The 57,671-nt window shown below is 39.3% G+C and carries 53 protein-coding genes (1 of these 53 only partly in view); 26 read left to right on the forward strand and 27 right to left on the reverse strand.

From position 1 onward, the window contains the following. Positions 1 to 24 precede the first annotated feature (24 nt). The 3 genes from rpoB (at position 25) to LY11_RS16085 (ending at position 8,625) form a co-directional block, all read left to right on the forward strand. Positions 25 to 3,828, forward strand: coding sequence for a DNA-directed RNA polymerase subunit beta (gene rpoB, locus LY11_RS16075; RefSeq protein WP_111634667.1), 3,804 nt, complete (start codon positions 25 to 27; stop codon positions 3,826 to 3,828). An 87-nt stretch (positions 3,829 to 3,915) separates the two neighbouring features. Next, positions 3,916 to 8,208 carry a DNA-directed RNA polymerase subunit beta' gene (gene rpoC, locus LY11_RS16080; RefSeq protein ID WP_111634668.1) on the forward strand — a complete coding sequence of 1,431 codons (4,293 nt, stop codon included), beginning with the start codon at positions 3,916 to 3,918 and terminating at the stop codon, positions 8,206 to 8,208. 102 nt (positions 8,209 to 8,310) lie between these two features. Further along, positions 8,311 to 8,625, forward strand: a complete 315-nt coding sequence (locus tag LY11_RS16085) for a DUF3467 domain-containing protein (RefSeq protein WP_068403172.1) — start codon at positions 8,311 to 8,313, stop codon at positions 8,623 to 8,625. Positions 8,626 to 8,709: 84 nt separating this feature from the next. Here the strand turns inward: LY11_RS16085 and miaA are convergent, their stop codons facing one another. The 6 genes from miaA to LY11_RS16115 all read right to left on the reverse strand — a co-directional run bounded on the left by miaA (position 8,710) and on the right by LY11_RS16115 (position 14,438). Further along, positions 8,710 to 9,621, reverse strand: a complete 912-nt coding sequence (gene miaA, locus LY11_RS16090; protein ID WP_111634669.1) for a tRNA (adenosine(37)-N6)-dimethylallyltransferase MiaA — start codon at positions 9,619 to 9,621, stop codon at positions 8,710 to 8,712. 9 nt (positions 9,622 to 9,630) lie between these two features. Next, the gene (locus LY11_RS16095) at positions 9,631 to 10,281 is read right to left on the reverse strand and encodes an IS1096 element passenger TnpR family protein (RefSeq protein WP_111634670.1); all 651 of its coding nucleotides are present in this window, start codon (positions 10,279 to 10,281) and stop codon (positions 9,631 to 9,633) included. 128 nt (positions 10,282 to 10,409) lie between these two features. After that, a complete protein-coding gene (locus LY11_RS16100; protein ID WP_111634671.1) occupies positions 10,410 to 11,825 on the reverse strand; it encodes a CCA tRNA nucleotidyltransferase in 1,416 nt (471 codons plus the stop codon). 68 nt (positions 11,826 to 11,893) lie between these two features. Then, positions 11,894 to 12,460 (reverse strand): L-threonylcarbamoyladenylate synthase, encoded by a 567-nt coding sequence (locus LY11_RS16105; protein WP_211321574.1) that lies wholly within the window; start codon positions 12,458 to 12,460, stop codon positions 11,894 to 11,896. 41 nt (positions 12,461 to 12,501) lie between these two features. Continuing rightward, positions 12,502 to 13,620 (reverse strand): glycosyltransferase family 4 protein, encoded by a 1,119-nt coding sequence (locus LY11_RS16110; protein WP_111634673.1) that lies wholly within the window; start codon positions 13,618 to 13,620, stop codon positions 12,502 to 12,504. After that, complete coding sequence (locus tag LY11_RS16115; RefSeq protein WP_211321575.1) at positions 13,620 to 14,438, reverse strand: 2,3,4,5-tetrahydropyridine-2,6-dicarboxylate N-succinyltransferase; 819 nt, start codon at positions 14,436 to 14,438, stop codon at positions 13,620 to 13,622. The genes LY11_RS16110 and LY11_RS16115 overlap by 1 nt, the downstream gene beginning before the upstream one ends. Positions 14,439 to 14,516: 78 nt before the next feature. Here LY11_RS16115 and LY11_RS16120 point away from each other — a divergent pair, with 78 nt between their 5' ends. Beyond that, complete coding sequence (locus LY11_RS16120) at positions 14,517 to 14,933, forward strand: RNA-binding S4 domain-containing protein (RefSeq protein WP_111634674.1); 417 nt, start codon at positions 14,517 to 14,519, stop codon at positions 14,931 to 14,933. A 72-nt stretch (positions 14,934 to 15,005) separates the two neighbouring features. On the opposite strand, the gene LY11_RS16125 is transcribed toward LY11_RS16120, so the two are convergent. Then, positions 15,006 to 15,617, reverse strand: a complete 612-nt coding sequence (locus LY11_RS16125) for an OmpH family outer membrane protein (RefSeq protein WP_111634675.1) — start codon at positions 15,615 to 15,617, stop codon at positions 15,006 to 15,008. A 228-nt stretch (positions 15,618 to 15,845) separates the two neighbouring features. Here LY11_RS16125 and gyrB point away from each other — a divergent pair, with 228 nt between their 5' ends. After that, positions 15,846 to 17,804, forward strand: a complete 1,959-nt coding sequence (gyrB, locus tag LY11_RS16130) for a DNA topoisomerase (ATP-hydrolyzing) subunit B (protein WP_111634676.1) — start codon at positions 15,846 to 15,848, stop codon at positions 17,802 to 17,804. Positions 17,805 to 17,877: 73 nt separating this feature from the next. Here gyrB and LY11_RS16135 read toward each other — a convergent pair whose 3' ends face one another. The 6 genes from LY11_RS16135 to mdh form a co-directional block, all read right to left on the reverse strand. Next, positions 17,878 to 18,810 (reverse strand): bestrophin family protein, encoded by a 933-nt coding sequence (locus LY11_RS16135; protein WP_111634677.1) that lies wholly within the window; start codon positions 18,808 to 18,810, stop codon positions 17,878 to 17,880. A gap of 24 nt (positions 18,811 to 18,834) precedes the next feature. Then, positions 18,835 to 19,326, reverse strand: coding sequence for a hypothetical protein (locus LY11_RS16140; RefSeq protein ID WP_111634678.1), 492 nt, complete (start codon positions 19,324 to 19,326; stop codon positions 18,835 to 18,837). Between the two features lie 173 nt (positions 19,327 to 19,499). Then, positions 19,500 to 20,864 carry a HAMP domain-containing sensor histidine kinase gene (locus LY11_RS16145; protein ID WP_111634679.1) on the reverse strand — a complete coding sequence of 455 codons (1,365 nt, stop codon included), beginning with the start codon at positions 20,862 to 20,864 and terminating at the stop codon, positions 19,500 to 19,502. Further along, the gene (locus tag LY11_RS16150; protein WP_111634680.1) at positions 20,864 to 21,547 is read right to left on the reverse strand and encodes a response regulator transcription factor; all 684 of its coding nucleotides are present in this window, start codon (positions 21,545 to 21,547) and stop codon (positions 20,864 to 20,866) included. Before LY11_RS16150 ends, LY11_RS16145 begins: the two co-directional genes overlap by 1 nt. A 46-nt stretch (positions 21,548 to 21,593) precedes the next feature. Further along, complete coding sequence (locus LY11_RS16155; RefSeq protein WP_111634681.1) at positions 21,594 to 22,031, reverse strand: aspartyl protease family protein; 438 nt, start codon at positions 22,029 to 22,031, stop codon at positions 21,594 to 21,596. Further along, positions 22,031 to 22,969 carry a malate dehydrogenase gene (mdh, locus tag LY11_RS16160; protein WP_111634682.1) on the reverse strand — a complete coding sequence of 313 codons (939 nt, stop codon included), beginning with the start codon at positions 22,967 to 22,969 and terminating at the stop codon, positions 22,031 to 22,033. Before mdh ends, LY11_RS16155 begins: the two co-directional genes overlap by 1 nt. Before the next feature lie 231 nt (positions 22,970 to 23,200). Here mdh and LY11_RS16165 point away from each other — a divergent pair, with 231 nt between their 5' ends. From LY11_RS16165 to trxA, 3 genes are all read left to right on the forward strand, one after another. After that, positions 23,201 to 23,689 carry a lipocalin family protein gene (locus LY11_RS16165; protein ID WP_111634683.1) on the forward strand — a complete coding sequence of 163 codons (489 nt, stop codon included), beginning with the start codon at positions 23,201 to 23,203 and terminating at the stop codon, positions 23,687 to 23,689. 116 nt (positions 23,690 to 23,805) lie between these two features. Next, positions 23,806 to 28,239, forward strand: a complete 4,434-nt coding sequence (dnaE, locus tag LY11_RS16170) for a DNA polymerase III subunit alpha (protein ID WP_111634722.1) — start codon at positions 23,806 to 23,808, stop codon at positions 28,237 to 28,239. Positions 28,240 to 28,311: 72 nt separating this feature from the next. Further along, complete coding sequence (gene trxA, locus LY11_RS16175) at positions 28,312 to 28,629, forward strand: thioredoxin (RefSeq protein ID WP_111634684.1); 318 nt, start codon at positions 28,312 to 28,314, stop codon at positions 28,627 to 28,629. 90 nt (positions 28,630 to 28,719) lie between these two features. Here the strand turns inward: trxA and LY11_RS16180 are convergent, their stop codons facing one another. Next, the gene (locus LY11_RS16180; protein ID WP_111634685.1) at positions 28,720 to 29,241 is read right to left on the reverse strand and encodes a hypothetical protein; all 522 of its coding nucleotides are present in this window, start codon (positions 29,239 to 29,241) and stop codon (positions 28,720 to 28,722) included. Positions 29,242 to 29,281: 40 nt separating this feature from the next. Here LY11_RS16180 and LY11_RS16185 point away from each other — a divergent pair, with 40 nt between their 5' ends. Then, the gene (locus LY11_RS16185; protein ID WP_111634686.1) at positions 29,282 to 30,202 is read left to right on the forward strand and encodes a DUF58 domain-containing protein; all 921 of its coding nucleotides are present in this window, start codon (positions 29,282 to 29,284) and stop codon (positions 30,200 to 30,202) included. Here LY11_RS16185 and LY11_RS16190 read toward each other — a convergent pair whose 3' ends face one another. The 9 genes from LY11_RS16190 to LY11_RS16230 all read right to left on the reverse strand — a co-directional run bounded on the left by LY11_RS16190 (position 30,203) and on the right by LY11_RS16230 (position 37,588). Continuing rightward, on the reverse strand, positions 30,203 to 30,646 hold the full coding sequence (locus LY11_RS16190) for a hypothetical protein (protein ID WP_111634687.1): 444 nt from the start codon (positions 30,644 to 30,646) through the stop codon (positions 30,203 to 30,205). It abuts the gene before it with no gap. A gap of 9 nt (positions 30,647 to 30,655) precedes the next feature. Further along, positions 30,656 to 31,381 carry a hypothetical protein gene (locus tag LY11_RS16195; protein ID WP_111634688.1) on the reverse strand — a complete coding sequence of 242 codons (726 nt, stop codon included), beginning with the start codon at positions 31,379 to 31,381 and terminating at the stop codon, positions 30,656 to 30,658. A gap of 85 nt (positions 31,382 to 31,466) precedes the next feature. Next, entirely contained in the window at positions 31,467 to 32,027 is a 561-nt protein-coding gene (locus LY11_RS16200) for an RNA polymerase sigma factor (RefSeq protein ID WP_111634689.1), read from the reverse strand. 3 nt (positions 32,028 to 32,030) lie between these two features. After that, the gene (locus LY11_RS16205) at positions 32,031 to 32,987 is read right to left on the reverse strand and encodes a transketolase family protein (protein ID WP_111634690.1); all 957 of its coding nucleotides are present in this window, start codon (positions 32,985 to 32,987) and stop codon (positions 32,031 to 32,033) included. A 62-nt stretch (positions 32,988 to 33,049) separates the two neighbouring features. Continuing rightward, on the reverse strand, positions 33,050 to 33,895 hold the full coding sequence (locus LY11_RS16210; protein ID WP_111634691.1) for a transketolase: 846 nt from the start codon (positions 33,893 to 33,895) through the stop codon (positions 33,050 to 33,052). Between the two features lie 244 nt (positions 33,896 to 34,139). Further along, positions 34,140 to 34,601 carry a thioredoxin-dependent thiol peroxidase gene (gene bcp, locus LY11_RS16215; RefSeq protein WP_111634692.1) on the reverse strand — a complete coding sequence of 154 codons (462 nt, stop codon included), beginning with the start codon at positions 34,599 to 34,601 and terminating at the stop codon, positions 34,140 to 34,142. A 2-nt stretch (positions 34,602 to 34,603) separates the two neighbouring features. Next, positions 34,604 to 36,325, reverse strand: coding sequence for a M23 family metallopeptidase (locus tag LY11_RS16220; protein WP_111634693.1), 1,722 nt, complete (start codon positions 36,323 to 36,325; stop codon positions 34,604 to 34,606). A gap of 5 nt (positions 36,326 to 36,330) precedes the next feature. Continuing rightward, the gene (locus LY11_RS16225; protein WP_111634694.1) at positions 36,331 to 36,942 is read right to left on the reverse strand and encodes a fumarylacetoacetate hydrolase family protein; all 612 of its coding nucleotides are present in this window, start codon (positions 36,940 to 36,942) and stop codon (positions 36,331 to 36,333) included. Positions 36,943 to 37,069: 127 nt separating this feature from the next. Next, positions 37,070 to 37,588 (reverse strand): T9SS type A sorting domain-containing protein, encoded by a 519-nt coding sequence (locus tag LY11_RS16230; protein WP_245952800.1) that lies wholly within the window; start codon positions 37,586 to 37,588, stop codon positions 37,070 to 37,072. 498 nt (positions 37,589 to 38,086) lie between these two features. On the opposite strand from LY11_RS16230, the gene LY11_RS16235 reads away from it, so the two are divergent. The 4 genes from LY11_RS16235 (at position 38,087) to LY11_RS16250 (ending at position 40,664) form a co-directional block, all read left to right on the forward strand. Next, entirely contained in the window at positions 38,087 to 38,812 is a 726-nt protein-coding gene (locus LY11_RS16235) for a porin family protein (protein WP_170132705.1), read from the forward strand. Between the two features lie 57 nt (positions 38,813 to 38,869). Beyond that, positions 38,870 to 40,051: a S41 family peptidase gene (locus LY11_RS16240; RefSeq protein ID WP_170132706.1), complete on the forward strand. Its 1,182-nt coding sequence runs from the start codon at positions 38,870 to 38,872 to the stop codon at positions 40,049 to 40,051. Positions 40,052 to 40,148: 97 nt separating this feature from the next. After that, a complete protein-coding gene (locus LY11_RS16245; RefSeq protein ID WP_111634697.1) occupies positions 40,149 to 40,448 on the forward strand; it encodes a DUF6266 family protein in 300 nt (99 codons plus the stop codon). A gap of 30 nt (positions 40,449 to 40,478) precedes the next feature. Next, complete coding sequence (locus LY11_RS16250; RefSeq protein ID WP_211321576.1) at positions 40,479 to 40,664, forward strand: hypothetical protein; 186 nt, start codon at positions 40,479 to 40,481, stop codon at positions 40,662 to 40,664. Between the two features lie 51 nt (positions 40,665 to 40,715). Here LY11_RS16250 and LY11_RS16255 read toward each other — a convergent pair whose 3' ends face one another. The 4 genes from LY11_RS16255 to yihA form a co-directional block, all read right to left on the reverse strand. After that, entirely contained in the window at positions 40,716 to 42,674 is a 1,959-nt protein-coding gene (locus LY11_RS16255) for an amino acid permease (protein WP_111634698.1), read from the reverse strand. Positions 42,675 to 42,763: 89 nt separating this feature from the next. Then, positions 42,764 to 44,479, reverse strand: coding sequence for a M3 family oligoendopeptidase (locus LY11_RS16260; RefSeq protein WP_111634699.1), 1,716 nt, complete (start codon positions 44,477 to 44,479; stop codon positions 42,764 to 42,766). A 4-nt stretch (positions 44,480 to 44,483) separates the two neighbouring features. Next, a complete protein-coding gene (locus tag LY11_RS16265; protein ID WP_111634700.1) occupies positions 44,484 to 45,350 on the reverse strand; it encodes a UbiA-like polyprenyltransferase in 867 nt (288 codons plus the stop codon). Between the two features lie 15 nt (positions 45,351 to 45,365). Next, entirely contained in the window at positions 45,366 to 45,992 is a 627-nt protein-coding gene (yihA, locus tag LY11_RS16270) for a ribosome biogenesis GTP-binding protein YihA/YsxC (RefSeq protein WP_111634701.1), read from the reverse strand. A gap of 52 nt (positions 45,993 to 46,044) precedes the next feature. Here yihA and ubiE point away from each other — a divergent pair, with 52 nt between their 5' ends. The 13 genes from ubiE to murI form a co-directional block, all read left to right on the forward strand. After that, on the forward strand, positions 46,045 to 46,779 hold the full coding sequence (gene ubiE, locus LY11_RS16275) for a bifunctional demethylmenaquinone methyltransferase/2-methoxy-6-polyprenyl-1,4-benzoquinol methylase UbiE (protein WP_111634702.1): 735 nt from the start codon (positions 46,045 to 46,047) through the stop codon (positions 46,777 to 46,779). Between the two features lie 9 nt (positions 46,780 to 46,788). Further along, the gene (gene porT / locus LY11_RS16280) at positions 46,789 to 47,562 is read left to right on the forward strand and encodes a type IX secretion/gliding motility protein PorT/SprT (protein WP_111634703.1); all 774 of its coding nucleotides are present in this window, start codon (positions 46,789 to 46,791) and stop codon (positions 47,560 to 47,562) included. 90 nt (positions 47,563 to 47,652) lie between these two features. After that, positions 47,653 to 48,411, forward strand: coding sequence for an SDR family oxidoreductase (locus LY11_RS16285; protein ID WP_111634704.1), 759 nt, complete (start codon positions 47,653 to 47,655; stop codon positions 48,409 to 48,411). A 20-nt stretch (positions 48,412 to 48,431) separates the two neighbouring features. Then, a complete protein-coding gene (locus LY11_RS16290; RefSeq protein ID WP_111634705.1) occupies positions 48,432 to 48,878 on the forward strand; it encodes a GatB/YqeY domain-containing protein in 447 nt (148 codons plus the stop codon). 169 nt (positions 48,879 to 49,047) lie between these two features. Next, positions 49,048 to 49,812, forward strand: coding sequence for an alpha/beta fold hydrolase (locus LY11_RS16295; protein ID WP_111634706.1), 765 nt, complete (start codon positions 49,048 to 49,050; stop codon positions 49,810 to 49,812). Between the two features lie 2 nt (positions 49,813 to 49,814). Continuing rightward, positions 49,815 to 50,477 (forward strand): CBS domain-containing protein, encoded by a 663-nt coding sequence (locus LY11_RS16300; protein WP_111634707.1) that lies wholly within the window; start codon positions 49,815 to 49,817, stop codon positions 50,475 to 50,477. 39 nt (positions 50,478 to 50,516) lie between these two features. After that, entirely contained in the window at positions 50,517 to 51,398 is an 882-nt protein-coding gene (locus tag LY11_RS16305) for an NAD kinase (RefSeq protein ID WP_111634708.1), read from the forward strand. A 2-nt stretch (positions 51,399 to 51,400) separates the two neighbouring features. Continuing rightward, positions 51,401 to 52,213: a type IX secretion system protein PorG gene (gene porG / locus LY11_RS16310; RefSeq protein ID WP_111634709.1), complete on the forward strand. Its 813-nt coding sequence runs from the start codon at positions 51,401 to 51,403 to the stop codon at positions 52,211 to 52,213. 146 nt (positions 52,214 to 52,359) lie between these two features. Beyond that, on the forward strand, positions 52,360 to 53,100 hold the full coding sequence (locus LY11_RS16315; protein WP_111634710.1) for an isoprenyl transferase: 741 nt from the start codon (positions 52,360 to 52,362) through the stop codon (positions 53,098 to 53,100). A gap of 63 nt (positions 53,101 to 53,163) precedes the next feature. Next, positions 53,164 to 55,722, forward strand: coding sequence for an outer membrane protein assembly factor BamA (gene bamA / locus LY11_RS16320; protein WP_245952801.1), 2,559 nt, complete (start codon positions 53,164 to 53,166; stop codon positions 55,720 to 55,722). Between the two features lie 7 nt (positions 55,723 to 55,729). Continuing rightward, a complete protein-coding gene (locus tag LY11_RS16325) occupies positions 55,730 to 56,257 on the forward strand; it encodes an OmpH family outer membrane protein (RefSeq protein WP_068407637.1) in 528 nt (175 codons plus the stop codon). 47 nt (positions 56,258 to 56,304) lie between these two features. Beyond that, entirely contained in the window at positions 56,305 to 56,877 is a 573-nt protein-coding gene (locus LY11_RS16330; protein ID WP_111634712.1) for an OmpH family outer membrane protein, read from the forward strand. 59 nt (positions 56,878 to 56,936) lie between these two features. Further along, on the forward strand, positions 56,937 to 57,671 hold the 5' portion of the coding sequence (gene murI, locus LY11_RS16335) for a glutamate racemase (protein WP_111634713.1). It continues 93 nt past the right edge of the window; 735 of the gene's 828 nt are visible here — the first part of the coding sequence; the start codon lies at positions 56,937 to 56,939; its stop codon lies off the right edge, out of view.

Consider the following 57,671-nt stretch of genomic DNA (forward strand, 5'->3'; position numbering starts at 1 on the left):
TTAAACTAAATTAACTTTAGTACCTTGGCAAATAAAGTCGACCAAAGAGTAAATTTTGCACGTAGTAAGCACATCATAGATTACCCGGATTTTCTAGATGTACAGTTGCAATCATTCAGAGAATTTTTCCAGATAGAAACTACTTCAGACAACCGTCACACAGAGGGCTTGTTTAAAGTATTTGCTGAAAACTTTCCAATCACTGATTCCAGAAATATTTTTGTTTTGGAATTCCTTGATTATTTTATTGACCCACCGCGTTATGATATACCTGAGTGTATTGACCGTGGGTTAACTTATAGTGTTCCCTTAAAGGCAAAGTTGAAATTGTCTTGTAATGATGCGGAGCACGAAGATTTTGAAACTATCATTCAGGATGTATATCTGGGTACTATTCCATATATGACCCCTAAGGGTACATTCGTAATCAATGGTGCAGAGCGTGTAATTGTTTCTCAGTTACACAGGTCACCGGGTGTGTTCTTCGGCCAGAGCCGTCACACTAACGGAACCAAGCTTTATTCTGCACGTGTGATTCCTTTCAAAGGATCCTGGATCGAGTTTGCTACTGACGTAAACAACGTCATGTATGCTTATATCGACCGTAAGAAAAAATTCCCGGTTACCACACTTTTACGTGCAATTGGTTACGATTCTGATAAAGACATCCTTGAATTGTTTGACTTGGCTGATGAGGTTAAGGTTAGCAAATCTGGTTTGAAAAAGTATATCGGACGTAAGCTTGCTGCAAGAGTTTTAAGAAAATGGGTTGAAGATTTTGTAGACGAAGATACTGGTGAAGTAGTTTCGATAGATCGTAACGAAGTGATCTTGGACAGGGATACTGTTTTAGAAGACGAGCATATTGATATGATCATTGATGCTGGCGTTAAAACTATTATCTTATCTAAAGATGATGGTGCCAGTCAGGCTGATTATACTATTATATATAATACATTACAAAAAGATACTTCAAACTCTGAAAAAGAGGCTGTTGAAAACATCTATCGTGCTTTGCGTAACGCAGAACCACCTGATGAGGAAACTGCAAGAGGTATCATTGAGCGTTTATTCTTCTCAGACAAACGTTATGACTTAGGGGATGTTGGTCGTTACCGCATCAACCGTAAGTTGAAAATGGATACTCCTGATCACGTTAAAGTATTAACAAAAGCAGATATTATTGCAATTGTTAAATACCTCATCAAATTAATCAACTCCAAAGAAGAGGTCGATGATATTGACCACTTGTCAAACCGTCGTGTACGTACAGTAGGTGAGCAGTTATATGCTCAGTTTGGTGTAGGTCTTGCGCGTATGGCACGTACAATCCGTGAGCGGATGAACATTCGTGATAATGAGGTTTTCACGCCAACAGACTTAATTAATGCCCGTACTTTATCGTCGGTTATTAACTCATTCTTTGGTACAAACCAGTTGTCACAGTTTATGGACCAGACTAATCCTCTTGCAGAGATTACGCACAAGCGTCGTCTTTCAGCATTAGGCCCAGGTGGTCTTTCCCGTGAAAGAGCTGGTTTCGAGGTGCGTGACGTTCACTATACTCACTACGGTAGATTGTGTACGATTGAAACACCAGAGGGACCAAACATTGGTTTGATTTCATCACTTTGTGTACATGCAAAGATCAATACATTAGGTTTTATAGAAACGCCATACAAGATCGTAAGAGACGGTATCGTTGCTGTAGATGAAGATGTAATTTATCTTTCTGCGGAAGATGAAGATGGTAAAACTATCGCACAGGCAAACGCTGCTTATGATGATAAAGGTAATTTCACCACTGCACGTGTTAAAGCACGTTACGAGGGTGACTTCCCGATTATTGAGCCTGAGAAATTAGACTTAATGGACGTGGCACCTAATCAGATTACTTCGATTGCTGCTTCATTGATTCCTTTCCTTGAACATGATGATGCGAACAGGGCCCTGATGGGTTCCAACATGCAACGTCAGGCCGTACCTTTATTACGTCCTGAGGCTCCGATTGTTGGTACTGGTCTGGAAGGTCGTGTTGCACGTGACTCAAGAACATTGATCAATGCTGAAGGTGATGGTGTTGTTGAATATGTGGATGCTAACGAAATTACTATCAAATATGTAAGAAACGATGCAGATCGTTTAGTATCATTTGAAGGTGATAGCAAAACTTATAGATTAATTAAATTCAAGAAAACCAATCAGAATACTTGTATCAACTTAAAACCAATTGTTAAAAAAGGTCAGAAAGTTGTTAAAGGACAAGTACTTTGTGAAGGTTATGCAACTGAAAATGGTGAACTTGCTTTAGGCAGGAACCTTAAAGTAGCGTTCATGCCTTGGCAGGGATATAACTTTGAGGATGCGATTGTAATCAGTGAACGTATTGTTCGTGAAGACATCTTTACTTCATTGCATATTGAAGAGTTTGAATTGGAAGTGCGTGATACGAAACGTGGAGAAGAGGAATTAACACCAGATATTCCTAACGTTTCTGAAGAAGCTACTAAAGATTTAGATGAAAACGGTATCATTCGTATCGGTGCTGAAGTTAAAGAAGGCGATATTCTGATTGGTAAAATTACACCAAAAGGTGAGTCTGATCCTTCACCGGAAGAGAAATTATTACGCGCTATCTTTGGAGATAAAGCAGGTGATGTGAAAGATGCATCCCTGAAAACTCCACCATCGATCAGAGGTGTTGTAATTGATACTAAATTATTCTCAAGAGCTAAGAAAACTACTAAAGCTGAAGAAAAAGCTGCGATAGAGAAATTAGATAAGAGATATAATCTGGCTACAACCAATCTTAAAAATGAGTTGGTTGACAAATTGTTCCAGATTGTAAATGGTAAAACTTCTCAGGGTATTTTCAACGTTTACAAGGAATTGTTATTCCCTAAAGGTGCTAAGTTCACTCAAAAAAGTTTAGCTGATCTTGAATTCGCTCACATTAATCCATACAAATGGACTACTGATGACGATAAAAATGATCAGATCAAAATTTTGATCCACAACTACGGTATCCGTGTAAACGAAGAACTGGGTGCATATAAACGTGATAAATTCGCCATCAGTGTTGGTGATGAATTGCCTTCAGGTATTGTGCAGATGGCTAAAGTTTATGTTGCTAAAAAACGTAAACTAAAAGTAGGGGATAAGATGGCTGGTCGTCACGGTAATAAGGGTATTGTTGCCCGTATCGTTCGTGATGAAGATATGCCGTTCCTTGATGATGGAACTCCTGTTGATATTGTGTTGAACCCACTGGGTGTACCTTCACGTATGAACCTTGGACAGATCTACGAAACTGTATTGGCATGGGCCGGTAAAGAATTGGGTGTTAAATTTGCAACTCCGATCTTTGATGGTGCCAAGCATGATGAAGTTGAAGCGTGGATCGCTAAAGCTGGTGTTCCTGCTTCAGGAAGAACCTATTTACATAATGGTTTAACAGGTGAGCGTTTCGACCAGCCAACTACAGTAGGTATTATCTACATGCTGAAATTGGGTCACATGGTTGATGATAAAATGCACGCCCGTTCAATCGGACCATATTCATTAATTACACAACAACCATTGGGTGGTAAAGCTCAATTCGGGGGTCAGCGTTTTGGTGAGATGGAGGTTTGGGCATTAGAAGCATTTGGTGCGGCTAATATTCTACAAGAGATCCTGACTGTGAAGTCTGATGATGTAATCGGTAGAGCCAAAACTTATGAAGCAATTGTAAAAGGCGAAAACCTGCCGACTCCAGGTGTACCGGAATCATTCAATGTACTGGTACATGAACTGCGCGGATTAGGTTTAGATATTACGTTAGACTAATGTTGAATTTTTTAATGTCGGAATGGGACCTGTTAAAGCAGGAGCCCATTCTGACTTTTTAAATTTTCAAATTCAAACAACAGAGCTATGTCTTACAAAAAGGATAATAAATTAAAAAGCAATTTCACCTCGATTACCATTAGTTTGGCATCGCCGGAGGCTATTTTAGAGCGCTCTAGTGGTGAGGTGTTAAAACCTGAGACTATTAATTATCGTACTTACAAACCTGAACGTGATGGTTTGTTCTGCGAGCGTATTTTTGGTCCGGTAAAAGATTACGAATGTCACTGTGGTAAATACAAACGTATCCGTTATAAAGGTATTGTTTGTGACCGTTGTGGTGTTGAGGTAACGGAGAAAAAAGTACGTAGAGAGCGTATGGGGCACATCAATTTGGTGGTTCCTGTTGCGCATATCTGGTATTTCCGTTCATTACCAAACAAAATTGGTTACTTATTAGGCCTTCCTACCAAAAGATTAGATTTGATCATTTACTACGAGCGTTATGTAGTTATTCAATCTGGTTTAATGGAAGAACAAGGTATCCAGTACATGGATTTCCTTACTGAGGAAGAGTACCTTGATATTCTTGATAAATTACCTAAAGAAAACCAATACTTAGACGATAAAGACCCTAATAAATTCATCGCCAAAATGGGTGCTGAAGCATTAGAAGATTTATTGAAACGTATAGACTTAGATACTTTATCTTATAACTTACGTCACCAGGCTGCAAACGAGACTTCTCAACAACGTAAAAACGAAGCATTAAAACGTTTACAGGTTGTTGAAGCTTTCCGTGGTGCAAGAACACGTATTGAAAATAATCCAGAATGGATGATTATCAAAATTGTTCCTGTTATTCCACCGGAATTACGTCCGTTAGTACCTCTTGAAGGTGGTCGTTTCGCTACTTCAGATTTAAATGATCTGTACCGTCGTGTGATTATCCGTAACAACCGTTTAAAACGTTTGATCGAGATTAAAGCACCAGAGGTTATTTTACGTAACGAAAAACGTATGTTACAGGAAGCTGTAGATTCGTTATTCGATAACTCACGTAAAGTAAATGCGGTTAAAACTGAAGGTAACCGTGCTTTGAAATCTCTTTCAGATATTCTGAAAGGTAAACAAGGGCGTTTCCGTCAGAATTTATTGGGTAAACGTGTGGATTATTCTGCGCGTTCGGTAATTGTTGTAGGTCCAAACCTTAAATTACACGAATGTGGTTTACCTAAAGATATGGCTGCTGAGCTTTTCAAACCGTTTATCATTCGCAAGATGATCGAACGTGGAATCGTGAAAACAGTTAAATCTGCAAAGAAAATTGTTGATAGAAAAGATCCATTAGTTTGGGACATTCTTGAGAACGTTTTAAAAGGACACCCTGTATTACTGAATCGTGCACCTACGCTGCACAGATTGGGTATCCAGTCTTTCCAGCCTAAACTGGTGGAAGGAAAAGCAATCCAGTTACACCCGTTAGTGTGTACTGCATTCAACGCCGATTTTGACGGTGACCAGATGGCTGTGCATTTACCTTTGGGTCATGCTGCTATTTTGGAAGCCCAGGTATTGATGTTAGCTGCGCACAACATTCTGAACCCTGCAAACGGTACTCCGATTACTGTACCTTCTCAGGATATGGTTTTGGGTCTTTATTACATTACTAAAGGCCGCAGAACTGACGAAAACCGTGTTGTTAACGGACAGGATTTCTCATTCTATTCTCCGGAAGAAGTTATCATTGCTTACAATGAGAAACGTATCGATCTTCACGCATTTATCAAAGTAAAGGTGAATGTTAAAGATTCTGACGGAAATATTGTTAATAAATTAACTGAAACTACAGTTGGTCGTGTACTGTTTAATCAAATGGTTCCGGCAGAAGTAGGATATATCAATGAATTGCTGACTAAAAAATCACTGAGAGATATTATTGGTGATGTAGTTAAGGTTACTGGTATGGCTCGCGCGTCAAGATTCCTTGATGATATTAAAGAGTTAGGTTTCCAAATGGCATTCAGAGGTGGACTATCGTTTAACTTACAGGATGTAAACATCCCTGCAGAGAAACAAGTTCTTTTAGAACAAGCTTCTGCTGAAGTTGAAGAGGTAAGGAATAACTATAACATGGGATTCATTACCAACAACGAGCGTTACAATCAGATTATCGATATCTGGACTCGTATCAACAACCGTTTAACATCATTCGTGATGACTCAGTTATCTAGCGATAACCAAGGGTTTAACTCGGTATATATGATGCTTGACTCTGGAGCACGTGGATCTAAAGAGCAGATTCGTCAGCTTTGCGGAATGCGTGGTCTGATGGCAAAACCTCAGAAATCAGGTTCAGGTGGTGAAATTATTGAGAATCCGATTCTTTCGAACTTTAAAGAAGGACTATCAGTATTAGAATACTTTATCTCTACCCACGGTGCGCGTAAAGGTTTGGCGGATACAGCGTTAAAAACTGCAGATGCTGGTTACCTGACCCGTCGTTTACATGACGTTGCTCAGGATATGATCGTGAACGCTGCTGATTGTGGTACTTTAAGAGGTATGTATACTACTGCGTTGAAAGATAACGAAGATATTGTTGAACCATTATATGACAGAATTTTAGGTCGTATTTCACTTCATGATGTATTTAATCCTCTGGATGGTGCATTATTAGTAGGTGCTGGTCAGGATATTGATGAAGACATCGCAAAATCAATCGAAGAGTCTCCTTTAGAAGGTGTGGAAATACGTTCAGTATTGACATGTGAAAATAAAAGAGGTGTTTGTGCGCTTTGTTACGGACGTAACCTTGCAACTGGTAAACGTGTTCAACGTGGTGAAGCTGTTGGTGTAATTGCTGCACAGTCAATCGGTGAGCCGGGTACACAGTTAACATTACGTACGTTCCACGTGGGTGGTACTGCATCAAACATTGCTGCTGAATCTCAGATCAATGCGAAGTTTGATGGTATCATAGAATTCGAAAATGTTCGTACTGTAGCAAATGATACAGGTGAGCAAGGTGTGAAACAAATTGTTTTAGGCCGTTCAGGTGAATTCAAAATCGTAGAAAAAGGTACTGGTAAAGTTATCATGACCAATAATATCCCTTACGGTTCATTCTTATATGTTGAAGAAGGAGCTGAAATTTCAAAAGGTGATAAGATTTGTTCATGGGATCCATATAACGCGGTTATTATCTCGGAGTTTGCCGGTAAAATCGAATTTGATGCAATTATTGAAGGTGTTACCTTCCGTGAAGAGTCAGATGAGCAAACTGGTCACCGTGAGAAAGTAATTATCGATACACGTGATAAAACTAAAAATCCATCAGTAAGAGTAGTAGATAAAAAAGGTGAATTAATCAGACAGTATAACATTCCTGTTGGAGCTCACGTTTCTATCGATGATGGAGAAGCAGTTAAAACTGGTCAGATCTTAGTTAAAATCCCTCGTGCTACAGGAAAAACAAGAGATATTACGGGTGGTTTACCACGTGTAACTGAATTGTTCGAAGCACGTAACCCTTCTAATCCAGCTGTAGTAACTGAGATTGATGGTGTGGTAACTTTAGGTGGTGTGAAACGTGGTAATCGTGAGATGACTATCGAATCAAAAGATGGTGAGATCAAGAAATATCTTGTACCATTATCTAAACACATCCTGGTTCAGGACAATGACTTCGTGAAAGCTGGTATGCCATTATCAGACGGATCGATTTCTCCTGCGGATATTTTAGCAATTAAAGGCCCTGCTGCTGTACAAGAATACTTAGTAAATGGTATACAAGAGGTTTACCGTTTACAAGGTGTAAAAATCAATGATAAACACTTTGAGGTTATTGTACACCAGATGATGCAGAAAGTTCATATTGAAGATCCGGGTGATACTACATTCTTAGAAAATAATTCTGTAGATCGTTGGGACTTCATGATTGAAAATGATGACATCTATGACAAGAAAGTTGTTATTGATGCTGGTGATTCAAATACTGTTAAACCAGGTCAGATTCTTTCTCTGCGTAAATTAAGAGACGAAAATTCTCAATTAAAACGTAAAGACTTGAAACAGATCGAAGTTCGTGATGCAAGGTCAGCAACTGCTAGTTCTGTATTACAAGGTATTACACGTGCATCATTAGGTACTAAATCATTCATTTCTGCAGCTTCCTTCCAGGAAACTACAAAAGTATTGAACGAAGCTGCAATTGCAGGTAAACGTGATAACATGCTTGGACTGAAAGAAAACGTAATCGTTGGTCACTTGATTCCTTCAGGTACTGGAGTTCGCGGATACGAACGTATTATCGTTGGTTCACAAGAAGAGTATGACAAATTATTAGCTTCGAAACAAGAAGAAGAAATAGAAGCATAATTTAAATAGTTAATTTTTTTTTAATCCCTCCTGATCTTGTCAGGGGGGATTTTTTTTTAATATAGCTACCATGCTAAGGAATTAAAGAAGTAGTTTTGTAGTATGGAAAACGAAAACAACGATAATCAGATTAACATTGAACTTTCTGAAGAAATAGCAGAAGGTATATTTTCAAACCTTGCCATTATCACGCACTCTAACACGGAGTTCGTACTGGATTTTATCAGGGTAATGCCAGGCGTACCAAAGGCAAAAGTGAAATCAAGAATCATCTTGACTCCGGAACACGCCAAGAGATTAATGAGTGCAATGCAGGATAATATAGAGAAATTCGAGTCAATTAATGGCAGGATCAAAACTCAGGAAGAGCCATCAGGATTTCCAATGAATTTTGGCGGGCCGACGGCGCAAGCTTAATTCAAAGAAGCTTCTTGTTAAAGAAAGAAGCTTCCTGATCAATAAGGAGAAAAATGATTTCTGCCGTTGTTTTTCTCCTTTATTTTAGTTTTTTATATTCTGTTCGACGAAATTAATGACTTCTGCCGGTTGATCAGGTGTAAACCAATGGATTTGGGTGTCTCTTCTGAACCACGTCAGCTGACGCTTTGCAAATCGCCTGGTATTCTGTTTGATCTTCTCCACAGCAAAATCATAAGTAATCGTACCATCCAGATAGTCGAAAAGTTCTGCATAACCTACTGTTTTCAGTGCATTCAGCTCTCTGAATTCGATTAGAGATTTGACTTCTTCTAAAAGGCCTTCCTCCAGCATCACATCTACACGGTTATTGATACGCTCATATAAAAGCGGTCTTTCCATATTTAAGCCGATCTTTATGATATTAAAAGATCTTTCTTTCCTGCTGTTTGTTAAAAATGAAGACACTTTTTTTCCAGTAGACAAGAAGAATTCCAGTCCGCGGATGAGACGTTGTGTGTTCGCCTGGTCTACTTTCGCATAATATTCAGGATCTGCCGCTTCAAGCTGTGCTTTGATAGGTTCAAGTCCCTCTGTTTCAAATAAATTATTTAGCTGACTTCTGATTTCCATGTCCGTATCCGGTAATTCATCAAGCCCCTTGGTTACAGCATCCAGATATAAACCAGATCCTCCAACCATAATTGCCAGATCGTGCCTTGTAAAGATTTCATCCAATAACCCTAGGGCTTGTTTTTCGAAATCTCCGGTACTAAAGAAAGTATTGATAGAATGAGAGTCAATAAAATGATGTTTCGCAGCAGCAAGCTCATCTGCATGAGGCTTTGCAGTACCTATTGACATTTCTTTAAAAAACTGTCTGGAATCAGCAGAGATAATTTCTGTTGTAAAATGTTGGGCCAGCGTAATAGCTAAAGCTGTTTTACCTATTGCCGTAGGCCCAGCAATTACAATTAATGTTTTATTTTTTGCCATTGATATGGCTTAGTAATCTTCTTTGCTATCGTACTCATCCTCATGATAATCCTCATCTTCTGAGAAATCATCCGACTCTGAATCATCGTCATCAGCATCTTCATTTTTTTCTGATGTTGTGATACCACGGCCATCCATAGCTTCAATTTCTTCCGTATCCTCAGGCACAAAGTCCATTTCATTCAGAAAATCGAAATCATTTGAAATAGGATTATTCGTGACTACTTCAGTTGGGATGTTATTGGCATCAAAAATCTTAGGCGCTTCACCTATACTTTTAAAAAGAACAGGATATTCAATATTTGGATCTGTTTGCAAGATAATTTTGATCAGTTCTACATGAAACTCATAAGGGCGGTCAAAATTGTAGATATAATAAAATTTCTGATGTGGATCTTCAATAAAAGCACTCAGCTTGGATTTCTCCATTAAGCTCACACCGCGGTCAGTTTTCTTTTGCGTTGGAAGATAGGCGATTTCATCCCCTTTGATCCAATGATCAGAACTCACATAAAATGAAGAAGATTTTTCTGCATTATAACCTGTGGTACGGTGTAATGCTTTATGTAAATCTTCAAAAGTTTGCGTTGATTTGATGTCGATTTCTCTGATCACTTCATCGTAATCGTCAAAACTAAGTCTGAATCTATAAATTGCCATTTGTGCTTTATTTCTATATTATAAAATTATAAAATAAAATATGTTTTCACTACTACATATTCATTTTATGAGATATGATGCCATTTGGGCCATAATTACAGGAACTATAACCCCGGTATTCACATTAATTATTTGGGTTGTTCTGTAATAGGGATCAGTCCAAATTCTTTTCCCTTGCGCAACATAAATGCTAACGCTTCGCCAGGTGAATTTGTTATTTCGCCTTCCAGAATTGCTTCGCGGATTGCATTTTTAATCATGCCCACTTCCTTACCGGCAGCAAGGCCGAATACTTCCATGATGTCATTTCCTGAAACAGGAGGTTGCCAGTTTCTTATTTTATCCCGCTCTTCTACATCTTTCAGCTTTTGCTTAACCAGCTCAAAATTATTCCGGTATTTTTTTACTTTATATTCATTTTTAGTAGTCACATCCGCATTGCAGAGTAACATCAGGCTTTCAATATCCTCACCAGCATCAAATAATACGCGTCTTACCGCAGAATCTGTCACCACTTCCTGTGCCAGAACAATAGGACGCAAATGCAGCTGAACCATTTTTTGAACAAACTTCATCTTTTCATTCAACGGCAATTTCAACTGGGAGAAGATCTGAGGAACCATTCTCGCTCCCTTATCTTCATGACCATGAAATGTCCAGCCATGATTCTCCTCAAAGCGTTTAGTCGGAGGTTTAGCAATATCATGAAGAATTGCCGCCCAGCGTAACCAAAGATCTTCTGTAACTTCACAGATATTATCCAGTACCTGCAAGGTATGGTAAAAATTGTCTTTATGTCCTTTTCCTTTAATGATTTCCACGCCATATAAATTAGCCATTTGCGGAAATATGATATGAAGCAGGCCTGTATCGAATAAATATTTAAAACCTATTGACGGAACGGCAGAGAGAATGATCTTATTCAGCTCATCAGTAATTCTTTCTTTGGAAACAATGCTGATCCTTTCCTTTTGTTTGGCAATTGCAGCCAGGGCCTGGTCATCAATATTAAAATTCAATTGAGTTGCAAAGCGAATCGCACGCATCATACGTAAAGGATCGTCCGAAAACGTAATTTCAGCATCCAGTGGAGTACGGATTAATTTATTATTCAAATCCTCCACCCCATTAAACGGATCAACCAACTGTCCGAAATTCTCTTTATTTAAGGAGATCGCTAAAGCATTGATTGTAAAATCCCGTCTTAACTGATCATCCTTAATCGTACCGTTTTCAACGATAGGCTTACGGGAATCAGCACGGTAAGATTCTTTTCTTGCACCAACAAATTCAAGTTCAAGATCGCGGTACTTTAACATGGCCGTTCCGAAGTTCTTAAAAACAGCAACTTTACTCTTTAACTGTTTTCCGGTAAGTTCAGCAAATTCGATCCCATTTCCCAATACAACTACATCAATATCCTTTGATGGCCTTTTCAGAAAAATATCCCGTACGTATCCACCAATCACATAGGCTTCGATATGATTTTCATCGGCAATACCAGCCAGTACCTTAAAAACAGGATGTTCTAGATTTTTTTTCACTAATTATATATTGTTTTGAGCTTATAAACTCATGATGCTTCCAATAGCGTCTGCAAAAGTACTAAAACTTACTTTCTTATGAAGGAAAATTGACCAGAAGGACTTAATTTCATGATCGTAGATGCTTTTTTAATGATTTTGAGTTCCTGTTCCCAGTCCACAACATAATCGACAGCAGCTTTAATTTCTTCGTCGATCTCATCAAAAAACTGTGGAGTAGGCTGACCTGAAAGATTAGCTGAAGTAGAGACGATTGGTTTTCTGAAACGTTGCACCAACTGCTGTGCAAAATCATGCTTAACCACTCTGATGCCTACACTGCCATCTGCATTGATCACATTTTTAGCTAAATTCTTTGCCCCCGAAAAGATCAGGGTTAATGGATGTTCCGCAAATTCGATCAGATCGTACGCAACCTCAGGCACTTCAGTTATATAACTTTGTATTTTCGAATCATTGTCTACCAGGACAATAAAACTCTTATCAGCAGAGCGGCCTTTAATCACATTAATTTTTTCGACTGCCGCTTCATTCGTCGCATCACAACCTATACCCCATACTGTATCTGTAGGATAGAGGATTACGCCCCCATTTTTCAAGACTGTTAAAGCCTTGTCAATTTCCGTTTTTAGCATGGTGTAAATTTATTAAATAATCTCCGGTATTCAGAAGGTTCTTAATCTTTAGCGATCAGGTTGCTGTAAGAATCCATCAGCTGACGGGCTAAAACAGACGTATTGAATTGCTGTGCATAACTCAGACCCGCATCTTTCATCCTGCCGGCAAGCTCCGGATCGGCTAAAATGGAGTTTACTGCCGCTGCCAGTGCAGCCGAATCATTAGGATTTATGTACAAACTATGCGGACCACCCGCTTCCTCCAGACAAGAGCCCGTTGCCGCGACAACTGGTATCCGGCCATAAAGTGCTTCAATAATGGGAATACCAAATCCTTCGTAAAAAGACGGATAAACAAATACAGTGGCCAGCTGATAGATAGCAGGGAGGTCTGTAAATGGAATATCCTTCAGGAAAATTACCCTTTCCCCAAGACCCAGCCTTTCAATTTCAGCCATTACTTTTTGTGCATAAGCCTGCTTTTTGCCAACTACGACCAATTTAAACTCAGGATCAATAGCAGGTAAAGCCTGTACTACGGCCAGTAAGTTTTTTCTTGGTTCGATGGTGCCTACATTAAGGATATACTTTTCAGGTAAATGATACTTTTCGCGTATCGAATCTTTAAACTCCTGACCAATAATTTGTTTAAAAGAATCATCACAGGTTTGATAAAGCACTTCTATTTTCGAAGGATCGATTTGATAATATTCAATAATATCATTTTTAGTCCGCTCACTGATGGCGATGATAAGATCTGCATGTTTGCAGGCATATTTACTTTTGAAATTGTAAATCGTGCGGTCTATGAATTTGTAATACTGCGGATAACGCAGGAAAATCAGGTCATGTATCGTAACTACAGTCCGGATCGCCGGAGATACCCCGACAGGGATTTCATTACTTAAACCATGATAGATAGCAATATTATCTTTTTTTAATTGCTTTTTTACCCCGAAAGTTCTCCATAAGAAAGAAGCCTTTTCAGGCAATACCAGGTGAATGTTCTGCTTTTCGAAAAAAGAAGAAATCTGCCCTTGGTGCTTTACCTTAGGGCTGTAAATAAAGTATTGGTTTTGAGGGAAAAATTCCGATAACTGTAAAACAAGTGATCTGCTGTAATTGCCTAAACCGGTAAAATTATTGGCAGCTCTTTTTCCATCAAAACCAATATTCATTACACTGCTACATTGTTTTCTCTTAATGCGTCATTAAGTGAAGTCTTTTTATCTGTAGATTCTTTACGTTTTCCGATGATCAGTGCACAAGGAACCTGGTAATCACCAGCAGGGAATTTTTTAGTATAACTTCCTGGAATTACTACTGATCTTGCAGGTACGATACCTTTATATTCAATAGGAGTACTTCCTGTCACATCAATAATTTTAGTAGAAGCAGTTAATACCACGTTTGCGCCTAAAACAGCCTCACGTTCTACACGTACACCTTCTACAACGATAGCTCTTGAACCTAGAAAGCAGTTGTCTTCGATAATAACCGGAGCAGCCTGAATTGGCTCTAAAACACCACCAATACCAACACCACCACTTAAGTGAACATGTTTTCCAATTTGTGCACAAGAACCTACAGTAGCCCAGGTATCAACCATTGTACCTTCATCAATATAAGCACCGATGTTCACATAAGAAGGCATTAAAATTACGCCTTTAGCTAAAAATGCACCATAACGCGCACTTGCACCAGGAACAACTCTCACACCTAATTCTTTATAATTGGTTTTCAATTTCATTTTATCATGAAACACAAAAGGACCAACTTCAATTTCTTTCATTTCTCTGATAGGGAAATAAAGGATAACAGCTTTCTTTATCCATTCATTGATGCCCCATGAATTTAGAATTGGTTCAGCAACGCGGATTTCTCCTTTATCAAGCTGCATAACAACAGTCTCGATTGCTTCACAATATTCAGTATATTCTAATAAAGTCCTGTCTTCCCAAGCAGCCTCTATTAACTTTTTCAATTCTTTAATCATTATCAATTTTTATTTTTTCACAAAATAAATCAATTTTATGTATTGAGCGATCTTTTACTTATGTATTTTTGATTTTTTATGGCAGAGCAGGAAAAATTAAGGATAGATAAATACTTGTGGGCAATAAGATTGTTTAAAACAAGAACTTTAGCAACTGAGGCGTGTAAAGCTGGCCGCGTTAAATTTAACGGTCAGAATGTGAAAGCCTCTGTAGTTGTCAAACCCGGTGACGTTTACCAGGTTTCCAAAGGAATCGAAAAAAAGATCATTGAGGTTGTCGAACTACTGTATACCAGGGTTGAATCCAAGATCGCAATTACGAAATATAAAGACATTACCCCGCTCGAAGAAACGCAGGGGTATAAAAGCATGTTCCATTCACCAGTTTTAATCAGGGACAGGGGAGCAGGAAGGCCAACCAAAAGAGATCGTAGAGAGATTGATGATTTAAAAGGTAACCTTTTTGACGAAGACGAAGACAAAAAAGACGAATAACAATAATACGGTTTCATAAAAAAGCCCTGGTAGTTCTGAACTACCAGGGCTTTTTTATGGAGCTGTAACAGCTTATTTTTTGTCAGCCTTGTAACCTTCGTTAAGACCAGTGATCACTTCACTTGTCACATCTAAAGAAGCATCAGCGAATAAAATAGCACTGTTACCTTTTTGGTAAGTCAACACCATTTTATAGCCTTTACCTTTTGCATAGATTTTCAGGTAATCAGCAATTTTGTTGTATAATTTTTCCTGCTCAGCACCTTGCTCATTTTGTAAAGCAGCACCAGCATTTTGCTGATAAGTTTGTAATTCCTGTTGTTTACGGGCTAATCTTTGCTCAGTAGTAGCTCTCTGGTCAGCAGGCAATGTATTTTGAGTTTGCTGATATTGAGCAACCTCACGCTGGAAAGCCTGTTGTTTTGCCGCAAGATCAGTTTGGGCAGCCTTAGATTTAGCATCTAATTTAGTTTTAAGATCTTTGAAATACTGGTACTTCGTTAATAAAGAATCCGAATTTACATAAACGATAGGCTCGTTAGCTTTAACTGTTGTTGTCGCAACGTCAGTTTTAACCGCAGTATCAGTCGCAGCTTTGTTGTCTTTACTCTGGCAGGAAGCCAATACTGAAACTAATGCTACAGCGGTAGCCAGTGTGCTTAGTTTGAAGGATGTTCTGTTCATTTATGCGTGTATTATAATGTTGTTTTTAATTCTTTTCCAGTTTCAGCCTCCATTTATGGATTAAACTGACGGAGTAAATTTTAGCAAATATAAAATTTCCAATTTAGTATCCTAAATAACTTGTTTTTTTTGGGTCATTAATGCACTTTTTTGCTCAAATAGTTATCCACATTTGCCTTTAATTGGCCATAATTGGTTATTTTTGAATCTTATTTTTTATTAACATTTATGAGCGAAGAAAAAGATTCAAAGTCAAATTATTCGGCAGATAATATACAGGTATTAGAAGGTTTAGAAGCGGTGCGTAAGCGTCCTTCGATGTATATAGGTGATACGGGTGTTAAAGGATTGCACCATTTGGTTTATGAAGTAGTAGATAACTCAATTGATGAGGCTCTGGCAGGACATGCCAATACGATTACCGTAAATATTCTTAAAGATAATTCTATCAGAGTTGAGGATAACGGTCGTGGTATTCCAACAGGGATCATGCAAAAAGAACAAAAATCGGCACTTGAAGTTGTAATGACTGTACTGCATGCCGGTGGTAAGTTCGATAAAGACACTTATAAAGTTTCCGGTGGATTACACGGTGTAGGGGTAAGTTGCGTAAACGCATTATCTATACACCTGAAAGCAGAAGTACACCGTGAAGGAAAAGTCTGGGCACAGGAATACCGTGAAGGTAAACCACAATACGATGTGAAAATTGTTGGGGAGACTGAAAAAAGAGGTACAGTAATTACTTTTACTCCGGATGACAAGATCTTTACCCAGACTACAGAATATCGTTACGATACACTGGCTTCGCGTTTAAGAGAGTTATCTTTCTTAAATAAAGGAATCAGCCTAACCTTAACAGATGAGCGTGAAGTGGATGATCAGGGAAACTTCCTGACTGAGCTTTTCCTTTCTGAAGGTGGTTTAAAAGAATTTGTTCAGTTCCTGGACGGAGGTCGTCCTTCGCTGATTGCTGAGCCTATTTATGTAGAGGGAATTAAAAATGGTATTCCTGTAGAGCTTGCTTTGCAGTACAATGACAGCTATGCTGAAAACGTACACTCTTATGTAAATAATATCAACACACATGAAGGCGGTACGCACATTGCCGGTTTCAGAAGAGGTTTAACCCGTACTTTGAAAGCTTATGCTGATAAATCAGGTTTACTTAAAAACGTTAAATTTGAAATTACAGGTGATGACTTTCGTGAAGGTCTTACTGCAGTAATTTCAGTAAAAGTACAAGAGCCGCAATTTGAAGGGCAGACCAAAACCAAATTAGGTAACACTGAGGTTATGGGTGCTGTGGATATTGCTGTTGGTGAAGCATTGGGTATCTATCTGGAAGAATATCCAAAAGAAGCCAGAATGATTGTCAACAAGGTAATTCTTGCAGCTACAGCACGTGCAGCAGCACGTAAAGCACGTGAAATGGTTCAGCGTAAGAGTGTAATGGGCGGATCTGGCTTACCAGGTAAACTTGCCGATTGCTCAGACAGTGATCCTGAAAAATGTGAATTGTACCTTGTCGAGGGAGATTCCGCGGGTGGAACTGCAAAACAGGGCCGTGACCGTAACTTCCAGGCTATTCTTCCATTGAAAGGTAAAATCCTGAATGTGGAAAAGGCAATGGAGCATAAAATCTACGAGAACGACGAGATCAAGAATATGTTTACTGCACTCGGTGTAAGTATAGGTACTCCTGAAGATGACAAAGCTTTGAACATTACCAAACTTCGTTACCATAAGATCGTGATCATGACGGATGCGGATATTGACGGATCACACATTACTACCCTGATCCTGACGTTCTTCTTCAGATACATGAAAGCATTAATCGAAGCAGGATATGTTTATATCGCAGCGCCGCCACTTTACCTGGTTAAAAAAGGAAAAGAGCAGGAATATTGCTGGAATGATCAGCAACGTGATGCAGCAGTACAACGCTTAAAAGGACAAGGTAAAGAAGAAAGTGTTCACATCCAGCGTTACAAAGGTTTGGGTGAAATGAATGCAGAACAACTTTGGGATACTACCTTAAACCCTGCTAACCGTACTTTGATGCAGGCTACCATTGAAAATGCTGCAGAGTGTGACCATACTTTCTCTATGTTAATGGGGGATGAAGTAGCACCAAGAAGAGAATTCATTGAAAGAAACGCTAAATATGCGAAGATTGACGCTTAGGCTTTCAGTCTTTTAATAAAAAAAGGAGGTATCTGTAAAGACACCTCCTTTTTTATTGGAAATAAGCCCGCTATTATAATATATAGTAGGTTTTCGAATTATGGACAGGCTCCATAGCTACCATTTTATCCTCATGATAATGTGCATCATTCAGCATCTGTGATAAATCTCTTTCTATTGTTCTTGAAATTGTAGTCGTAGGCGTATCCGTAGGCTTGTTCTCAAAAGGGTCCTGTAAATGAATAGCCATCTTCTCAATTAATAAGAAAGCCGCTGCAATTGCGATCACTACCGGCACCTCAATGTATCCAAAGAACTCAATCAATCCGAAAGGCAGCATGATAATGAATAAATAGATCGTCATATTGATATACTTACTATAGGTTACCGGGAATACCGTGTTTTTTATCCGCTCAGAACCACCCATACGGTCACATAAATTTGATAAAGTCCTGTCAATCTCTATCTGCTGATACGTATTGATCCAGCCCTCCTTAACGGCGATTTTAATATCCCGTGCATGCAGTTCCAAAATAGACATCGGTATGTTTTTATATCTGCTGACAAAATCCAGTTCATCAGGTTTCATAAATTTGTCCAGTCCAAGTATCGGATTTGTATTTCTCAGCGATTGACTCAGGCCATAAGCCCATGCAATTTGTCTTTTCACAAAGCGCTCCTTAAACAACTGTATTTCTGCAGAATAATAAGGATCATCAATAAAGTACAGCACCTGTCTTGTTAACGATCTTGAATCATTGACAATTCCACCCCAGAGAATCCGCGCTTCCCACCAGCGGTCATAAGCCTGGTTAGACCGGAAAGCCAGTAAAAGTGAAATTACTGTACCCAAAAGGGCGGGAACGGCAATTGGTATAGAGATCCTGGTAAAATGAAAGTTCTCATAAAGCACCACGATACCAACAGCATAAAGGGTTACTAAAATCAGATCTTTATATATTTTGCCAAATATGTAGCTAAGTGGCACATTTTTCTTTAATAACATATAATCTGTTTTAAAAGGTAATCACTAGGCAAGCTGAGCAACTTCCTGCTCCAACGCCAACTCTTTCTTTAATTTAACAGGTAGTTCCTCTTCCTGGATAACCTTGATGATCGGGATACCCGACTTACTTAAGAATACATCAGGATTGATACTATACTTTGAGATCTGACGGAAACTATAGGTTTCAGGACAGTAGATGAAATCTACCTCATGTGCCTCCGCAAAATTTCTGAAGGCGGCCATTGTACTCCCGTAAAAATATTCAACACCTATAGTATCTATTTGAAACTGGTGTGTTTTTTTGAAGTCATAACACGCCCTATGGAAAGATTCGGGAATTTGTCCATACTCAGTGCTTCTTCGGGAAAGCATTAATAAATCGGAGATAGAATCTGTCAGTTTATAAGCATGAAAGAATAAAATCCTGATGGGTTCATCTTTGAAATTCTTCAATATGTTCTCTGAGAGATAAACTGAATTTTCATTGAAATCTGTAGGAATTAAGACTGTCTTCATATTGTATCTTTGATTAGTTAATGATACAATAGTACAGCCCGGACATTACAGCCGTATAAGAGTGAGATTAGAACCAGATTAGAATTGCAACAATCGGCAGATTAGAGTGAAGACTGACTTAATTTAGACAATCTTGTGTTAAACAGGAACTTAATAAGAGAAGAAACCTGTTGTTAACGCGAACGTGGCAATAAGATGCTCATTTCAGTCCCCGATTCCTGGACAGTTTTAATGGCGATGCTTCCCTTATGCAAACGGATAATATTTAATGATAAAGGCAGGCCTACACCATATCCATTATAATCCGTCGTATTGGAAGCACGGAAAAAAGGTTCAAAAACATGCTGCAGCTCATCCTCAGGAATACCAATTCCCTGGTCCTTCACACTAATTACGATATTAGTACGTGTCACTGACAAACCCACCTCAACCACTCTGTTATTAGAATACTTGCAAGCATTGTTTACAATGTTCGTTACAGCCAGTTTGATCAGGTTTAAATTTCCGTTCAAATTGATACTCTCCGGATTTTCCGGAAGTTTAGAAAAATCTACCTGAATTTGATTATGAGGATTGACCAGGTCAATAGAAGCTTTGACATCCCAGATCAGTTCATCCATCCGGATTTCCTCCCAGCGCTGTTTCTCGCCATCAAAACCAGACTGCGCTAAACTTAATAAACTTGTTAATATATTTTCCAGTCTTTCAGATTCCGTCTGGATCGTTGCTAAAGATTTCTGAAGTTCAGGATCACGGTGTCCATCCCTGGCAATGGTCAGCTCAGCTTCCCCACTGATGATCGTTAAAGGCGTTCTTAACTCATGAGAAGCATTGCTGATAAAATTATTCTGTGTCTCAAAAGCAGTTTCCAGTCTGTCGAGCATATCATTAAAAGTCTGTGAAATCTTTGCGATCTCATCATTCCCTTTAATAATAGGCAGGCGCTGATGCAGATTCTCCGCACTGATGCCCTTTGCCTTTTTAATTAACTCCCTGATTGGTTTAAAAGTGAAATCAGAGAACTTCCTGCCTACAAAGTAAGATAATGCAACCGAAAGGAAAAAACCCGCAAACAAGATTTTCTGTAGATCCTTAAGCTCTCTGTACCCATAAGGATCTTTTGCAGAAATGATGACGATATAGCCATTCAACCCATTTTTGAAGTACTTACCCGCATAAAATACATTTTCATTCCGGTATCGGGCCATTATACCCGATTCAATATTTTTATAAAAACTGGCAGGAAGACGTACCTTTTTCTCAAAAGCCATTTTTCCGGCTTTATCTGCTACAAATACCTGTTCCTCCTCCTGAGGAAGGCGTTCAAGATACTTTTGACGTACCTCTTTATACTCATAAGTATTGGTTCCCGCCGAAGCCTTGATCTGGCTCGCTATATTTACCCGTGCTTCCAGCCTTTTGTAGAAATCCTCAAAAGCAAACTCATTCGCAAAATACCATACAAAACCACTCAATAAAGAGATAATAACTGCAGATAAAATGGCAAATAAGAAGGTGATGCGGGTATTTAAATTCATTACAATGATTTTTCTTTTAACAAGTAGCCCAGCCCTACAACTGTATGCAGCAATGTCGTACTAAAACCCTTGTCTATCTTTTTTCTCAGGTAATTAACATAAACATCAACCACATTCGTGCCCATATTGAAATCAATATCCCAGACATTCTCCAAAATATCTATCCGTGATAAAGTCTTGTTTTTATTCCGCGCAAAAAACTGGAGCAAGCGATATTCAGTAGCCGTTAAAGTGATCTCATGATCTGCCCTTGTGACCGTTTTACCGGAAATATTGATTTGTAAATCACCAATAGTGATGATTTCATCTGCCTGCTGGAGCCCGGCATGTCGTCTTAACAACATGCGGATCCTTGCACTCAGTTCCGCAATTTTAAAAGGTTTTACCAGATAATCATCAGCACCATTATCAAGCCCTGTAACGATATTTTCTGTACTGCTTAAAGCAGTCAGCATGATAATAGGAATCTGCGGATGATTTTTTTTGATCTGCTTGCACAAATCCAGGCCATTGATTCCCGGAAGCATAATATCCAGTATAATCAGCGAGAAGGAATGTGCTGAAACCATTTCCAGCGCAATAAATCCATCAGGTGCTACACTCAGCTCAAAGCCCTCATTGCTTAACCCTCTTTTCAAAACTGATACCACATTAGGCTCGTCTTCAACAATAAGGAGTTTCATAAGCAGGTATTTTTATCCGGGTAAATTTAAGCAGATTGATTGGAAATTAGCCCGGTTTAGAAGAAAATAGAATTTTCAGCTTCTTATAATTGATTTTTGCCTGATACTTCAGGAATATATCACTGCCAATAATAGCTACAATCCGCGGATGTCCCATCAATATATAAGCATCATTTACGGTTTCCAGATCCAATGCTACCGCAGGGTAAGATTTAATAAGCAGTTTGCCGATTTTTAACTTTGGAATAACCGTCTGTATAGTGCTGGAAGTTGTGAACAGTGTGGTCGCATTCGTATCTTCCTGCTCCTGGACAATCACCGTATCACTATACTGTTCAATAAAAGCCTTGTTAAATACAGACCTGGAGGCTCCGGTATCTACCACCGCCCAATGCTTTTCCTTAAAAACAACGATTTCCACCAAAAGGTGGAAACCGTCATCATTTAAATTGATTAAAGTAAGAGGGACTGTAACCGTACGCATTAAATAAGCTTCATTTCTTTAAGGACATTATTCATTGCTCTTACCGCATCAGCACTTTTATTGAATGCTGCTTTTTCCTCCTCATTCAGGTTGTAATCTATAATCTTTTCCCAGCCATTGCGACCAACAATTACAGGTACACCCAAACAAATATCAGTCTGTCCATATTCCCCGTCCAGGGCAACACAGCAAGTAAACAGTTTTTTCTCATCACGAACGATGCTCTCTACCAATGCAGCACCAGCAGCACCAGGTGCATACCAGGCAGAAGTTCCCAGCAGGCCAGTTAACGTTGCGCCGCCAACCATCGTATCTGCAGCAACTTTAGCCAGTACCTCAGCAGATAACACATCCGCTACCGGTAAGCTCTGGTAAGTCGCATAACGCGTTAACGGGATCATCGTTGTGTCCCCGTGGCCGCCAATTACAAAACCCTGTAAATCATTTGAATTACAGTTTAATGCGACACTCAGGTAATATTTAAACCTTGCACTATCTAAAGTACCGCCCATACCAATGATCCTGTTTTTAGGCAGTCCCAATGATTTCAGCGCTAAATAAGTCATCGTATCCATTGGATTACTGATCACGATGATGATCGCATCCGGAGAGAACTTTAATATATTTTCTGCTACACCTTTAACAATACCCGCATTGATGCCAATCAGCTCTTCGCGGGTCATTCCCGGTTTACGTGGCAAACCAGAAGTAATCACAGCGACAGCAGAACCTGCAGTCTGGCTATAATCATTAGTTACCCCGGTGATTTTTGTATTAAAACCTAACAATGCAGCAGTCTGCATCATATCTATCGCTTTGCCTTCAGCAAAACCTTCTTTAATATCTAATAAAACTAATTCTTCAGCTAACTCTTTTCTAGCAATATTATCTGCACAAGTAGCACCAACTGCCCCTGCACCAACAACTGTTATCTTCATGGATTCAATTTTTAAATTGTAATAAAACCTTCATTAGATCTTCCTGCCCAAGTTATAAAATTTAAGGCATTATCAGAAAATCTTTAAATATCCTTTTTAAAACTTTATCAGACCTTCTTGGTTTTATGAGAAAGAATTTACATTTGCTTAACGTCTGTTTAGATTTGTAAATTGATTTTGATAAATGAATCTGAACAGATATTCTTACCATATTAAAAATAATGGAACGCTATGTTAGAGAATAAACCTGTTGAAAAAGTTGATATAATGTCTTACGCAGGTAAATGGTATTCACTGTGTTCAATACCCACCTTTATGGACAAACACTGGCATGAAACCACAGAGACGTATGTGATACATCCTGACGGTTACTATGCTGTTTTTACTACTTATAAACTACCACCGGACGAAGGCACTAAATATGTCCGCTCCAAACTGATTGTTGTTCGCGGAACCAATAATGCACAACTTAAAGCCCAGTTTGTATGGCCTTTAAAAGTTGACTACTGGATTATCGAACTGGCAGCAGATTACTCCTATGTGGTTGTCGGGCATCCCAAGCACAAACACCTTAACATCCTTTGCCGGAAGCCTGAAATGGCAGATGAACTCCTTACTGAAATTATCGACCGGTGCCAGCATAAAGGTTATGATACCTCAAAGCTTGTCTCACAGGAACATAAGCCGGCAGCACCCAGAACTCAGGCGCAATCTTCCTGAAAAGCACAACAATTTTATCAGGTAAATTTCAACCGCTTCTTAAAAAACCGTAATTTTGTACCTCGCTTTGTTTGAGGGATAATAACCAGAGAACAGGGATTCATAATTACCCTTCTATGTATTTAATTTTTGATACCGAAACTACAGGTCTTCCTGCCAATTATAATGCACCCGTATCCGATACCAACAATTGGCCAAGGTGTATTCAGATTGCCTGGCAGCTGCACGATGCGTTAGGAAACCTGGTTGAACACCAGGACTTTCTGGTTAAGCCCGATGGATTTAATATTCCATACGATGCCGAACGTATCCACGGTATCTCTACAGAATTAGCCACAGAACAAGGTATTGATATTCGTGAAGCACTGGAGAAATTTAACATTGCCCTGTCCAAAGCTAAATTTGTAGTAGGACAGAATATTGGCTTCGATGTCAATATTATGGGCTCTGAATTCTACCGGATGGGTATAGAGAGCCCGATGGCCCAGATGCCCGTTCTGGATACCTGTACAGAAGTTACCGCTAACTTATTAAAGATTCCCGGAGGAAGAGGGGGCAGGTTTAAACTGCCTACGCTGACCGAATTACACAGTTACTTATTTGGCGTTCCATTTGCAGAAGCACACAACGCAACCGCAGATGTGGAAGCAACCACGCGTTGTTTCCTTCAATTAGTTAAAATGGAAACCTTTACCCCTGAACAGCTTCATGCCGATCAGGAGTACATCCGTTCCTTTATAGCCAGTCAGCCAGCTGTGATCCCAAGTGCAGGGATTCAGCACATTAACCTTAAAGCGGCTTCCGATGAAATCAGGAAAAGACAAGCCAAAGCCGAAGGCCCGGGTTTATCAAAACAAGACTTAAAAGACAACCAGCAAGAACTTAAAGACGCAACATTTGTCCACCTGCATAACCATACGCAGTTTTCAGTCTTGCAGTCTACCATTAATATACCAGGTCTGATTGCTGCAGCAGCGGCTGATAAAATGCCTGCCGTGGCCATGACCGATCACGCCAATATGATGGGGGCCTTTCACTTTGTGAACCAGGTGCTTAATCATAATAAAGGCGTGGAAGCCAGGAATAATGCAGCCATAGAAAAAGGAGAAGAGCCCTCAGAAGTGCCGATTACGCCAATTGTAGGCTGTGAATTCTTTGTCTGTGAAAATCACCTTGATAAATCCCGTAAAGACAACGGCTACCAGATGGTTCTGCTGGCCAAGAATAAAACAGGTTACCACAACCTCGCTAAAATGTCTTCCATCGCTTATACCAAAGGATTTTACTATATCCCAAGGATTGACAGGAATGTTATTGAACAATACAAAGAAGACATTATTGTGCTTTCTGGAAATCTTTACGGTGAAATAGCCAGTAAGATCCTGAATATGGGGGAAAACCAGGCAGAAGAAGCATTAATCTGGTGGAAATCATTATTCGGTGCAGACTTCTATATGGAGATTATGCGCCATAACCAGGATGATGAAACTGTCGTGAATAAAACGCTGATCTCCTTAGCTCAAAAACATGAAGTTAAGCTGATTGCCACAAACAATACCTATTACATCAATAAAAAAGATGCCAACGCACATGATATTTTACTTTGCGTAAAAGACGCTGAAAAGCAGGCAACACCAATAGGCAGGGGGCGCGGATACCGTTACGGTTTACCCAACCAGGAATATTATTTCAAATCTTCAGAGGAAATGAAAAAGCTGTTTGCGGATCTTCCGGAAGCAATTTTAAATATTCAGGAGGTGGTAGACAAAATATCGATCTACAAACTTGCCAGAGAAGTACTCTTACCTAAATTTGATATTCCTGAACAATTTATTGTGCAGGAAGATGAAGACGACGCAGGGAAAAGAGGCGAGAATAAATATTTACGCCACCTTACCTTTGTAGGGGCAGAAAAAAGATACGGAGAACTGACTCCGGAAATTATAGAACGTCTGGACTTTGAGCTTCAGACTATTGAGAAAACAGGTTATCCGGGTTACTTCCTGATTGTGCAGGATTTTATCAGGGAAGCCAGGAACCTTGATGTTTCTGTAGGCCCGGGCCGTGGTTCCGCTGCAGGTTCCGTAGTCGCTTACTGCTTGTGGATCACTAATATTGATCCGCTGAAGTATGATCTGCTTTTTGAGCGTTTCCTGAATCCTGACCGTGTATCCATGCCCGATATTGACATCGATTTTGATGACGAGGGCAGGGGCCGTGTTATGGATTACGTAATCAAAAAATATGGCTCAAACCAGGTGGCCCAAATTATCACCTATGGTACAATGGCGGCCAAGTCCTCTATTAAGGATACAGCCCGCGTATTAGACCTGCCACTTTTTGAAGCTGATAAAATAGCTAAACTGATCCCCAACCTGAAGCTGGCCAAGATCTTTAACCTCGATGAGAAATCACTCCGGGGGGCTTTGCGCGCAGATGAATACGAGAAAGTTGTGGAGCTGAAAGATATTGCAGACTCCAAAAGCTTAAGTGCCGAAACCATACAACAAGCCAGAATACTGGAAGGCTCGTTAAGAAATACCGGTATCCATGCCTGCGGCGTAATTATTACACCAGACGACATTACCAATTACGTACCCGTGGCCATGGCCAAAGATTCCGATCTGTACGTTACGCAATTTGATAACTCTGTAGTAGAAAGCGCGGGACTACTGAAAATGGACTTTTTGGGGCTGAAAACACTGACCCTGATTAAAGATACCGTTAAACTGGTTCGCTTAAGAACCGGTATACAGCTCGATCCTGATGAATTCCCTATAGATGACGTTAGAACCTACGAATTGTTCCAGCGCGGGGAAACCATTGGTATCTTCCAGTACGAGTCCAGCGGAATGCAGAAATACATGAAGGAATTAAAGCCTACCGTATTCGGAGATTTAATTGCCATGAACGCACTGTACCGCCCGGGACCAATAGAGTATATTCCTCTTTTTGTACGCCGGAAAAACGGTGAAGAAGAAATTAAATATGATCTGGACGCTTGTGAAGAGTACCTGAAAGAAACTTACGGAATTACAGTATACCAGGAGCAGGTGATGCTTTTATCACAGAAACTGGCCGGTTTTACCAAAGGTGAGGCCGACGTACTGCGTAAAGCGATGGGTAAGAAACAGAAGGACGTACTGGATAAGATGAAACCTAAATTTGTTACTCAGGCAGCAGAAAAAGGACATGCCCCGGCTACACTGGAGAAAATATGGAAAGATTGGGAAGCATTCGCTGCTTACGCTTTCAATAAATCTCACTCTACCTGTTATGCGTGGATCGCTTACCAGACCGCTTATCTGAAAGCACATTACCCGGCAGAATATATGGCTGCGGTACTGACCAATAATATGAGTGATATTAAGCAGGTGGCCTTTTTCATGGAAGAATGTAAACAAATGGGGGTAAAAGTACTTGGCCCGGATGTGAACGAATCTATTTTGAAGTTCTCTGTAAATCCCCAGGGAGAGGTACGTTTTGGTCTTTCCGGAATTAAAGGAGTAGGGGAGAAAGCCGTAGAAAGTATCATCGAAGAGCGCACTAACGGTGGATTCTACAATAGTATTTATGACTTCGCCAGACGTTCCAATACCAGGACGGTGAATAAAAAAGCCTACGAAAGTTTCGTATATAGCGGCGCATTTGATAGTTTCGGCTTTCACCGGGCACAATTCTTCTTTGTAGGGATTAATGATAAGCTTAACGGTATTGAAAAGCTGATCAAATATTCCAATGATTTCCAGAACAGTGAGTCTTCTGCGCAATCTTCGCTATTTGGCGGTACGGTTGCAGACCTGATTAATGAGCCTACATTACCAGTTGCCGCAGAATGGACTTTAATAGACAGACTGAAATACGAGAAAGATGCGATTGGGATTTTCCTGAGCGGGCATCCGCTCGATAATTATAAATTAGAGCTGAAAGAATTCTGTCAGCACAACGTTCGTCACCTCGCTGTAGTGAATAAAATACGGATGGGAGATACAAATGAAGACGTATTGGCAGAGTTTGAACAACTAAAAAACAGGGAATTAGTAGTCGGTGGATTGGTTGTCCTCTCCGCACAACGGATGACTAAAACCGGGAAACCTTTTGGTACTATTGTTTTTGAAGATTATAACGACAGTTGTGAACTGGCCTTATTCGGAGAAGACTTTGTGAAATTCAAGCAATTTATGACCGATGGTTATTTCCTGCAAATCCGTGGCCGTGTGGGAGAACGCTTCCGTAAAGAAGGCGACTGGGAGTTTAAAATCACTTCTATAGCCCTTTTATCTGACTTAAGAGATAAGCTGGCTAAATGTATCACAATACAGATTCCAATTCAGGGAATTAATGATCAGATTATTACTCAAATCCTGGCGATCATTGCAGAGAATAAAGAAAATACAGAACAACAAAACTGTCAATTGAATTTTATTGTGTACGATCGGGAACAAAATGTTTCGCTTGATCTTCCTTCTAAATCGCTGAAGATCAACCCTGATAACGCGTTTTTGGAACAGCTGAAAGAGCTGAATGTGGTGAGTTATAAGTTGAACTAATGTCATTTTGGCATTAGAAAATATGGTGGCATTACAATTGATTATATCTTTGTATAAATAAAAATAAGAATTATGGCTATAGAAATCACAGACGCTAACTTCGAGGAAGTTGTGTTGAAATCAGATAAACCCGTTTTAGTAGACTTTTGGGCAGAATGGTGTGGTCCATGTCGCATGGTAGGTCCGGTAGTAGATGAAATCTCAAAAGAATACGAAGGAAAAGCAATCGTGGGTAAGGTAAATGTGGATAATAACCCACAGATTTCTACTCAGTTTGGTATCCGTAACATCCCTGCGTTGTTATTCTTCAAAAATGGTGAAGTAGTTGATAAACAAGTTGGTGCAGTTCCAAAATCGGTATTAGCTGGTAAATTGGACAAGCAATTGTAATCAACCCGATATATATAGAATAGCCGTCTCTATTTGTTTAGGGACGGCTTTTTTTATACAGACCATTTTACAATTTATGCCCTTATAGTGTTAATGCTCTTCTGGTAAATCCTCTGCTTCGCTTTCTTCAAAAACATTTTCCTCTCCCCTGAGCTCTTCTTCTTTTAACTCTTCGCCCTTTAGTAATCCGCCGCTCCAATAGCAGAAAACGGCAACCACAGTTAATATGCCGATCTGGATATAGGAAATTTCAACAGGATGGGCTCTGCTCAAATCAAATAAACCTGCCTTTGCCGCAATGCAAAGCACTACAGCCAATGTAAACAGCCATTTGAAATTCCCTGTACTGCTTGATAAACGGCTAAGATGTGCTGAATTTAAGGTGATAGCCCTTAATGCGTTAACCAAAAGCACCAGGAAAAGGATACATAATAAAATATACTTTAATAAGCCCAGCATCGGAATAGGTTTCAATTCGACAATACCACCCAGAAAATATGCAGAGGAGATTAATCCGCAGAGGAATAACAGGGAATAGAAGAGTACGATTCCTCTTAACAATAAGCGATGAAGCGGCGATTCAGTTTGAACGGGATTTGGAGAGATATTCATTGTGACTAGCAAGTTAGACTTCTTTTATTAAATTTACAAAATGGGCACGCATACAGACCAGTCGGAATATCAATTTAACAGCAACCTGGAGTTACTCGCTAAGCAGGTCGTTGAAGGATTTATAACTGGATTACATAAAAGCCCTTTTCACGGGTTTTCTGTGGAATTTGCTGAACACAGGGCCTATAATAGTGGTGATAATGTCAGGAACATTGACTGGAAGTTATTTGCCAGGACTGATAAGCTTTATACCAAAAGATATGAAGAAGAGACAAACCTGCGCTGCCAGTTTGTAATTGATACTTCTTCCTCAATGTATTTTCCGCAGGGAGAGTATAACAAACTTACTTTTTCTGTGCAGGCGGTAGCTGCCCTGATTGAGCTGCTGAAAAAACAAAGGGATGCCTTTGGATTAAGCTTATTTACAGATCAACTGATTTTAAATACTCCCGCCAGATCGACGACCATGCACCAGAAGTATTTATTCACGCACTTAGAAGAGGCATTAAAAATCCCTAAGCTCAACGTTGCGACACAATTAAGTACATCCTTGCACCAAGTAGCAGACTCGGTGCACAAGCGCTCTATGGTCATTATTTTTACTGATCTTTTAACTACAAACCATACAGACAACAATCAGGAAGACTTGTTCTCCGCCCTGCAGCACTTAAAATTTAATAAGCACGAAGTTATCATTTTCAATGTGAGTGATAAAGCCAAAGAAGTAGACTTCAATTTTGAGAACAGACCTTATCAATTTGTGGATATGGAAACAGGGGAATTACTAAAAGCAAATGCAGCCACTGTTAAGGAAGCTTATTTAAAAGCGTATGGGGATTACAGGCAAATGCTTACGTTAAAATGTGCGCAATATAAGATTGATCTGATTGATGCAGACATTGCAGCAGGTTTTTCAAACATATTGGCTGCCTATCTGATCAAGAGACAAAAAATGAATTAATTACTTTTTACCTTCTCTGTACCTGCTTAATAGTTCTCTTTTAAAAGTCTGCTCTGCACGGTAATATTTACCTACAGTTTTGATAGGCAGGCTGCTTTTTAATTTATTATAATACTTGCGGTCAATATTTAAATCTTTCTGTTTAAAATTGAGCTCATTGTTGATCAGGCTTTCTACTTCTGTGTCCGAAAGGTTTTCAATCTCCGTACTCTTTCTGAAGCTTATCATGTTTTTTCTGCGTTCCTGGCGTAACTCACCCTGTTCGCTTTGCATCGAATTATAAATTGGCCAGAATATCTTTGCTTCTTCCGGAGTCAGCTCTAATTTTTCTTTGAGATAAGTATTTTTATAAGCTTCTATTTCCTTACTTCTTCCTTCGCCCCTTTGTGCAGCCGCCAGAAAGGGAAGGGATAATATGAAAGCAATGGCAAGTATGTGTTTCATGATATTTAATTATAATGCTGAGGACAGATCACTTTGAGAATAATTGTTTAAAATATAAGTTTCCAGATCCGCATTGGCGGTGTTGTCATTTGATACGTCTACATTATTTCCTTCTATATGATCAATAATATCCTGTTCATTCAGATCATATATAGTTTGTTCGCTAACCAAATCGGCATTTCTGCTTTCGGTAGTATAATTTTGCTGATTTAAATAAAGTCCAAATGCAGTAACCAGGATGAAACAGGCTGCTGAAGCATATTTAACCAGGTCATTATGCCACAGACGAATTAACTTCGGTTCATGTTTTTCAGAAGCAGTATTGACAATCGTTTTAGCAAAAAAATCCGCCTCAACTAACTGTACATGCTGATCCTGCTCAATGGCTTTAGTTGGAAAATCTGAGGCTACAGTTTTTGCAAGGATATTAGCCTGTAATTTCTGGAAATATAAATCAGGTATATGAAAACCTTCAGCCTTCGGTAGATCTTGTAAACCGTTACCTGTTGCTTCGGCAAAAATAGAATCTTGTAAAATGTTAAAATATTGATCAGGTACGATAAATCCGGACATAGGAATAGCCTCCTTCAATTCATTGACGTAAATAGCGCCATGAATCAACTCAGGTAAGGTATTCAAATACTCCTGTGGAACGCCAAATGGATTTTCTTTTTCAAGAGAAGCGAGATAAGGCGCTTCTTGTTTCCATTCATTGTCTTCTATATCGTGTTTCATTGTAAATAATTTAGCTATTGCAGGATGATAACATCAGGTCTTCCTGAATTTACCTGCTATATGGATGCTTAAAATCACAAAAGGTTTAAAAGGTAATGTCTTCATTTAGCATAAAAACTTCTATTTTCTTTACAGCAATATGGAAGGAAGCTTTTAATGCACCTACAGACGTTCCCAGAATTTCAGAAATCTCTTCATATTTGAGTTCATCGTAGTATTTCATATTAAAAATCAGGCGCTGTTTCTCTGGAAGTGTCAGTAACGCCTGCTGTAACTTCATCTGGATCTTGTCTCCATTGAAATAAGAAGAAGCGACTAAACTTTCGGATAATTCAGCAGAAACATCATCCAGAGGGATATTGTTACGCTGTTTTTTCTTGTTTAAAAAGGTAATGCAATCATTTGTTGCGATCCGGTAAATCCAGGTATACAACTTAGAGTCGCTCCTGAATTTGGATAGATTCTTCCAGACTTTAATAAAAACTTCCTGAACAAGATCATCCGCATCGTCATGATCTATAACCAGGCGGCGGATATGCCAATAAGTTTTTTCCTGGTATTTGGAGATAAGCAGGTTAAAGGCTTCATTGCGCGTGCGCTCTACAGAGAACTTCGCCAGTATTTCATCATCTTCAACCTGCTTCATCTATTATTTTTTTCTTTTTATAACTTTTTGAGCTGCTTCAACAATGTTAATTGTATCCAGTCCGTATTTAGTCATCAATTGATCAGGAGTTCCGCTTTCACCAAAACTATCATTCACAGCCACAAATTCTTGTGGAGAAGGAAGTTCTGTTGACAATAAACGCGCAACACTTTCACCTAATCCACCAAATTTATTGTGCTCTTCACAAGTCACAACACAACCTGTTTTCTTAAGCGACTTTAAGATCGCCTCTTCATCTAACGGTTTAATCGTGTGAATGTTTATAATTTCTGCATCAATACCTAAAGCAGCTAACTGCTCACCAGCCTCAATTGCTTTCCAAACCATGTGTCCGGTGGCAACGATAGTTACATCAGTCCCTTCGTTAACCATCCACGCTTTACCGATTTCGAACTTTTGATCAGGATCAGTAAATACAGGAATACTTGGTCTGCCGAAACGCAGGTAAACAGGGCCTTCATACTCAGCGATAGCTAAAGTAGCAGCTTTAGTTTGATTATAGTCACAAGGATTGATCACAACCATTCCAGGTAACATTTTCATCAAGCCTATATCTTCAAGAATCTGGTGGGTTGCACCGTCTTCACCTAAAGTTAAACCAGCATGAGAAGCACAGATTTTAACGTTTTTGTTTGAATAAGCAACAGACTGTCTGATCTGGTCATAAACTCTTCCTGTAGAAAAGTTTGCGAAAGTACCTGTGAAAGGAATTTTTCCTCCGATAGTCATACCTGCTGCAATTCCGATCATATTGGCTTCAGCAATTCCGATCTGGATAAATCTTTCCGGAAACTCATCCGCGAAAGCATCCATTTTCAAAGAACCTTTCAGATCCGCACAAAGTGCAACCACATCCGGGTTTTTCTGACCAGCCTCATGTAAACCAGCACCAAAACCAGAACGGGTATCTTTTTTTTCTGAATATGTATATTTTTTCATGTAATATCTTTTTTATCGCCCCTCTATCCTGAACAAGACGGACGTAGTTTAATGGTTATGAATTAATAATCCCCTAATGTTTCTTTGTTCTGACTTAAAGCAGAAGCAAGCTGTTCATCATTAGGCGCAGTACCATGCCATTTATGTGAACCTACCATGAAATCTACACCATAACCCATTTGAGTGCTCATTAAGTTTAAGATTGGTCTGCCTTTACCCGTAAGTGATTTAGCATATTCCAAAGCTTTAACAATATCTTCCATGTTATTTCCATTAGAAGTGATTACATGCCATCCGAAAGCTTCAAATTTAGTCTGTAAGTTCTCTAATGATAATATTTTCTCTGTAGGACCATCAATTTGTTGTCCGTTATAATCAATAGTAGAGATCAGGTTATCAACTTTATTGTGAGGAGCGAACATAATAGCTTCCCAGTTTTGTCCTTCCTGTAATTCACCATCACCATGTAAACTGAAGACTAAAGAATGATCTTTATTTAATTTTTTGGTTAAAGCTGCACCAATTGCAACCGACATACCCTGACCTAAAGATCCCGAAGCAATCCTGATACCAGGTAATCCTTCATGTGTAGTCGGGTGGCCCTGAACACGGGAGTTTAATTTTCTGAAAGTCGCTAATTCACTAACTTCGAAATAACCAGAACGGGCAAGCACGCTATAAAATACCGGAGAAATGTGACCATTGGAAAGGAAGAATAAATCTTCGCCTGCACCATCCATTTTAAAATCTGTGGAGTGGTTCATGGTTTCAAAATATAAAGCTGTCAGGAACTCTGCACAACCAAGTGATCCACCCGGGTGTCCGGACTGGCAGCCATGTACCATTCTTACAATATCTCTTCGTACCTGAGAAACAATGTCCTCTAATTCATTGATTGTATGTTTCATCTAATTTATTTATTGTCTTCTTTTGTCAGATCGAGCCTTTGAGGATTAAAATAAGTCTTGCCTTGCGGTTTTAACAGCTATTTTAATGCTATCGGGTTCATTTAAATTGGATTATTTATCTATTGATAGCAAATATAGTTTATTGCTATCATTTATTATTTAATGTAAAAGGCCTGAAATACCATTTAGATGTGATATTATGTATTTACAGCGTTTGAAAATTTTAAAATAAAACAGCCCCTGATTATTTTAATAACTCCAGAATTTGTGCTGTTGAGTTCTTAGTATCAACTTTTTTAATGATATGTGCAATTACACCATTTTCATCAATTACAAAAGTAGTACGGTTGGTGCCCATATATTTTTTACCATACATGTTCTTTTCTCCCCATACACCATACGCTTCTACAATCTTTTTATCAATATCGGCCAATAAGGTAAAAGGAAGACTATGTTTAGCCGCAAATTTCTGATGTGACTTCTCATCATCAACACTTACACCCAGTACGACAATATCTTTCGCTGTTAATCCCTGGTAATTATCCCTGAAATCACAAGCCTCAGCAGTACAACCAGGAGTATCATCTTTCGGGTAAAAATATAAAACCACTTTTTTACCTGCAAACTGACCCAGAGAGACTGTATTCCCATCCTGATCTGCTGCGGTAAACTCAGGAGCTTTCTGACCTTCTTTTAATTCACTCATAATTATTTTATAAAATTAATTGAATACGTTTTACTGTTTCCTTTCATGTCTTCCACAACCAATTTAAACTGATGTTTTCCAACTGCGGTACGTTCATCAAAGGAGTGCCATAAGGTAGCAGTTTTGGTGTCAAATTCCATCAAAACCCAATTGCCATCAATATAGCCATTAAAGCTTTTAATACCTGAAAGGTTGTCACGGATTTTAAAAACCATTTTAGCTATGCCGCTCATATTTTTACCATCAGCAATGTTAACCGGGATAATTGAAGGAGGGATAGTATCAACAGCAATATAGAAACTGCCGAAGTTCCGGGGGGTAGCTTTTACATAACCATTCTCGAAAACTCCGCCTTGCGATGCACCACTAGTACTGACAATCACCGCTTTATCTTTCAATGCACCTAAACGGGCATCTGCTTTAATCCATAAATCAAAACCAACATGCAAAGGGGTCAGGTTATTGTGAATTTGGTAAACTGGAGAATAAGCACCTTTTGCAGGCTCTGGCTTAACCTTATAAACTAAATTGAAATCATTATATAAAGTTCCTTTCGGTAAGACCACTTTAACACCATCCGCGGCAAATTCATTCTCTTTCGCATAAAAGAAAGGAATACCGTCCGGCTGGTCCGGCGTAGAAATCACAGTCTGCCCATCTGATTTTACGGTAAATGGCAAGATACTTTTATTCCCTTTGGCATCTGTTACAATATATTTCAGTTCATGTACCTGCTGGTCCTTAAATTCAATCCGGCCACTGTTGACCAGGTTGCTGTAGATCTGCAAAGGATTTCCAGGATCTACAAAACTCTTCTGGATACTTCTTTTGGTTGTCATATAAGCCGGGTAATCGATATGCGAATTAATCGCCTTGCTGTTTTCAAAAGCAAACTTCTCTAAAGAAGATGTGAAAACAGTTTTGCCATCCACTTCCAGTTCAATAGAATATACGCCGTTAATACCTGAAGCGCCATTATGTCTGTCTGTAGCGGTAATGCCGAAGCCAACCTCACCACTGATATTGAGCGGCTCGGTTTTACCGATGCTATATTTCCCTGCTCCGCCAGTTACCTGGAAAAAAGTTTTGGGTGTATATTCATTGAAAGGCTTTTTATTCAGCTTATATAAGTACAAAGCATAAATAACCGGCGGAATATTATCTGGAATCTGAATCCCGAAAAGTTGCGGATTAATGGTGTTTTCTGTTTTGGAGTCCCTGATTTCAAAGTGAAGATGGGGGCCTCCCGAGCTGCCCCTGTTTCCTGAGTAGGCAATTATATCACCCTTATGTACAGGAAATGATTCTGCCGCAGGAAATTCATCCAGCTCAAAAGTCTTTTTCTGATATTGCAAAGCCTTTACTGCTTCTGCAATTTTAGGTGCGAAACGGGATATATGGCCATATACAGAAGTATAGCCATTCGGATGAACTAAATATATAGCCTGGCCGAACCCACTGTTCTGCACTCTCATTCTGGAAACATAACCGTCTGCAATTGCGTGCACAGGATACCCTTCACGCTGATTGGTGCGGAAATCTATTCCCGAGTGAAAATGATTCCCTCTCAGCTCACCAAAAGACCCTGCCAATGCCGGGGGGACTATATCAAGCGGTGTGCGGAAGTCTACCAGCGGATATTTATTGTTACTAAAAATTTGTTGGGCCTGTGTGCTGATTGCAAATACAACCAGAACCAGCAGGAATATACTTTTTTTGATCATTAAACTTATTTTATATCGAAATTCAGAAACTGTTCTTCACCCATCCATGCTTCCAGTTTGTCGCCCGGATGCACCTGGCCAACACCTTCAGGAGTTCCTGTGAAAATCAGATCTCCTTTTTTAAGCGTGATGTACTGTGAAACAAAAGAAATGATCTGATCAAAAGAGAACAGGATATTTTGTGTATTTCCAATCTGACGGCTCTCTCCGTTTACTTTCAGCTCAAAAGGTATCGCTTTAATATCAGCAAGCGCTGTTTTCTGAATAAAATGACTCACAGCAGCCGAATTGTCAAAAGCCTTTGCCAGTTCCCACGGTAACCCTTTTTCTTTCAAAGCAGATTGAAGATCACGCGCTGTAAAATCAATGCCTAAACCAATTTCATCATAATAATTGGCTGCGAATTTCTCTGCAATATGTTTACCTTCTTTATTGATCTTCAAAACAACTTCCAGTTCATAATGTACATCTGATGAGAATTCAGGAATATAAAAAGGTTTATTGTCTTTAAGCACGGCTGTTTCCGGCTTCATAAAGATCACAGGGCTTGATGGGAGCGGGTTATTTAATTCTTTAGCGTGTGCAGCGTAGTTACGGCCAATAGCAATTATCTTCATTCTGTTTCAGGTATATAAAAAACGTCTGTTATCTCACATGCAGCTTGCATGATGCGTAAAAGTAAATTATATCCGGTAAAAAAAAGATTGATGCGTAAAATTAGCTGAGTTTAAACGGGTATTCAGCTTATAGAATAGAAATACGTTTCACGACAGTCTCTGAGCCGGCAACAAAACGAAGGAAATAGATCCCGCTGTTCAACCGGTTAGGGATGGTGAAAGTTTTAGTTTGTTCACCTGCAGACAGGCGCTCATTAGATAAAGTGACAACCTCATTGCCTAATAAATCCATGATCTTAATAGACAGGTTAGACTCACGTTCCAGACGGATCGTCAGATTAATCTGGTCATCAACCGGGTTAGGGTAAACTTTAAGGACTGAAAGAATTTTATCTGGTCTGCCGCTGGCTGATCTGCCGTGCGAAAGAAGGCTGTTATAAGGGCTTAAAGATGAACCAGGCAGGTAACTTGGCTTGTAAGAAGGGACATCACCTCTGATTTGAGGGGTCTTAACAATCCTTTTGTATTTGGAATTTGTACCGATACTATCTGAACGCTGGGCAAAAACTGTTGATCCACAGCAGACACTGATGCAAAGTATGCAAATTATGTAAATCAGTGAGACCGTTTTAGTTTTTATATTCATCTATTGCAACAAAAGTAATGAATAATTCTACACAATAATTAATCTTTTTGTACTCAGGACAATATTTAACACATTTTAACAGTTGTCGATTATTCAATTGTTAAAATAGTGCCTTTTTTGGATAGAATAGCGGCTATTTAATTCTGTTGATTTATTTTTAAAGTTATTGTTAAATTTTCTATATTGCCACCTGATTTTTCCCTTAAATGGCTTTAGAATACTATAAATACAATTGTTAATTTCTATTCATGACTATTCTTTGCAGCATAATTACGTTGTTGAACAAGATATTTCTTTTTATTCAGGCTGTTCACCTGGAGTAAAAAAGCTTAATAGTATCTTTTTTATACAAAGTGGTGTGCTAAAATGACATTAAGTTGCATTTTAGTTTATAGTTATATAGCATTGCGCATTCGTCTTTCGGGGAACAGCCAAATGAATTTTAAATATACAGCTGGTCTGGAGAACAAAGGATTAAATCTGCTAAATCTAATACTTATGAAAAAAAAATGTTTACTCTTAGGTCTGGGCATAATTGCCGGGACGCTCACTTCACATGCCCAGTTCTCTATCGGACTGGAAGGTGGTTACAACAAAAACCACATCATTACCAACATTGGCTTCAGGGCTTTTACCAAGTATGAACCGCTTGATGGATTTAACATCGGGATACCTGTTAAATATGACCTGAACAACTGGTTTGCCATACAAGCAGATCCGCAGTACATTCAAAAAAGCTATAAAATTGTGCGCAGCAGTTATTTCGAAGGAATTAACCATACGAACAAGAACAGCTACATTCAACTTCCTGTGATGGCACATTTCACGTTTGGCGGCCAGAAGCTGAAAGGGTTTCTAAACTTGGGTGGATATGCCGGCTATTGGTCTTCATCCCGTATTAAAGGCACTCAGATTAATACTTTTGCTAAAGAATATGATCTTCCAGATGGCACAGAAACCCCAAGTATTCTGGATGGTGAGCCGGGTTATAACTATAATGAGAAGTTTACTTTTGACAGCCGCCGTGACCGCAGAATAGAATTAGGCGTATTGGTGGGAACAGGGGTAAGTTATCAGCTTAAACCCAGGTATGAGATTTTTGCGGAAGCGAGATATTACCGCGGATTAACAGATCAGCAGAAAAACTACATGATCAACCAGATTCCACGTTACAACGATACCTATGTTATCCAGGTGGGTTGTATGTACCGTTTAGGCAAATAATTTATTCATCATTATTACATTTTTATGAAATCAACCTATCTATTTTTATATAAAAATATGCTCCAGCTGATACTGGGTATCTGCTTTGTGAGTGCACTGGCTTCCTGCCGTAAAGAGTCGCCTCAAATCAACCAGCCTGAACGTTATATTACAGGTAGTTTCAGTGAAGCTTTTGAGGCTTACTGGAATGGAATGAACAATAACTATATCTTTTGGGATACTGACCCTACAAACTGGGATGAAATCTACCGTAAATATCAGCCAATATTTGCAAAGATGAATATCAACGATTCGACGGATGTCAGAAAATCTTATACTTATTTTAAAGAAATGACTTCTACTTTGATAGATTCACACTATGCTTTGAGAATTAACAGTAAGTATGTGAAAGATTCAGCAACTTATATCAGTCCGTCTGATGCAAGACATCAAAAGAGTCCTGATTACCACGGTAATATTAACCCTAACTTCTTTTACAGCACCATTCCTCCAAAATATCTGGATAAAGGATATGTTAAAGGAGTTGTTAATCTATCGGCTACAGACCAGTTCTTTGCTGTTGCAGGTAAGATTAAAGGCAATATCTTATATCTTCATTTTAACGAGTTCAGTTTAAATGTAATCAATGATTCGCCAACGCCTAACAATGCACAGAAAGCATTACAGTATTACTTTGATCAGGTAAAAAAACCGGAAGGCTTAAAAGGGATAATTATTGATGTAAGAAGTAATGGTGGTGGTTATCTTTCTGATTTGGATTTGCTGGTGGGCGGTTTAACGGATAAGGAGTTCCCTATCGGTGCTACCCGTTCAAAAATTGGAAACGGAAGATTGGATTATACGCCATGGATACCTGCAACAGTTCATCCGGGGAAAGATGCGAAGTTATTTACTGCTCCGATTATTGTACTGGCTGATTTAAATTCAGTGAGTATGGCGGAAATGACGACAATGGCTTTAAAGGCGATGCCGGGCGGAAATGTGAAATTTGTAGGTGAGCGTACCTGGGGTGGTAATGGCCCTTTGTTAGCAAATAACGACTATTATAATAGTGGACAATTTAAGACCGGGTTCTTAAGTTTGGTTTATACTTCTTCAACGGCGTTACGTTATGTCGATGGAAAATTATACGAAGGAATTGGTTTCCCGCCAGATATAGAAGTTAAATATAATAAAGCTGCGCTGGATGCAGGTACTGATCCGCAATTGGAGAAAGCGATCAGCTTGATTCCACAGTAAGAGATCTTAATTAATTAAAGCCGCCTTCTATGTTTGTGAAATAGGAAGGCGGCTTTTTTGTGCCTGTTTATTTTCTTGTTGCCGGCTGTTTGGGGTAATGACAAAGCTAATTACTCCCTGGTTAGTGGCTATAGCGAGTTCTTACAATAGATTAAATGCCATTTCGAGTAGTTATCCTGACAAGCAAATAGATCTTGCGAAAGTTTTATTCAGCCAGGGTAAAATGCCGCTTACTGCCAATGTTCACGTAAGCATAGTTGAGAAAGGTTTAACTTTTAAATGGGATGCCAGCTTTACTGTAAAAGGTATACACCAAAATGATCAGGTTATGCTAATGGCTTATGATCCCGATAAAGCGGAATACGAAATTTCAGCTGAATGCTGGCAGGAGAAGTGAGGGGGAAATATTTTAAGACCTGAAAAATTAGTGGAAGCATTATTTAGCCAGCCTTTTACCAAAATCAAACATTTTACTTCTGCTGGAGTATATGCAAAGAATACGGCAAGAAAATATTTGGAAACCTTAATAGAAATGGGAGTTCTGGAAAAAAGAGTTGTTCAGGGGAACAGCTATTACCTCAACCTTGAACTTTATCGAATTCTTTCTGAATAAAAAAGCTCTGTTTGACTAATCCTCAAACAGAGCTTATAATATTTTGCTGAACTATACCGCCGGCTGATTCTTCACATTCAACTTACTATGGTGAAAACCATATAAGAAATAAACAACCAGTCCGATCACCAGCCAGATTCCAAATCCGATCCAATTAGAAATACCCAGCTCACACATCATATACAAACAGCTCAGTAAACCCAATACCGGGATCAGAGACAGGTTGTGTGTAATACAGAAATAAGTGATCGCCACGCAAATAAAGAAGAAGATCCACATCGGGATTTTGTGTTTAAACAAAGCCCAGCCGCTTTCAAATTTCTTATCCGTACTCACTGCACTCTTCTCAATAAAACTCTTATACTGCTCTGTACTCAGGCCATTTAAATAAGCCTCCGCATCAACATTTTTCTCGATCACATTAGATACCTTCTGTGCTGCAATAATTTCCTGTTTCACATTATTCAACTCCGTTTTATCGAGCGAAGTAATGAAACTGATCGGATCATGCACCTTAGTCTCATTGGTAATGAAAGAAGTCATTTCTGCCTTAAAAAAGATGAAACCAGAAATGATCGCCCCAATAAAAACAACAGGAATGATAAACTTTGAATTTACATAAGGAGTCTTGAACTTACCCCTTGGAATATCAGTTTTGTTTTGCAACACCAATACCCCCGCACAAACCAGTACAAAAGCGAACAGCGTACCGATAGAACATAAATCTGTCACAATGGTCAGGTTCATGAATAAAGAAGGTACAGCCACTACAAAACCAACTACGATAGTTGCAAATGAAGGTGTTTTATAAACAGGGTGGATCTTAGAAAACCTTTTGGGCAATAAACCATCACGGCTCATACTCATCCAGATTCTTGGCTGGCCCATTTGGAAAACAAGCAATACACTCGCCATCGCAAATACTGCACTCACCGCAATAATTCCACTCATTAATTTTAAATCGATATGATCAAACACAAAGGCCAGCGGATCACCCACAGCCAGCAGATCATACTTTACAATACCTGTTAATACCAGCGCAATCGCTACATAAAGAACAGTACAGATAATGATCGCCCACATCATACCTCTTGGTAAATCCCGCTGCGGGTTTTTACACTCTTCAGCAGTCGTAGAGATCGCATCAAAACCAATATAGGCGAAGAATACCGCAGAAACACCTTTAAGGATTCCAGAAACACCATTCGGCGCAAAAGGATTCCAGTTCTCCGTATCCACATAGAAAACACCTACAGAAAGTACCAGCAAGATCACTGCAAGCTTCACAATCACCATCGCATTACTCGCATTCTTGGATTCTTTCATCCCTCTGTATACCAGCCAGGTAATCAGAATGATAATCCCTAAAGCAGGTAAATCGGCTACGATATGGAAACCTCCGATAGTAGGCGCAGTAGCCCAGGCATTGTTCGCAATACGGGTGGCATCATCCAGGTTCGCAAAGCTTTTACCCGCATTCAGCATGGCCTCAGCGTGCTTATGACCATTGAAAGCTGTCAGGTAGTCCATCGTCATCCAGTCCGGAAGGTTAATCCCGTTTATACCTAATGCCGGTATTCGGATCGAGGAGAGTAAACCCGTGAAGTAATCAGACCAGGAAATGGCGACGGTAATATTTCCAATCGCATATTCCATAATGAGTGACCACCCGATAATCCAGGCCACCAATTCTCCAAAAGCTACATAAGAATACGTATAGGCACTTCCGGAAACAGGAACCATAGAAGCAAACTCTGCATAAGCAAAAGCCGCAAAACTACAAGCTACAGCCGTAAATATAAATAGGAAAATTACTGCAGGGCCACCGTCGGCACTTGCCTTTCCAATTGTACTGAAAATTCCCGCACCAATAATGGCGGCAATTCCAAAAGCAGTAAGATCTCTTACACCCAGTGTCTTATTTAAAGATGCGCCATGATCGCCATAGCCCTTTTCGGCATCTTCTAATATTTTAGTAATAGACTTTTTTCTGAAAAGATTTTCAAACATAATGGGCAATTCGGTTAGATGTGGTTTTAGGTTAGCTTAATGCCTGTCTGAAATACAGACAGGCATCAATTGGCTCAAAGTATAAAAAATTAATCTAATTTATCTAATTCCTCTTTTACAAAGGAAGCCAGTTCTTTAATATATCCGCTGCTAAAATCGAATTTGATACCCGCAGTTTCGTAAATCTCATTCATTGGTTTAGTATAACCAAGCGCCAGTGCATCCAGATATTGCTGTAACGCTTTTTCAGGGTTCTCTTTGTAGTTTTTCCAGATCGCAATCGCGCCTAACTGTGCAATCGCATATTCTATATAGTAGAAAGGAACTTCAAAAAGATGCAGTTGTTTTTGCCAGATGTTACCAAACTCCTGCTCCAGACCATCCCAGTTAGAAAAGCCTGCACCAAATCTTTCATAGATCTGTTTGAAAGCAACCTCTCTGTCGGCAGCGTTATGGGTAGGGTTGGTGTAGATCCAATGCTGGAACTGATCAATCACTGCTACCCATGGCAAAGTTTTCAGTACATCTTGTAACTGTTCTTTTTTCGCACGGATCAGATCTGCAGGGTTATCAAAGTATATATCCCATTGATCCATAGAAATTAATTCCATACTCATAGATGCCAGTTCTGCAACTTCCGAAGGACAGTGTTTAAAGTCATTCAGTTCCAGGTCTGCAGTTAAAAAAGTATGGATTGCATGTCCGCCTTCATGAACCATCGTAGTCAGATCTCTCAATGAGCCTGCAGAATTCATGAAAATAAACGGCGCACCAGTTTCGGCCAGCGGATAGTTATATCCTCCGGGAGCCTTACCTTTTCTGCTTTCTACATCAAACAGGTTGTTTGCCTTCATAATTGAAAGCATGTGGCCTAATTTAGGATCGATCGCATTAAAAGCAGCAATGGTTTTCTCAATCAGCTCTTCCCCGTTTTTGAAAGGTTTCAAGGCTGCTTTGCCAGAAGTGCTGACTTCCATATCCCATGGTTTCAATTCTTCCAGTCCTAATAATTCTGCTCTTTTGTCTGCTTGTTCTTTTAAAATAGGTACGATTTCTTTTTCTATCGCTTCATGGAATGCGTAACAATCCTTCGCGCTATAATCGAATCTGCCTAAAGCCTGGAACATATAGTCTCTGTAGTTTTCAAATCCAGCGTTCAGAGAAACCTCATGACGCATTGCTACCAACTCATCAAACACAATGTTTAAAGCATCTTTATCTACCAGACGGCGCTGCTGGATAGTTTCCCATGTCTGTTGACGCACCGCTCTGTCTATATCCTTTGTTAAAACAGCTGCCTGCTCTAAAGTATATTCTTTGTCATTGATCACCACACTCATCGCACCAGTAGTGGCCTGGTATTTTTGCTGGGTGATTTGTAGTTTCGTAAACAGTGCTACGTTTTCTTCTCTGTAGATCTCCAGTGCTTTTTTAATCGCCCGTAAATAAACAAAGTATTTAGTCTGGTCCAGCTCATCAATAAATGGGCTGTCTACCAGTTTTTGATTTAATAAATTGGCAACCGGAGAGATTTTTGGTTCAATCTCGGTAGCAAAATATTGAAAGCTGCTTACCAATTCTTCATTGGCAGTGTCGCAGCTCATTTTAATATATCTCCAGGCAAAGTCTTCTTCCAGTGCCGCTTCAAATTCACTTTTGTCTTTCAGCCATTTTTCAAGCTCGCCGGCATTGGCAATTCTTCTGTCTAACAGTTCATCCAGTACAGGAGAAAGGTTTTCCCATTTAATCTCCAGCGTCTGCGGAATATAAGTCCTGATTTTTTTCGTAATGATAAGATCGCTCATCGGTCTAGAATTTGAATATTGTTCTTAAAAAAGCATCGAGCAAAAAGCAGGCTGCAAAAATTACAGAGGCGAACCCATTTGTCGTTGCAAATGCCTTGTTTACCTTGCTGATGTCGTTGGGTTTAACCAGCAGATGCTGATAAATTAACATCGAACAAAAGAAGGTCACGCCAAGGTAGTAGGCCCAGCTGAAAGTGGAAAATACAATCGGTAAGATGACACAGATCGCAGACAGGACGTGTAAGAATTCAGATAATCTGAGCGCTTTTTTTCTGCCAAGCGCGGAAGGGATCGAGTGTAATTTCTCTCCTTTATCAAATTCTTCATCCTGCAAAGCATAGATAATGTCAAATCCGCTTACCCAGAATAATACGGCAAGCGAATACAGGACAGGAACCAATGCGAAGTGACCAGTTACTGCAATATAGGCACCGATAGGAGCGAGGGATAAGCCCAGTCCGAGTACCATATGGCATAAAGCGGTAAATCTTTTGGTATAGCTATAAAACAGGACGACAAAAAGGGCAACAGGAGAGAGGTACAGGCATAATGGATTGATGAATGCTGTGGTCACGATGAAAAGTACGCAGTTCACAATCACAAAAATTAATGCTTCATTCGCAGAAACCTTTCCTGCAGGAATATCACGCATGTTTGTCCGCGGGTTCTTCGCGTCAATGTCTCTGTCCAGATACCTGTTAAAGGCCATGGCAGAGTTTCTGGCGAATACCATACAAAGGAGTACTAACAACAAAATCACCCAGTTGAAAGGGTGATCCGTAGTGGTAACTCCTAAAAAGAAACCAATCATCGCAAAAGGTAATGCGAAGACTGAATGTGCAAAAAGCACGAGTGAAAAATACTTCTTCATTTAAAAATGCTGTTATTAATCTTCTTCTGGCGTAAGGATAGGCATTGCAAAATCAAGATTGGTCTGATCAACAAAGTTCAGGATCTCGTCTCTTCCAACTAATTTCTCTGCCGAAGTCGTAAATATCGGCGGAATTTCTTCAAACCATCCTGAAAGTTCTTTTTTGAACAGCGCTATATTCTGATGTGTTTTAGAAGTCGACTGCTTATCGGTCTTGGTAAAGGCCAGTACAAACGGGATCTGGATCTCTCCCATCCAGCAGCAAAACTCGATGTCAATCTTTTGTGGCGGGATACGACTGTCAATTAAAACGAATACACACTGTAAACTTTCTCTTTTGGTGATGTAATTACGGATGAATTTTTCCCAGCTTTCACGGCTGTTTTTAGAAACTTTCGCATATCCATAACCTGGTAAATCGACGATATACCACTTCTCATTGATCAAAAAGTGGTTAATTAGCTGTGTTTTTCCTGGTTTTTGAGACGTTTTTGCCAATCCATGCTGGTTAACAAGCATATTGATCAGGGACGACTTTCCTACGTTTGAGCGGCCAATAAAAGCATATTCGGGCATGTTGGCTACTGGCAGTGCCGAAATCTTGGTATTACTGCAAATAAATGTTGCTGATTTTATAATCATTTGACAAAGGTAGAAAATTAGTTTTCAACAATACTTATCTTTGCGACACACCATGAACGAAAAAATAACTCCATACCAATCTGCTACGATCACGAAAAAGGAGCAAGTGACCACAATGTTTGATAATATCGCTGGTACTTATGACTTCCTGAATCATTTCCTTTCTGCAGGAATAGACATTCTATGGCGTAAAAAGGCCATTCGTGAATTGTCAGCACTGAAGCCGCAACATATTTTAGATGTAGCAACAGGAACGGGTGACCTGGCTTTTGAAGCGATCAAAATACTTCATCCTAAAAAAATTACAGGCGTAGATATTTCTCCCGGAATGCTTGAAGTAGCCCGAAAAAAAATCACAGACCGTAATTTACAGGATATTTTCAGCGTAGAAATCGGAGATTCGGAAGGTCTTAAGTTCGAAGACAATCATTTTGATGCGATTACAGTCGCCTTCGGTGTCAGAAATTACCAGGATCTTGAAAAGGGATTGTCAGACATGCTGCGGGTATTAAAGCCGGGCGGAAAAGTTGTCATTCTGGAGTTCTCAAAACCTGTAACCTTCCCGGTAAAACAGCTGTATAATTTTTATTTCAAATCTATATTGCCGGTTTTCGGAAAAATATTCTCGAAGGATGCCAGAGCTTATACGTACCTTAATGAATCGGCAGTAGCATTTCCAGATGGAAAGTCTTTTATTGCAGTGATGGATAAAGTGGGTTACAAAACGACTAAACACAGACCACTGACCTTTGGGATCAGTACGATATACACCGGAATAAAGGGTTAATCCATTCAGATGAAATTAAAAATAGGCTTATTAGTTGTCTTTCTTTTTTCAGCCGCCGCTGCCAGCGCTCAAAACTGGGGTGGTGGTGTAGATGATGAGAATGTACACTTTGGGTTTACTTTTCAATATACGGGGTCTTCTTATAAGATCAATAAAAATAAGGATTGGAGAGCTCCTTACAGATCTCAGGAGGACCCAACAAAGCTTAGTCCGCTAACAGATTCATTGAATGCGATGTATAGTAAATCTTCTCCTGGATTTGGAATTGGTTTTGTAGTCAATGGAAGGGTGAATAATCATATTGATGTGAGGTTAACGCCAACATTGGTTTTTACAGACAGGCTGATGGAATATGAATATGCACCTAATGGGAGCGGCAACCAGATAAATACCCCTGGCCTGCCCAGCAATATTGAAAAGAAAGTGATTGCCACGCTGGTCGAATTTCCACTGGGTATCAAGATCAAGTCTGACAGAAGAAATAACTTCAGGGCGTATATGTTATATGGTGCAAAATATTCGATGGATATTGCTTCCAAGAAAAAGACAGACGATACAATTTTGGAGGAACAGTTTAAATACCTGAAGAATAAGAAGAGCTACTGGTCTTTAGAAGCGGCTTTTGGAATGGATCTGTATTTTGAGTATTTTAAAATGTCTCCGGAAATTAAATTGTCTTATTCCTTAAATGATATTTTAGACAGAACAACGCCTAATCCATATAACTATCCGATCGATAAATTGATGTTGCGTCATGTGACATTCAGTTTATTCTTTGAATGATGCAGCCTGATTGAATTTTAATAGCTTTGTTTGAAAGGGTATAACCAGCACCCGCTTTGGGTGGATAAATATTCCGGGTAATAAAAATAGATTATGAAAACTGCATTAATAACAGGCGCGACTTCAGGTATAGGAAAAGCATGTGCACACTTATTTGCACAACAAGGGTATCAATTGGTATTGGTAGCCAGAAGAGAAGAAAAATTAAAGGAAGTTGCTAAACATTTAGCAGATAAATATGCAATAGAAATTAAAACACTGATTGCAGATGTAAGAGATAATACCGTTTTGAAGGAAGTTTTTGAAAGCTTACCTGAAGAATGGAAACAGATTGATGTACTGATTAACAACGCTGGTTTAAGCCAGGGACTGGAACCGGTTCAAAATGGAGATCCCAATGATTGGGATACCATGATCGATACCAACGTAAAGGGCTTACTTTATGTGACTAAAATAGTTTCCAACTGGATGATCGCCGCCAAAAAAGGACACATCATCAATATTGGTTCTATTGCAGGTAAAGAAGTTTATCCAAACGGAAATGTTTATTGTGCAACAAAACATGCAGTAGATGCCCTAAATAAAGGAATGCGTTTTGACCTGCTTCCGCATGGTATCAAAGTAACTGCAATTAATCCCGGTATGGTGGAAACAGAATTCTCTGTGGTACGTTTTAAAGGTGATGAAGACAAGGCGAAAAAGGTATATGAAGGGTTCGAACCTTTATTGGCGCAGGATATTGCTGATGCAATATGGTTTGCGGTGAGCCGGCCTGCACATGTGAATATAAATGATATGTTGATTATGCCAACTGCACAGGCATCTGCAACAGTAGTCAATAGAAATTAGAATAAAATCTTAAAAAAAATATGGTATCTGCAATTATAGATCAGGAAATAAAAAAAGCAATGTTAGCTAAAGATCAGGCTGCATTAAGAGGTTTACGCGCAATTAAAGCTGCATTATTAGTAGCAAGAACGGAAAAAGGATCTGCAGAAGAGATTACTGAAGATGCTGAAATGAAAATTCTTCAGCGTTTAATTAAGCAAAGAAAAGAATCTTCTGATATTTATAAACAACAAGGGAGAGAAGATCTGGCTGTAATTGAGGACGAAGAAATTACAGTGATCAGCCAGTTTATGCCACAACAATTAGGCAAAGAAGAAGTTGAAGCTTTGATTGCTAAGCTGATAGCTGGTGCTGGTGCGGTGACCGTAAAAGATATGGGCCGTATTATGGGACTGGCAAATAAAGAACTGGCTGGTAAGGCAGATGGCAAATTGATCGCTGAAATTGTTAAAAGTCAATTGGCATAAATTGTGTTAGACGGTATCTGCAAAGAATTATTTTTTAAAAATAATAGTTTTTTTTGTTTAAAATAAATTCAGGCGACTAACTTAGTACCGTATCTTTAGAAACAATGATGAACCGGACACCATTGTGTCAGTAACCATTCCGGGAACATTTACAGAAATATATACATACATGAAATACGAAGTAATAGAAGAGGATGGGTTTAAGTATATAGAGGCCGGAAAAGGCGAAACCCTGGTATTACTTCATGGTTTGATGGGTGAGTTGAGCAATTGGGAACCGGTTATTGATCATTTCAAGGAGCAGTACCGTATACTAGTGCCAATTTTGCCTATATATGAATTGCCAATCCTTACTTTAGGGGTTAAAAGTTTAGCAAAGTACATTCATAAATTTATAAAGTTTAAAAAACTGGGACAGGTTGTCCTGATTGGAAATTCATTAGGTGGACATCTTGGACTTGTTGTTACGGCGGCACATCAGGAAAGCGTAAAAGCATTGGTATTAACCGGTAGTTCTGGTTTATATGAAAATGCTTTTGGGGGTACTTTCCCAAGAAGAGAGAGCTATGATTATATCCGTGAAAAGGTTGAATTTACTTTTTATGATCCTTCTATCGCCACGAAAGAAATGGTAGATGAGATCTTTAAAACGGTTAATGAGCGTTCAAGGGTTATTCGTATTCTGGCTTTGGCAAAATCTGCTATCCGCCACAATATGTCTAAGGAACTGAATAAAATTACCATCCCTGTTTCATTGATCTGGGGGAAAAATGACCAGGTAACTCCGCCGGATGTGGCTGAAGAATTTCATCAGCTGCTGCCTAATTCAGAGTTAAACTGGGTTGATAAATGCGGGCATGTTCCTATGATGGAGCATCCTGAAGTTTTTAACAAATATCTGAGTACTTTCTTAGATAGAATTTTACTGAAATAACCATGTTTGCATCTGAACTCATATCAAATTCAATCCTGCCGTTACAGACTTCTGAAACGGTGCACACTGCTCTGGATAGAATGGCTGAGTTTAAGCTGAACCATTTGCCGGTATTGAACAATGGCCAGTTTCTGGGTATTGTGGCTGAAGATCATTTGCTGGAAATAAGAAATGTGGAGGAGCCTATCGGAGGCCTTTCTCTAACGATTCTTAATCCGTTTGTTTATCAGGATGTTCATGTTTATGACGTGATCAGGATATTCGATCAGCTGAAACTTTCTTTAGTACCGGTACTGGATTATAAAAAGAATTACCTGGGTGTAATTTCTATACATGACTTATTAAAATATACTTCAGATATTTTTGCAGTTAAAGAACCAGGAGGAATTATCGTCCTGGAAATTAATAACCGTAACAATTCTTTGTCACATATGGCTCAGATTGTTGAAGGTGACAATGCACAAATCTTATCCTCTTACGTGCAGAATTTTCCAGATTCTACGCGCTTGGAGGTAACGCTGAAAATTAATAAAACTGAATTATCCGGAATCATATCTTCTTTTGAAAGATATGATTACCAGGTTAAAGCAGTCTTTAACAGCACTACTCAGGACAACGGAACGGAAGACAGATATAATTTGTTAATGAGTTATTTAAATGTTTAATTCATTCCTGTAACCATTCAACATACAATATTTATCTAAATGAAGATTGCAATTTACGGCAGAGAGTTTAATAACAGCGTTTTGCCTTTCGTGCAGGAAGTATTCAATGCCCTGGAACATTATGGGATTGAAACTATTGTCCATAAGGAGTATTACGAGTTTATTGAAGATAAAGTAAAGCTCCCTGCTCATATTGAAACCTTTTCCAATCATCTGGAACTGCGTGATCATGCCGAAATCCTGATTAGTCTGGGTGGGGACGGGACGCTGCTTGATACGCTTGCTTTAATCAGGGATTCTGGAATTCCGGTTATCGGGATCAACTTCGGAAGGCTTGGTTTTTTGGCCAGTATCAATAAAAATGAGATCAGAAATGCCATTGAAGCCTTAGTTAATAAGCAGTATTCTCTGGATAAACGGACTTTACTGAATGTAGAGTCTAAGCATAATCTTTTTGGTGATGAGAATTTCGCACTGAATGACATCACTATCCACAGACGTGATAATACAGCAATGATGATTATTCATGCTTATATGAATGACGAGTTTATCAATTCATACTGGGCAGACGGATTAATTATTGCTACACCTACGGGGTCTACGGCTTATTCTTTAAGCTGCGGAGGCCCGATCATATTTCCAAGTGCACAGAATTTCGTGATTACCCCGATTGCACCGCATAACTTGAATGTAAGACCGGTAATTATTCCTGATGATGTTACTTTGAGGTTTGAGGTAGAAGCCCGCAGTACCAAATTCCTGGTATCCTGCGATTCCAGAACTGCTACTGTAGATCGTTCTGTGAAAATTACGGTGAATAAGGCTGCATTTCATGTGAATCTTATTCGTTTGAATAATGAAAGTTATCTGACTACCTTGAGGAACAAATTGCTTTGGGGAATTGATACCCGTAATTATTAGGTATGAGATTAAAAAAGATAGTATTTTCTGTTGCATTGAGCTGTATTTTCTCTGGCGCTGCGCTGGCGCAAACCACGGAGTTAGGGGTAAATGCTGGTGCTGCAGGCTATATTGGAGATATTAACCCTAACAATCTATTTAAGCCGAGCGGTGTTGCTTTTGGTGCTTATGTAAAGCGTAATTTTAATCCTTACTGGGCTGTTGGTATCCATTATAATTATGGAAAAATTAAAGGGGATGATGCAAATTCTGATGACTTAAGTCTGAAAACCCGCAATCTTAACTTTTCTACTTCACTCAATGAACTGAGTTTACAGGTCGATTTTAACTTCCTGGATTATTTTTCCGGTGGCGGAAGAAAGAATTTTACGCCTTATATATTCGCAGGGGTTGGCGGGGTATTGTTCAACCCGAAGGCGACTTATGAAGGGGAAACCAACGAGTTAAGATACTACAAAACTGAAGGTGAAAAGTATAAAAACTATGCTATAAGTATCCCTTATGGGATAGGGATGAAGTACAGGATAGGGGAGCGCCTTGGGATATTTACGCAATTAGGTTACAGAACGGCAAAAACAGATTACCTGGATGATGTGGGTGACAGGTACCCTTTAACGGATCCGGCCCGTGGTAAAGTAAGTGCTGCTCATTCTGATGGCTTCAATCTTTCTGATCCTTCTATTACGCCTGATCCAAATCATCCAAATTTCCCTCCAGGTGGTCAGCGTGGCAATTTTGTTAAAAATGATACTTACTTTTTTGTACACATCGGACTTTCTTATACGTTTACTTCTGATAAGTGTTATAGTTTTTAGACTCTTTTATTCACCTCCCATATCTTAAAATCAACTTATCCTGTTAAGTTTATGGTAGAAATAAACAAAATATCTTATAACTTTGAAGCTTTCTAACGTGCCATTCTTCTGTATGTTAGACATTTTAGCCATATTTGCACAAATAAATGGGATTTAAAGAACAAATCGATACTAGTCGCTTACCGGAACACATCGCTATTATTATGGATGGGAATGGAAGATGGGCTAAAAATCAAGGTAAATTCAGGTCTTTCGGTCACGAGAGCGGAGTAATATCTGTAAAAGATATTGTAGAGGGGTGTGCGGATATTGGCGTAAAATACCTGACGATCTATGCTTTTTCTACAGAAAACTGGAACAGGCCTATTGAAGAAGTCAACGCTTTAATGGAATTGCTGATTGCTACAATCAACAATGAAACTGATACCCTGAACAAAAATAACATCAGGCTGAATGCCATTGGTGACATCGCCTCTTTACCTCAGCAATGTATTGATGATTTAAAAAGCGCAATGGAAAAAACTTCAGCAAATACCACTTGTACTTTGACTCTTGCTTTGAGTTATAGTGCTAAATGGGAGATTCTGGAGGCTGCGAAAAAGCTGGCTTTGCTGGTGCAGGATGGTAAAATTAAGGTGGATGAGATTGATGAAGCGCAGTTTTCTTCTCAATTAACTACTGTGAACATGCCAGACCCGGAGTTGATGATCCGTACCAGCGGGGAGCACCGGGTAAGTAATTTTCTGCTGTGGCAGATGGCTTACAGCGAGCTGTATTTTACGGAGACTTTGTGGCCGGACTTCAGAAGAGAGGATCTTTTTGAAGCTATTGTAGACTACCAAAAGCGCGAACGCCGCTTCGGTAAAATTAGTGAACAGTTGAACTAATTTTACTTTTAACACTTTTTAACATGTGTTTAAATTAACTTAGCATCGTTTTTTAGAATGTAAATGAAAAGAATATACCAACTCATATTATTGCTATTGATCGGCTCACCGGCAATGGCACAAATTTCCCGTCCAAAGTCCAACCCTAATGCCCCCAGCTTAAAAGTGAATGGTACGGATATGGATTATTTTCAGCCTAAAGAATATACGATAGGGGGAACTACTTTAAGTGGTGCCAAGTTTATTGATAAGGAAGTTATTATTACACTTTCCAAATTAATTAAAGGTGAAAAAATATTACTTCCCGGGGAGGCAACTTCTAATGCAATTAAAACACTTTGGGCACAGGGATTGTTTGATGATATTGAACTTGATATTACTAAAATGGTTCTTGATACCGTTTATTTCGATATTAAAGTAGTGGAAAGACCGCGTTTAAGTTCATTTGAGCTGAACGGACTAAGTAAATCTCAGAAAACGGATATTACCGAGAAATTGAATTCTAAATCAGGAAAGACGATTATCAACGAAAATACTTACAACAGTACGACGGGAATCATCAATAAGTACCTGTCTGAAAAAGGTTATTTCTTTACGAAAGTAGACTATAAAACCAAGCCTGATCCGAACATGGAGAATGGGGTAGTTTTACAGGTTTTTGTGGATAAGGGAAATAAGGTCAAAGTTCACGAGATCAATTTTACGGGTAACAAGGATTTCAAGGCTTCTACTTTACGCAAGTATTTGAAGAAGACCAAGCAACAGGCTTTCTATAAAGTATTCGGTTCTGGTAAATTCAGCAAGGATAAATACAAAGAGGATAAGGAAAAGCTGATTGCTAAAATGCAGGAGAAGGGTTACCGTGATGCGGTGATCATCAAGGATACGACTTACCTGTACAATAAAAAATCTGTTGGTGTTAAGATCGATTTATACGAAGGTCCAAAATATTATGTTGGAAATATTACCTGGTCTGGAAATGCGAAATATGCAACAAAAGATCTGAGCAAAGTATTGGGTATTGAGAAAGGTGAAGTTTTCAGTGAGGAGAAGTTAAATACTAAGCTTCACGGTAACGGTGCAGAGAGTGATGATGTATCGAGTATTTACCTGAATGATGGTTACCTGACTTTCAACGTGGAGCCGGTTCAGACAAAAATATACAATGATACTGTAGATTTAGAAGTAAGGATTTATGAAGGTCCTCAGTATACGAACAACAGAATTACTGTAAAAGGAAATACGATTACAAATGACAGGGTAGTTTTACGTGCGGTACGTACAAGACCAGGTGACAAGTTCTCTAAAGATTTATTGGTGCGTACGGTACGTGACCTTGGTCAGCTGGGTAACTTTGATGAGTCTAAGACTGTACCAACTCCGAAACCAAATCCTTCAGATGGTACGGTTGATATTGAGTATGCTGTAGAAGAGAAACCTTCTGATCAGGTAGAATTATCTGGTGGTTTCGGTGGTGGCCGTATCATTGGAACAATTGGTTTAACTTTCAATAACTTCTCTTTAAGAAATATATTAAATCCAAAAGCTTACAAGCCTCTTCCAAAAGGTGATGGCCAGAAGCTGAGTCTTCGTGGTCAGACGAATGGTAAATACTACCAGTCTTACAGTTTCTCTTTCTCTGAGCCTTGGTTAGGTGGAAAGAAACCAGTGAGTTTCGGTTTAAGTGCATTTACGTCACTTTCTTCGAATGGTGTTGATGTTGGACAGAATGCACAGCGTATCCGTTTAAATGGTGTGACTGTAAGTTTAGGAAGAGTATTAAAATGGCCTGACAATTATTTCCAGATTTCACATGCGATCAACATGCAGCAGTATGTGTTGAATAACTATCCTGGATATTTGTTTAGTACAGGAACGTCTTATAACTTCAACTTAACACAGGAGATCAGCAGGGATTCAAGAAATTCACCAATCTTCCCTACGGAAGGTTCTTATTTCAAGTTCACGATCCAGGCAACTCCTCCTTATTCGTTGTTAAATCATACGAACTATGCAACTGCATCTGATAAGCAGCGTTATAAATTTACTGAATACCACAAGTGGAAATTTGAGGGTCAGTGGTTCCAGAGAGTAATGGGCAAAATGGTTCTTAAGGGGCAGGCCCAGTTTGGTTTCTTAGGTTCATATAACAACGCGGTTGGTCAGTCTCCGTTCGAAAGGTTTAAACTGGGTGGTGATGGTATGCAGGGATTTGATTTCCTTCAGGGATCTGAGATCATCACGATGCGTGGTTATGCGAATAGTGCAGTAACTCCTGCAACTGCAACAACTGCGGGACAGATTCAAACTGCAACAAATTCAGGAAGTCCGATCTATACTAAATATGTTATGGAATTAAGATACCCTGTTATTGCAAGTCAGCAGGCAACTGCGTATCTTGTGGGATTCGCTGAGGGTGGTAATACCTGGAACAGTTTTTCAGAGTTTAATCCTTTTAACGTAAGAAGGTCTGCAGGTATTGGAGCTAGAATATTTTTACCGATATTTGGTATGCTGGGTATTGATTACGGGTTTCCGTTTGATAACATTCCTGGTCAGGCTAATGGTGGTAAACAGAACTTCACTTTTAGTATTGCTCAGCAATTGGGTGGATTTAATTAATAGAGAAATGAGAAAAATTATTTTAATCGGGGTTTTAGTTTTCGCAGGTTTTGGAGCGTTTGCACAGAAGTTTGCTTATGTGGATACAGAGTATATCCTTAAAAATTTACCTGAGTATAAGTCTTCGCAGAACCAGCTGAATGTATTGTCTCAGCAGTGGCAGAAAGAGGTTGATGCTAACTTTACGGCGATTGACAAAATGTACAAGGCTTATCAGGCGGATCAGGTTTTATTGACTGATGATATGCGTAAGCGCAGAGAGAATGATATTATCGAGAAGGAAAAGGCTGCTAAGGAGTTTCAGCGTCAGAAGTTCGGCCCTGAGGGAGAGCTTTTCCAGACGAGAGCAAAGCTGCTTAAGCCTATCCAGGATAAAGTAACTGGCGTGATTGCTGATTTAGCAAAAACAAAGTTCCTTGATTTTATCTTTGATAAGAGCAGTGAAGCGACGATGATGATTTACGCAAGCAGCAATTATGACCTGAGTAATGACGTTATTATCAGATTGGGTTATAAACCAAACACTGTAAAATAGAGACACACCCAAATAAATTTTAAAAACAATTATTAAGAACAATAGAAATGAGAAAGTTAATTAACGTATTTTTTGTGGCAGCTGGCCTTATGTTTACTGCTAATGTTGCTAGTGCTCAACAAAAAATTGCACATCTGGATTCTGAAGCTATTTTTGCGGTTATGCCTGAAGCAAAAACTGCATCAGCAACTTTAGAGACTCTTCAAAAACAAAAACAAGCTGAGATCGAAAAAATGAGAAGTGAGTACACTGTAAAGTATGAAGCAGCAGTTGCTAAAAACAAAACTTTGAGTGAGGCTAACAAAGAAACAGTTGGTAAAGAATTACAAGCTATGGGTGTTGAGTTACAGGATATGGAAAAACGTATCGGTGAAGCAAGCCAAAAAGCTCAACAAGATATTGCAACTAAACAAGGTGAGTTATTAGCTCCTTTAAATGCTAAATTCCAGACTGCAGTTAAAGCTGTAGCGAGAGAAAAAGGTTTAGCTTATGTATTTGATAGTTCTGCACAGAATGGTGCTAACAATTTATTAGCCTGGGAAGGTGGTGACGATGTTACTGCTTTAGTTAAAGCTAAGTTAGGTATTTCTGCTTCTGCAGCTCCTGCTCCTAAAAAATAGTATTTAAAAAATATTTAAATTGCGGCACCGGGTATTTCCCCGGTGCCGTTTTTTTTGTCATGATAAATAAGAAGTCTATTGGTGTTTTTGATTCGGGTTATGGTGGTTTGACTGTATTTGAGTCGATCGCGAAGTCATTGCCTGATTATAATTATATCTATTTCGGTGATAATGCAAGGGCTCCTTATGGGGATCATTCTTTTGAGACGATTTACCAGTATACGCTTAGTTGTGTGGAGTGGTTGTTTGCGCAGGGTTGTCCGCTGGTGATCTTAGCTTGTAATACGGCTTCGGCAAAGGCGTTGCGCACGATTCAGCAGAAGGTGTTACCGGTAAAGTATCCTGGGTTCCGCGTGTTAGGGGTAATCCGGCCTACGGCAGAGGTCATTGGCAGGTATACGGAGTCAAACACGATCGGGGTAATGGGAACAAGGGGAACGGTTAATTCGGATTCTTACCCGATAGAGATTCACCATCAGTTCCCTTCGTTAAATGTGGTGCAGCAGAGTTGCCCGATGTGGGTTCCGCTGATTGAGAATAATGAGCATGGGAGCGAGGGGGCGGATTATTTTGTGAAGAAGTATATTGATGAGTTGTTAGCGAAGTCGGGAGATATTGACGCGATTTTACTGGCTTGTACGCATTATCCGTTGTTAGTGCCTAAGATCAGGGCTTATTTGCCGGATGGTGTTCGACTGGTTGTTCAGGGGGATATTGTGGCTGAGAGCCTGGTTGATTACTTAAACAGGCATACTGAGATAGAGAGTGTATTGACGAAAGAGGGGGAAATGAGT

The sequence above is a fragment of the Pedobacter cryoconitis genome (assembly GCF_003259615.1).
Taxonomy (GTDB): Bacteria; Bacteroidota; Bacteroidia; order Sphingobacteriales; family Sphingobacteriaceae; genus Pedobacter; species Pedobacter cryoconitis.

What these genes read in the sequence shown, in the direction of transcription:
- rpoC (WP_111634668.1), top strand. Translation starts at nt 3,916, where the DNA reads ATGTCTTACAAAAAGGATAATAAATTAAAAAGCAATTTCACCTCGATT.
- LY11_RS16085 (WP_068403172.1), top strand. Translation starts at nt 8,311, where the DNA reads ATGGAAAACGAAAACAACGATAATCAGATTAACATTGAACTTTCTGAA.
- miaA (WP_111634669.1), bottom strand. Translation starts at nt 9,621, where the DNA reads ATGGCAAAAAATAAAACATTAATTGTAATTGCTGGGCCTACGGCAATA.
- LY11_RS16095 (WP_111634670.1), bottom strand. Translation starts at nt 10,281, where the DNA reads ATGGCAATTTATAGATTCAGACTTAGTTTTGACGATTACGATGAAGTG.
- LY11_RS16105 (WP_211321574.1), bottom strand. Translation starts at nt 12,460, where the DNA reads ATGCTAAAAACGGAAATTGACAAGGCTTTAACAGTCTTGAAAAATGGG.
- LY11_RS16110 (WP_111634673.1), bottom strand. Translation starts at nt 13,620, where the DNA reads ATGAATATTGGTTTTGATGGAAAAAGAGCTGCCAATAATTTTACCGGT.
- LY11_RS16115 (WP_211321575.1), bottom strand. Translation starts at nt 14,438, where the DNA reads ATGATTAAAGAATTGAAAAAGTTAATAGAGGCTGCTTGGGAAGACAGG.
- LY11_RS16120 (WP_111634674.1), top strand. Translation starts at nt 14,517, where the DNA reads ATGGCAGAGCAGGAAAAATTAAGGATAGATAAATACTTGTGGGCAATA.
- LY11_RS16125 (WP_111634675.1), bottom strand. Translation starts at nt 15,617, where the DNA reads ATGAACAGAACATCCTTCAAACTAAGCACACTGGCTACCGCTGTAGCA.
- gyrB (WP_111634676.1), top strand. Translation starts at nt 15,846, where the DNA reads ATGAGCGAAGAAAAAGATTCAAAGTCAAATTATTCGGCAGATAATATA.
- LY11_RS16135 (WP_111634677.1), bottom strand. Translation starts at nt 18,810, where the DNA reads ATGTTATTAAAGAAAAATGTGCCACTTAGCTACATATTTGGCAAAATA.
- LY11_RS16140 (WP_111634678.1), bottom strand. Translation starts at nt 19,326, where the DNA reads ATGAAGACAGTCTTAATTCCTACAGATTTCAATGAAAATTCAGTTTAT.
- LY11_RS16145 (WP_111634679.1), bottom strand. Translation starts at nt 20,864, where the DNA reads ATGAATTTAAATACCCGCATCACCTTCTTATTTGCCATTTTATCTGCA.
- LY11_RS16150 (WP_111634680.1), bottom strand. Translation starts at nt 21,547, where the DNA reads ATGAAACTCCTTATTGTTGAAGACGAGCCTAATGTGGTATCAGTTTTG.
- LY11_RS16155 (WP_111634681.1), bottom strand. Translation starts at nt 22,031, where the DNA reads ATGCGTACGGTTACAGTCCCTCTTACTTTAATCAATTTAAATGATGAC.
- mdh (WP_111634682.1), bottom strand. Translation starts at nt 22,969, where the DNA reads ATGAAGATAACAGTTGTTGGTGCAGGGGCAGTTGGTGCTACTTGTGCA.
- LY11_RS16165 (WP_111634683.1), top strand. Translation starts at nt 23,201, where the DNA reads ATGTTAGAGAATAAACCTGTTGAAAAAGTTGATATAATGTCTTACGCA.
- dnaE (WP_111634722.1), top strand. Translation starts at nt 23,806, where the DNA reads ATGTATTTAATTTTTGATACCGAAACTACAGGTCTTCCTGCCAATTAT.
- trxA (WP_111634684.1), top strand. Translation starts at nt 28,312, where the DNA reads ATGGCTATAGAAATCACAGACGCTAACTTCGAGGAAGTTGTGTTGAAA.
- LY11_RS16180 (WP_111634685.1), bottom strand. Translation starts at nt 29,241, where the DNA reads ATGAATATCTCTCCAAATCCCGTTCAAACTGAATCGCCGCTTCATCGC.
- LY11_RS16185 (WP_111634686.1), top strand. Translation starts at nt 29,282, where the DNA reads ATGGGCACGCATACAGACCAGTCGGAATATCAATTTAACAGCAACCTG.
- LY11_RS16190 (WP_111634687.1), bottom strand. Translation starts at nt 30,646, where the DNA reads ATGAAACACATACTTGCCATTGCTTTCATATTATCCCTTCCCTTTCTG.
- LY11_RS16195 (WP_111634688.1), bottom strand. Translation starts at nt 31,381, where the DNA reads ATGAAACACGATATAGAAGACAATGAATGGAAACAAGAAGCGCCTTAT.
- LY11_RS16200 (WP_111634689.1), bottom strand. Translation starts at nt 32,027, where the DNA reads ATGAAGCAGGTTGAAGATGATGAAATACTGGCGAAGTTCTCTGTAGAG.
- LY11_RS16205 (WP_111634690.1), bottom strand. Translation starts at nt 32,987, where the DNA reads ATGAAAAAATATACATATTCAGAAAAAAAAGATACCCGTTCTGGTTTT.
- LY11_RS16210 (WP_111634691.1), bottom strand. Translation starts at nt 33,895, where the DNA reads ATGAAACATACAATCAATGAATTAGAGGACATTGTTTCTCAGGTACGA.
- bcp (WP_111634692.1), bottom strand. Translation starts at nt 34,601, where the DNA reads ATGAGTGAATTAAAAGAAGGTCAGAAAGCTCCTGAGTTTACCGCAGCA.
- LY11_RS16220 (WP_111634693.1), bottom strand. Translation starts at nt 36,325, where the DNA reads ATGATCAAAAAAAGTATATTCCTGCTGGTTCTGGTTGTATTTGCAATC.
- LY11_RS16225 (WP_111634694.1), bottom strand. Translation starts at nt 36,942, where the DNA reads ATGAAGATAATTGCTATTGGCCGTAACTACGCTGCACACGCTAAAGAA.
- LY11_RS16230 (WP_245952800.1), bottom strand. Translation starts at nt 37,588, where the DNA reads ATGAATATAAAAACTAAAACGGTCTCACTGATTTACATAATTTGCATA.
- LY11_RS16235 (WP_170132705.1), top strand. Translation starts at nt 38,087, where the DNA reads ATGAAAAAAAAATGTTTACTCTTAGGTCTGGGCATAATTGCCGGGACG.
- LY11_RS16240 (WP_170132706.1), top strand. Translation starts at nt 38,870, where the DNA reads ATGCTCCAGCTGATACTGGGTATCTGCTTTGTGAGTGCACTGGCTTCC.
- LY11_RS16245 (WP_111634697.1), top strand. Translation starts at nt 40,149, where the DNA reads ATGACAAAGCTAATTACTCCCTGGTTAGTGGCTATAGCGAGTTCTTAC.
- LY11_RS16255 (WP_111634698.1), bottom strand. Translation starts at nt 42,674, where the DNA reads ATGTTTGAAAATCTTTTCAGAAAAAAGTCTATTACTAAAATATTAGAA.
- LY11_RS16260 (WP_111634699.1), bottom strand. Translation starts at nt 44,479, where the DNA reads ATGAGCGATCTTATCATTACGAAAAAAATCAGGACTTATATTCCGCAG.
- LY11_RS16265 (WP_111634700.1), bottom strand. Translation starts at nt 45,350, where the DNA reads ATGAAGAAGTATTTTTCACTCGTGCTTTTTGCACATTCAGTCTTCGCA.
- yihA (WP_111634701.1), bottom strand. Translation starts at nt 45,992, where the DNA reads ATGATTATAAAATCAGCAACATTTATTTGCAGTAATACCAAGATTTCG.
- ubiE (WP_111634702.1), top strand. Translation starts at nt 46,045, where the DNA reads ATGAACGAAAAAATAACTCCATACCAATCTGCTACGATCACGAAAAAG.
- porT (WP_111634703.1), top strand. Translation starts at nt 46,789, where the DNA reads ATGAAATTAAAAATAGGCTTATTAGTTGTCTTTCTTTTTTCAGCCGCC.
- LY11_RS16290 (WP_111634705.1), top strand. Translation starts at nt 48,432, where the DNA reads ATGGTATCTGCAATTATAGATCAGGAAATAAAAAAAGCAATGTTAGCT.
- LY11_RS16295 (WP_111634706.1), top strand. Translation starts at nt 49,048, where the DNA reads ATGAAATACGAAGTAATAGAAGAGGATGGGTTTAAGTATATAGAGGCC.
- LY11_RS16300 (WP_111634707.1), top strand. Translation starts at nt 49,815, where the DNA reads ATGTTTGCATCTGAACTCATATCAAATTCAATCCTGCCGTTACAGACT.
- LY11_RS16305 (WP_111634708.1), top strand. Translation starts at nt 50,517, where the DNA reads ATGAAGATTGCAATTTACGGCAGAGAGTTTAATAACAGCGTTTTGCCT.
- porG (WP_111634709.1), top strand. Translation starts at nt 51,401, where the DNA reads ATGAGATTAAAAAAGATAGTATTTTCTGTTGCATTGAGCTGTATTTTC.
- LY11_RS16315 (WP_111634710.1), top strand. Translation starts at nt 52,360, where the DNA reads ATGGGATTTAAAGAACAAATCGATACTAGTCGCTTACCGGAACACATC.
- bamA (WP_245952801.1), top strand. Translation starts at nt 53,164, where the DNA reads ATGAAAAGAATATACCAACTCATATTATTGCTATTGATCGGCTCACCG.
- LY11_RS16325 (WP_068407637.1), top strand. Translation starts at nt 55,730, where the DNA reads ATGAGAAAAATTATTTTAATCGGGGTTTTAGTTTTCGCAGGTTTTGGA.
- LY11_RS16330 (WP_111634712.1), top strand. Translation starts at nt 56,305, where the DNA reads ATGAGAAAGTTAATTAACGTATTTTTTGTGGCAGCTGGCCTTATGTTT.